Source organism: Deinococcus detaillensis (assembly GCF_007280555.1).
Lineage (GTDB): Bacteria > Deinococcota > Deinococci > Deinococcales > Deinococcaceae > Deinococcus > Deinococcus detaillensis.
Genome location: NZ_VKDB01000019.1, coordinates 1 through 57,671, shown reverse-complemented (window position 1 = coordinate 57,671; position 57,671 = coordinate 1). Strand labels below are relative to the sequence as shown.

The 57,671-nt window shown below is 60.7% G+C and carries 44 protein-coding genes (1 of these 44 running past the window's edge); 21 read left to right on the top strand and 23 right to left on the bottom strand.

What is annotated here, in order from left to right; genetic code table 11:
* The 5 genes from FNU79_RS14405 to FNU79_RS14385 all read left to right on the top strand — a co-directional run.
* On the top strand, positions 1-1,017 hold the 3' portion of the coding sequence (locus FNU79_RS14405; protein ID WP_143721505.1) for a M42 family metallopeptidase. 114 nt of this gene lie to the left of the window's left edge; the window shows 1,017 of its 1,131 coding nt (coding positions 115-1,131); its start codon lies off the left edge, out of view; the stop codon is at positions 1,015-1,017.
* A gap of 221 nt (positions 1,018-1,238) precedes the next feature.
* Positions 1,239-2,816 (top strand): ABC transporter substrate-binding protein, encoded by a 1,578-nt coding sequence (locus tag FNU79_RS14400; protein WP_143721504.1) that lies wholly within the window; start codon positions 1,239-1,241, stop codon positions 2,814-2,816.
* A gap of 52 nt (positions 2,817-2,868) precedes the next feature.
* Positions 2,869-4,434 (top strand): ABC transporter substrate-binding protein, encoded by a 1,566-nt coding sequence (locus FNU79_RS14395; RefSeq protein WP_225430089.1) that lies wholly within the window; start codon positions 2,869-2,871, stop codon positions 4,432-4,434.
* A gap of 179 nt (positions 4,435-4,613) precedes the next feature.
* Entirely contained in the window at positions 4,614-4,814 is a 201-nt protein-coding gene (locus FNU79_RS14390; RefSeq protein ID WP_143721502.1) for a hypothetical protein, read from the top strand.
* 74 nt (positions 4,815-4,888) lie between these two features.
* On the top strand, positions 4,889-6,850 hold the full coding sequence (locus FNU79_RS14385; protein WP_225430085.1) for a M14 family metallopeptidase: 1,962 nt from the start codon (positions 4,889-4,891) through the stop codon (positions 6,848-6,850).
* A gap of 21 nt (positions 6,851-6,871) precedes the next feature.
* Here FNU79_RS14385 and FNU79_RS14380 read toward each other — a convergent pair whose 3' ends face one another.
* From FNU79_RS14380 to FNU79_RS14365, 4 genes are all read right to left on the bottom strand, one after another.
* Positions 6,872-8,035, bottom strand: a complete 1,164-nt coding sequence (locus FNU79_RS14380; protein ID WP_143721501.1) for a GGDEF domain-containing protein — start codon at positions 8,033-8,035, stop codon at positions 6,872-6,874.
* Positions 8,036-8,152: 117 nt separating this feature from the next.
* Positions 8,153-9,196: a M42 family metallopeptidase gene (locus FNU79_RS14375; protein WP_225430084.1), complete on the bottom strand. Its 1,044-nt coding sequence runs from the start codon at positions 9,194-9,196 to the stop codon at positions 8,153-8,155.
* Positions 9,197-9,477: 281 nt separating this feature from the next.
* Positions 9,478-11,259, bottom strand: coding sequence for an ATP-binding protein (locus FNU79_RS14370; protein ID WP_143721500.1), 1,782 nt, complete (start codon positions 11,257-11,259; stop codon positions 9,478-9,480).
* A gap of 151 nt (positions 11,260-11,410) precedes the next feature.
* Positions 11,411-13,084 (bottom strand): sensor histidine kinase, encoded by a 1,674-nt coding sequence (locus tag FNU79_RS14365; RefSeq protein WP_143721499.1) that lies wholly within the window; start codon positions 13,082-13,084, stop codon positions 11,411-11,413.
* Between the two features lie 625 nt (positions 13,085-13,709).
* Between FNU79_RS14365 and FNU79_RS14360 the strand changes: the two genes are divergently transcribed.
* The 4 genes from FNU79_RS14360 to FNU79_RS14345 all read left to right on the top strand — a co-directional run bounded on the left by FNU79_RS14360 (position 13,710) and on the right by FNU79_RS14345 (position 17,828).
* Positions 13,710-14,426 carry a FadR/GntR family transcriptional regulator gene (locus FNU79_RS14360; protein WP_143721498.1) on the top strand — a complete coding sequence of 239 codons (717 nt, stop codon included), beginning with the start codon at positions 13,710-13,712 and terminating at the stop codon, positions 14,424-14,426.
* Positions 14,419-15,903, top strand: coding sequence for an ABC transporter substrate-binding protein (locus FNU79_RS14355; protein ID WP_143721497.1), 1,485 nt, complete (start codon positions 14,419-14,421; stop codon positions 15,901-15,903). The genes FNU79_RS14360 and FNU79_RS14355 overlap by 8 nt, the downstream gene beginning before the upstream one ends.
* Positions 15,904-15,991: 88 nt before the next feature.
* Complete coding sequence (locus FNU79_RS14350; RefSeq protein ID WP_185974731.1) at positions 15,992-16,936, top strand: ABC transporter permease; 945 nt, start codon at positions 15,992-15,994, stop codon at positions 16,934-16,936.
* A gap of 13 nt (positions 16,937-16,949) precedes the next feature.
* The gene (locus FNU79_RS14345) at positions 16,950-17,828 is read left to right on the top strand and encodes an ABC transporter permease (RefSeq protein ID WP_143721496.1); all 879 of its coding nucleotides are present in this window, start codon (positions 16,950-16,952) and stop codon (positions 17,826-17,828) included.
* A 296-nt stretch (positions 17,829-18,124) separates the two neighbouring features.
* On the opposite strand, the gene FNU79_RS14340 is transcribed toward FNU79_RS14345, so the two are convergent.
* Entirely contained in the window at positions 18,125-20,392 is a 2,268-nt protein-coding gene (locus FNU79_RS14340; RefSeq protein WP_143721495.1) for a sugar-binding protein, read from the bottom strand.
* A 523-nt stretch (positions 20,393-20,915) separates the two neighbouring features.
* On the opposite strand from FNU79_RS14340, the gene FNU79_RS14335 reads away from it, so the two are divergent.
* Entirely contained in the window at positions 20,916-21,932 is a 1,017-nt protein-coding gene (locus FNU79_RS14335; protein WP_143721494.1) for an alpha/beta fold hydrolase, read from the top strand.
* Between the two features lie 72 nt (positions 21,933-22,004).
* Here the strand turns inward: FNU79_RS14335 and FNU79_RS14330 are convergent, their stop codons facing one another.
* From FNU79_RS14330 to FNU79_RS14300, 7 genes are all read right to left on the bottom strand, one after another.
* A complete protein-coding gene (locus FNU79_RS14330; RefSeq protein ID WP_143721493.1) occupies positions 22,005-22,835 on the bottom strand; it encodes an SDR family NAD(P)-dependent oxidoreductase in 831 nt (276 codons plus the stop codon).
* Between the two features lie 324 nt (positions 22,836-23,159).
* Positions 23,160-24,893, bottom strand: coding sequence for an ABC transporter substrate-binding protein (locus FNU79_RS14325; protein ID WP_143721492.1), 1,734 nt, complete (start codon positions 24,891-24,893; stop codon positions 23,160-23,162).
* A 334-nt stretch (positions 24,894-25,227) separates the two neighbouring features.
* Positions 25,228-26,328 (bottom strand): M20 family metallopeptidase, encoded by a 1,101-nt coding sequence (locus tag FNU79_RS14320; RefSeq protein ID WP_225430083.1) that lies wholly within the window; start codon positions 26,326-26,328, stop codon positions 25,228-25,230.
* A 264-nt stretch (positions 26,329-26,592) separates the two neighbouring features.
* Entirely contained in the window at positions 26,593-28,143 is a 1,551-nt protein-coding gene (locus FNU79_RS14315) for an ABC transporter substrate-binding protein (RefSeq protein WP_143721490.1), read from the bottom strand.
* Positions 28,144-28,213: 70 nt separating this feature from the next.
* Entirely contained in the window at positions 28,214-28,927 is a 714-nt protein-coding gene (locus FNU79_RS14310) for a DUF1028 domain-containing protein (protein ID WP_143721489.1), read from the bottom strand.
* Positions 28,928-28,947: 20 nt separating this feature from the next.
* Positions 28,948-29,814: an ABC transporter permease gene (locus FNU79_RS14305; protein WP_143721488.1), complete on the bottom strand. Its 867-nt coding sequence runs from the start codon at positions 29,812-29,814 to the stop codon at positions 28,948-28,950.
* Positions 29,807-30,739: an ABC transporter permease gene (locus FNU79_RS14300; RefSeq protein WP_143721487.1), complete on the bottom strand. Its 933-nt coding sequence runs from the start codon at positions 30,737-30,739 to the stop codon at positions 29,807-29,809. Before FNU79_RS14300 ends, FNU79_RS14305 begins: the two co-directional genes overlap by 8 nt.
* Before the next feature lie 306 nt (positions 30,740-31,045).
* On the opposite strand from FNU79_RS14300, the gene FNU79_RS14295 reads away from it, so the two are divergent.
* From FNU79_RS14295 to kdpC, 10 genes are all read left to right on the top strand, one after another.
* On the top strand, positions 31,046-32,572 hold the full coding sequence (locus tag FNU79_RS14295; RefSeq protein ID WP_143721486.1) for an ABC transporter substrate-binding protein: 1,527 nt from the start codon (positions 31,046-31,048) through the stop codon (positions 32,570-32,572).
* A 3-nt stretch (positions 32,573-32,575) separates the two neighbouring features.
* The gene (locus tag FNU79_RS14290) at positions 32,576-33,520 is read left to right on the top strand and encodes an ABC transporter permease (protein WP_143721485.1); all 945 of its coding nucleotides are present in this window, start codon (positions 32,576-32,578) and stop codon (positions 33,518-33,520) included.
* Positions 33,517-34,380 carry an ABC transporter permease gene (locus FNU79_RS14285; RefSeq protein WP_143721484.1) on the top strand — a complete coding sequence of 288 codons (864 nt, stop codon included), beginning with the start codon at positions 33,517-33,519 and terminating at the stop codon, positions 34,378-34,380. Before FNU79_RS14290 ends, FNU79_RS14285 begins: the two co-directional genes overlap by 4 nt.
* Positions 34,381-35,109: 729 nt before the next feature.
* Positions 35,110-36,201 (top strand): magnesium transporter CorA family protein, encoded by a 1,092-nt coding sequence (locus FNU79_RS14280; RefSeq protein ID WP_143721483.1) that lies wholly within the window; start codon positions 35,110-35,112, stop codon positions 36,199-36,201.
* A 293-nt stretch (positions 36,202-36,494) separates the two neighbouring features.
* Positions 36,495-36,713, top strand: a complete 219-nt coding sequence (locus FNU79_RS14275) for a hypothetical protein (RefSeq protein ID WP_143721482.1) — start codon at positions 36,495-36,497, stop codon at positions 36,711-36,713.
* Positions 36,714-36,720: 7 nt separating this feature from the next.
* A complete protein-coding gene (locus tag FNU79_RS14270; protein WP_143721481.1) occupies positions 36,721-36,906 on the top strand; it encodes a hypothetical protein in 186 nt (61 codons plus the stop codon).
* 575 nt (positions 36,907-37,481) lie between these two features.
* Entirely contained in the window at positions 37,482-39,542 is a 2,061-nt protein-coding gene (gene kdpB, locus FNU79_RS14265; protein ID WP_143721480.1) for a potassium-transporting ATPase subunit KdpB, read from the top strand.
* Between the two features lie 52 nt (positions 39,543-39,594).
* Positions 39,595-39,708, top strand: a complete 114-nt coding sequence (locus FNU79_RS19810) for a potassium-transporting ATPase subunit F (protein ID WP_185974730.1) — start codon at positions 39,595-39,597, stop codon at positions 39,706-39,708.
* Complete coding sequence (gene kdpA / locus FNU79_RS14255) at positions 39,708-41,408, top strand: potassium-transporting ATPase subunit KdpA (protein ID WP_143721478.1); 1,701 nt, start codon at positions 39,708-39,710, stop codon at positions 41,406-41,408. The genes FNU79_RS19810 and kdpA overlap by 1 nt, the downstream gene beginning before the upstream one ends.
* Complete coding sequence (gene kdpC / locus FNU79_RS14250; protein ID WP_143721477.1) at positions 41,405-42,034, top strand: potassium-transporting ATPase subunit KdpC; 630 nt, start codon at positions 41,405-41,407, stop codon at positions 42,032-42,034. Before kdpA ends, kdpC begins: the two co-directional genes overlap by 4 nt.
* 258 nt (positions 42,035-42,292) lie before the next feature.
* Here kdpC and FNU79_RS14245 read toward each other — a convergent pair whose 3' ends face one another.
* The 9 genes from FNU79_RS14245 to FNU79_RS14205 all read right to left on the bottom strand — a co-directional run bounded on the left by FNU79_RS14245 (position 42,293) and on the right by FNU79_RS14205 (position 55,984).
* On the bottom strand, positions 42,293-44,236 hold the full coding sequence (locus tag FNU79_RS14245; RefSeq protein ID WP_143721476.1) for a GGDEF domain-containing protein: 1,944 nt from the start codon (positions 44,234-44,236) through the stop codon (positions 42,293-42,295).
* A complete protein-coding gene (locus tag FNU79_RS14240) occupies positions 44,233-45,075 on the bottom strand; it encodes an alpha/beta fold hydrolase (RefSeq protein WP_143721475.1) in 843 nt (280 codons plus the stop codon). The genes FNU79_RS14245 and FNU79_RS14240 overlap by 4 nt, the downstream gene beginning before the upstream one ends.
* A complete protein-coding gene (locus tag FNU79_RS14235; protein ID WP_143721474.1) occupies positions 45,062-47,860 on the bottom strand; it encodes a PAS domain S-box protein in 2,799 nt (932 codons plus the stop codon). Before FNU79_RS14235 ends, FNU79_RS14240 begins: the two co-directional genes overlap by 14 nt.
* 331 nt (positions 47,861-48,191) lie before the next feature.
* Positions 48,192-49,424 (bottom strand): M20 family metallo-hydrolase, encoded by a 1,233-nt coding sequence (locus tag FNU79_RS14230; RefSeq protein ID WP_143721473.1) that lies wholly within the window; start codon positions 49,422-49,424, stop codon positions 48,192-48,194.
* Between the two features lie 298 nt (positions 49,425-49,722).
* A complete protein-coding gene (locus tag FNU79_RS14225) occupies positions 49,723-51,219 on the bottom strand; it encodes a S10 family peptidase (RefSeq protein WP_225430082.1) in 1,497 nt (498 codons plus the stop codon).
* A gap of 106 nt (positions 51,220-51,325) precedes the next feature.
* Positions 51,326-52,513 carry a M24 family metallopeptidase gene (locus tag FNU79_RS14220; RefSeq protein WP_143721472.1) on the bottom strand — a complete coding sequence of 396 codons (1,188 nt, stop codon included), beginning with the start codon at positions 52,511-52,513 and terminating at the stop codon, positions 51,326-51,328.
* A gap of 19 nt (positions 52,514-52,532) precedes the next feature.
* Positions 52,533-53,402 carry an ABC transporter permease gene (locus tag FNU79_RS14215; RefSeq protein WP_143721471.1) on the bottom strand — a complete coding sequence of 290 codons (870 nt, stop codon included), beginning with the start codon at positions 53,400-53,402 and terminating at the stop codon, positions 52,533-52,535.
* The gene (locus FNU79_RS14210; RefSeq protein ID WP_143721470.1) at positions 53,399-54,412 is read right to left on the bottom strand and encodes an ABC transporter permease; all 1,014 of its coding nucleotides are present in this window, start codon (positions 54,410-54,412) and stop codon (positions 53,399-53,401) included. Before FNU79_RS14210 ends, FNU79_RS14215 begins: the two co-directional genes overlap by 4 nt.
* Positions 54,413-54,415: 3 nt before the next feature.
* Entirely contained in the window at positions 54,416-55,984 is a 1,569-nt protein-coding gene (locus FNU79_RS14205) for an ABC transporter substrate-binding protein (RefSeq protein ID WP_143721469.1), read from the bottom strand.
* Positions 55,985-56,102: 118 nt separating this feature from the next.
* Here FNU79_RS14205 and FNU79_RS14200 point away from each other — a divergent pair, with 118 nt between their 5' ends.
* Positions 56,103-56,876, top strand: a complete 774-nt coding sequence (locus FNU79_RS14200; RefSeq protein ID WP_143721468.1) for an IclR family transcriptional regulator — start codon at positions 56,103-56,105, stop codon at positions 56,874-56,876.
* Between the two features lie 51 nt (positions 56,877-56,927).
* Here FNU79_RS14200 and FNU79_RS19805 read toward each other — a convergent pair whose 3' ends face one another.
* Both FNU79_RS19805 and FNU79_RS14190 read right to left on the bottom strand, forming a co-directional pair.
* The gene (locus FNU79_RS19805) at positions 56,928-57,098 is read right to left on the bottom strand and encodes an integrase core domain-containing protein (protein WP_143721509.1); all 171 of its coding nucleotides are present in this window, start codon (positions 57,096-57,098) and stop codon (positions 56,928-56,930) included.
* A gap of 22 nt (positions 57,099-57,120) precedes the next feature.
* Positions 57,121-57,519: a transposase gene (locus tag FNU79_RS14190; RefSeq protein ID WP_185974729.1), complete on the bottom strand. Its 399-nt coding sequence runs from the start codon at positions 57,517-57,519 to the stop codon at positions 57,121-57,123.
* Positions 57,520-57,671 lie beyond the last annotated feature (152 nt).

Genomic DNA, 57,671 nt, shown 5'->3' with positions numbered 1-57,671 from the left:
GTGGCCGAGTTGGCGCGGCCTCTGTGTGACGAGCTGACTGTTGACCCAATGGGCAATGTCATTGCCATTCGCCGCGCCGCCGATGAGCAGGCGCGGTGGTGCATCATCTCCGCCCATATGGACGAAGTGGGCTTCCGCGTGAGTTATATCGGGCCTGACGGCTTCCTGCGATTGGAGAAGGTTTCGGGACTGGATGACCGCATCCTCCCAGCGCTGCGGGTTTGGATTCGGACAGCCACCGAGCGTTTGGTCGGCGTCGTGGGCTGCACCAGTGTCCACCTGTTGACGGAAGCCGACCGGCGCACGATCGTGCCGTACTCCGATCTTTACGTCGATATCGGAGCCAGCAGTGCGCAGGAGGTGGCCACTATGGGTGTGTCCATCGGTGATCCAGTGGGCTTCGTGGGATCGCTGACCGAACTCGGGAAACGCAGTGGGCGCTTTACGGCCCACGGGCTGGATGACCGTGCGGGCTGCGCCATCTTACTGGCGCTGCTGGAGTCCTTCCAAGACGCGCCGCCACCCGTAACGCTCGTGGCCCTGTTCTCGGTGCAGGAAGAAGTGGGGGTGCGCGGAGCGCAGGCCGCCGCTCAGCACCTCAGGGGCGATGTGGCGCTGGCGCTGGACATGACAGCCGCCGACGATACGCCTGAAATGTCCCGGCAACGTTTAAGACTGGGCAAAGGGCCAACCGTCAAGGTGATGGACTTCTCGACCCTTGTTCACCCTGCGGTTCGGCGCGGTCTTTTGGCATCGGCTGAGCGCTGCGGACTCACGGTTCAGCACGAACTGCTTAAAGGAATCGGGACGGACGCCGGGGCGCTGCAGTACGCCGGGGGAGGCACGCCCACAGGAGCCGTATCCGTGGGCAACCGCTACACCCACAGCCCTGTCGAGGTGCTCGACTCCCGTGATATGGAAGGGGCCTTAACCCTGCTGCACGCCTTTGTCGAGGATCTTCCTGACCTCGATCTGCGATTTGTCGCGCTTGACGATGCGCCCGCCCAAAAGAACTGAGCCCGATTTTGAAAAGGTGTTGGCTCTGACGCCGTGCTGACCGCTCAGAAGCAGATGACGAAAATCCGGCGATGTATCCGCAATTTCAGGCGCTGCTTGGGTACGAGCCGTGCAGAACACCGACCTGCTGATGATCAGGTGGCCATGGTGTCCAGCTGAGCCGACCCGCGCATCGCAGTCTAACCACCCTTCCGACTTCTCCCCCCCAGATAAGGAGTTCCATGACCAAGCCCGCTGTTCTATCCGCCCTCGGCCTGACCCTCACCCTGTCGCTGAGTTCCGCACTCGCGGCCAGCACCGTCACCGTGAGTTACCCGTCCGATTTTCAGAGCCTCGACCCGGCCATCGGCTACGACGTTCAGAACTGGCCGGTGGAGCACGCCCTGTTCGTCACGCTGCTGACCTACGACAAAGGCACCAACCTGAAACCCTGGGCCGCGACCGACCTGGGCCAGGTCAGCAAGGACGGCAAGACCTACACCTTCCACCTCAAGAAAGGCATTCAGTTTCAGGACGGCGAGCCGACCGACGCCGCCGCCTTCAAGTACGCCTTCGAGCGTGTGCTCGATCCCAAGACCAAGTCGCCGCAAGGCGGCACCGGCGGCTGGTTCGGCAATCTGGTGGGGGCCGCCGACTTTGTGGCTGGCAAAGCCAAGGACGTCAGCGGCATCAAGGTGATTGACCCCAGCACCATCGAGTTTCAGCTCATCAAACCCGACCGCACCTTCCTCAACGTACTCGCCACCCCGTTCTCGGCGGCGGTGCCACGCAAAGCTGTGGAAAAGTGGGGCAGCGATTTCTCGCACCACGTCGTCGCCAACGGCCCGTTCCTGCTCGACTCATGGGTACCGGGGCAAAAGGTGGTGCTCGTCAAGAATCCAACCTACTTCGATAAGGCGGGGGCCGCTCAGATTGACCGCATCGAGTTCTCGCTGGGCCTCAGTGAACAGGTTGCCCTGCTGCGTGCCCAGCGCGGCCAGGTGGATGTACTGGGCAACGGCATTCCCTCAGCGCAGTTCGCGTCCATCATCTCCAACCCGCAGTACAAGGCTTACGTCAAGAGCCTGGTACAGGTCGGCACCGAGTACGTGTTCATGAATACCCAAAAGGCTCCCTTCAACAACAAGATGGTGCGTCAGGCAGTCAGCCTCGCCATAGACAAGGCCCGCATGGTGCAGCTCGTCAACGGGCGCGGCAAGACCACCGGGCAGATTCTGCCGCCCGGTATGCCCGGCTACGACGTCTCCATTCCAGTCGGCACCCAAGACGTTGCCAAATCCAAGGCGCTGCTCAAGCAGGCTGGCTACGACGCTTCCCAGACCTTGACGCTGATCACCACCGCCGACGAGCCGGGTCCCAAGCTGGCCCAGGCGGTGCAGCAGCAGCTCTCCGCCGTGGGCATGAAAGTCGCCATCAAGGCGCTGCCGGGAGCCGAGTACATCAACACCATCACCACGCCGGGCGCGACCAGCATCGGCATCTCGGCCTGGTTTCAAGATTACCCCGACCCCTCGGATTTCCTCGACGTGCTGTTTGAGGCGGCCTACATCCAGCCCGGCGGCTTTAATCTGGCCAATTACAAGAACCCGGCCGTGGACGCTCAGCTCGAAGCCTTACGGGGCCAGCCACTCAAACAGGCGCTGCCCGGCTACCAGAAGGTGCAAAAACAGATTCTGGCCGATGTTCCTTGGGTGCCGCTCTACAACACCGTTCAGTACAACTTCATCAACCCGCGCCTGACGGGCACCGACCTGCATCCGGTCTGGAACTACGTCTATCAGGACTGGAAAATCAAATAACCGACCCCCTCACCCTTCGCCACCCTCTGTCTAGGAGTACCCCGTGAACCGTATGTTGCTGAGTGCTTTTTCACTGACCCTTGCCCTCGCTGTTAGCCCCGCCCTCGCCACCAAGAGTGTCACGGTCGCCTACTCGTCCGACATGCACACCCTCGACCCGGCTATCGGCGACGACACCCAGAACTGGCCGGTGGAGCACGCCCTGTTCGTCACACTGCTGACCTACCGTGACGGCACGATGCTGGTGCCCTGGGCCGCCACCCACCTGGGTCAGGTCAGTAAGGACGGCAAGACCTACACCTTTCATATCAAGAAAGGCATTCAGTTCGAGGACGGCGAACCGACCGACGCCGCCGCTTTCAAGTACGCCATCGAGCGGATTCTTGATCCCAAGAGCAAATCGCCCCAGAGCGGCAAAGCGGGCTGGTTCGGCAATCTGGTAGGGGCCGCCGATTTCGTGGACGGCAAGGCCAAGGACGTCAGCGGCATCAAGACGCCCGACCCCTACACCATCGAGTTTCAGCTGATCAAGCCTGACCGGACGTTCCTGAACTATATGGCGACGCCGTTCGGCTCGGCGGTGGACCGCAAGGCCGCCGAGAAGTGGGGCAGCGATTACTCCCACCACGTGGTCGCCAACGGCCCGTTCGTGCTCAAGTCGTGGGTGCCGGGACAGGAAATGGTGCTGGCCAGGAACCCCACCTACTTCGACAAGGCGAATGCCGCCAAGCTCGACGAGGTTCACATTCTGCTGAGCCTCAACGATCAGGTGTCGCTGCTGCGCGCCCAACGAGGCGGGGTGGACGTGCTCGGGAACGGGGTGCCGACCGCGCAGTTCGCCTCGATCGTGCAGAGTCCCCAGTACAAGAGCTACGTGCATGACGCGGTGCAGATCGGCGTGGACTATCTCTACATTAACACCCAGAAAGCGCCCTTCGACAACAAGCTGGTGCGCGAGGCGGTCAGCCACGCCATCGACAAGAAGCGCATCCTGCAACTCGTCAACGGGCGCGGTAAGATCGCCAACCAGATGATTCCGCTGGGTCTGGCGGGCAACGATTCGACTGTTGAAGACATAAGCTACGACCCGGCCAAGGCCAAAGCGCTGATGGCCCAGGCGGGCTTAAAAAACGGCATGAGCACGACTCTGCTCACGTCCACTGACGAGGCGTTCACCAAGATCGCCCAAGCGGTGCAGCAGCAACTCGCCGTGATCGGCATCAAGGCCAGCATCAAGACGCTGCCGCAGGCCGAGTGGATCAACACCATGACCACCCCCGGCACGACGGCCATCGGGCTCTCCGGCTGGTTCCAGGCATATCCGGACGCCTCGGACTTCCTGCCGATCCTGTTCAAGTCCAATCAGTACGCACCGGGCAGCTGGAACCTCTCCGGGTACAAAAACAAGACTGTGGACACACTGCTCGATCAAGCCCAAGGCGTCAATCTCAAAGCCAGCGTGACGCTGTACCAGAAGGCCCAGAAGATGATTCTGGCAGCTTATCCGGTGGTGCCGCTGTTCTACCCGGTGGTCTACGACTTCGTCAACCCGAACATCCAGAACTTCAGCCACCACCCGGTGTGGGGCTTTGTCTATCAGGACTGGAACCTGAAGTAAGCCGCAGTGGGAAGCCAAACGCCGTCCACACTCATGCAAATCACGACGATACTGACCTGAATACCCGCGCTGGTGGAGCAATTCTTGAATGTCCCAGTAACACAGTGGGAAGCGGTGATGCAGCCAGACAGCTTGTTAGGTGCTGCTTGTCAAAAATCGTTAGCGATAGAGTTTGAGAGATGCGTTTGTTTGAAGGCTTGATTGGCTGCATCAAAATAGGCAAACGTAAAGGGTCGGGCGGTAAGCTGCTGCGGTTGATGGTAGGGAACCGGGAGCTGAAGTTCGGTTCACAACTGGGCCAGATCAGCGGCGCAACTGACCCGCTCTCATTGTCCATGCTGCCGGAGTTGTTGGCCAAGCTCCGAGCGGCTGGGCTTTAATCTGCTTTGAGGATTGGCTCCGCGCGACCGCCTTGACCTACAAGGAAGTCCCTTACTCACTAAGGAAGACCCTGATGACCCCTACTCGCTTACCCACCAAGCACCAACCGCCCCGTCAGGACACCACCCGGCTCGGCCCAGCCCGCACCATCTGGGAAGCGCAGTTTCAGTGGGAAGGGAAGCGCCTCCTCGGGCGGCTTGACGATCTGCCGATCACTGGCGGCCCGCTGATTGTCCACGCCTATGTGTCCGAATCGCCGGAAGTCCGTGCTGGGCTAAAAAACACCATTCTTCAAAAGTTCCGAGAACGTGGGCAGAGCGCGGCGGTTCATGTCCGGAGCGCTTACAAAACCGGCTACTTCTGGGCGGCCGAGGAGATTCAGCCGCTCTGGAGGCGTCACCAAGCTGACCGACTCAGCGTGACTTATCCGGTCATTGCGCCAGCGACTCAGGGACGTTTCTTACAAGAACTCTACCCGCTGGCTGCCCTGCTGGAGCGCGAGGGCGTGCGGGCAGAGCTTAAAGCTGGCGGCTCGGCAACGCAGTATGAAGCGGTTCTTTACCGGGGGGAAACCGTACTCTGGCACGGAGCCTGCGCTGTGCCCCTCCACCACCGCACTTCACCCGACGGACGTGAGGTCTTTGGCCCGACCGGTTGGTTGACCGTAAAAAGCCAAGCAGAGACTTTACACGATGAGCGCCTGCCCACCGATGGGGAACTGTTCTGGGATTGGTACGGCGAGGTGGTACTGCCTCATGTCCTGAACTTGGCCGGTGAGCGGCCCGGTTTGCCGATCTTCAAGAATCTATCGGTCAACCTGCACCTCTCCGAGCCAGACTTTGCACTGGACGTACTGGATGAACGCGTCAGCATGACCGAAGCGCTGACCGAGGAGATTTACTTCGGGACGCTGGACGCCCTCAAGCAGCGGGCCGGCACTCCGGTCAGCGACCGCTCGCTGATACCGGGCCGGATCGCGCCCGTGGCAACCAGCACGCCCGGTCAAAATGGCTGGGTGCGCGTGACGCTGACGCCTTGGGGCGAGTCTTCATTTCCTCCAGAGTTCACCGCCGAGACTGCGCCCGCCCTGCCCAAACTTGCTGCAATAGACGTTGGCGCTCTCTCCACAGACCGGCCCTGGAAACCGGCACATATTTGGGCTTACGCGCGTCAGCAGGCCGAGCAGTTTGGCCTGGAGTGGGCCATCCCAGCCTACAGCGTAGATGGGCGGCCTGTGCCAACCGTTTTGCGGCGCAGCACAGCAGATCAGCCGGAATTTCTGGCACGCGGGGTGCTGCTTACCAGCGGCCAGCACGCCAACGAGACCACCGGCCCGGTTGCCGCCGCGCAGCTCATCGGCACGCTGGCGGCCAACCCGCTGCCCTTTGCCGTGCTGCCCTTGGAAAATCCAGACGGTGCCCACCTGCACCGGGCGCTGACCCAGCTTAACCCTGAGCATATGCACCACGCCGCCCGCTACACCTCGCTGGGCGACGATCTGGAATTCAGACTCAGAAACGGCGATCCCCGCTGGGAAGCCCGTGCACGGGCCTGGGCCGCTGGAGAGATCGGCGCGTCGCTCCACCTCAACCTGCACGGCTACCCCGCGCACGAGTGGGTGCGACCTTACAGCGGTTACGCTCCTTTTGGATTCGAGTCTTGGGCGCTGCCCGCCGGTTTCCTGACCATCATCCGGTATCACTCGGGGCATCAGAAGAGCGCCCACCGATTAGCCGACGCTATCGCTACGCGCCTGACGACCCTGGATGACGTGGTGGCACACACCACCCGCGCCTGCCGGACAGGAGCCGCGCACAGCGGCCCACCACATTACGAACTGATTCGGGGGTTGCCGTTTTTACTGGCCGAGTATCCTGAGGCGCTCTGCCCTCTCACTGTGATTACAGAAGCGCCCGACGAGACCATCTACGGCCAGCGCTTTGCCATGTTCGTCCGCGCTCACCAAGCAGTGTGTGAGGCGGCGATTGAGTACCACCGGTTGTGTTGCCTTACTCAGGCTCCCCCACCAGCCTGAGTAAGGCAACACGGCTGCACATCACGATAAGGAGAATTCGGTCAGCGCTGGTGAGGCTTGATCTTCCAGATCAGCGGCCACGACGACCACCCGGTTACGTCCTGACTCTTTGGCAGCATAAAGGGCGCGGTCGGCGCGGGCGGTCAGACGTTGCAAATCGTCTCCGGCAAAGCAAGGCGTGATCCCAAAACTGGCCGTCACCACACCGGCCTCCGTAAGCAGTGGTAACGCTATAGCGTTGCGTAACCGCTCTGCCAATACGCAGCCCTCGTCCTGCGAAACTCTAGGCAGAGTGATCAGAAACTCTTCACCACCCCAGCGCCCCACGCAACCCTGCGCCCCCACCTCGCGCCGCAGACGAGAAGCAATTTCAGTGAGTACCTGATCGCCGATGGTGTGACCGAAGGTGTCGTTGACACGCTTAAAGTGATCGATATCGAGCAAAATCAAACAGCCGTGATGGCCCTCACCGCTTTCAGTGAGTAAACGGTCAATCTCAAGGTAGAGCGCGTGACGGTTGGGAAGCTGCGTCAACGGATCGGTGTAGGCCAACCGTTCGAGTAAATAGCGCTGCCCTTGTTCGGCCGCAAAGCGCTCTTTGTACCACGCCAGCAGCGACAACAACACCAGAACAGCGCCGCAAGTCAACTGAACCCTGCCCAGGTCGCCGTAAGTTTCAAGCTGAGCGCCCCGAAGCAGCAGAATGCTCCACGGCAAGGCGACCGCCAATGTATACATTCCGCCGCAGATCAGGAGCGCTTGGCGGTTGTTGAACAGCAGAAAAGTCAAAATTGAAACGGCCACCAGCATCCAGTACGCCGCGCTGGTGAGGCCGATCAACTGGCTGTCTTGGGCGACGAGAGCCAGCAGCATTTGCACGAGGATGGACAGGGAATTGACGATCAAGACCACCCGTTCAGCGACGTTCAGAGCGCGGCCCTGAAGCAGCCAGACCATGACCCACAGACATTGCAACAGCAAAAGAGGATGCCCGATTGAAATGTAGAGATCCGGACGCGGTGCCTGGATGTTGATGATCCAGCTTCCTATCAAAACGCCGATGCCCAGCGCTGTCGCTCCCAAATAAACGCGCCGACGCAAACGGTCCGGAGCCAACCCGTCAGAAGTAGACGAAGTGGCTGCGCTCCGGGCAGCGAGGGTACGGGTGGAGTCAGTCGGCAGCATCAAACTGCTTATGATTATGATCGCAAGTCGCTGGAGGTTCTACCCGCCCCCTATCAGTTCGGCAGGCCGCATATCAGAGAGCTGTTGGACAGCGCATTGCGGCGAAACCGCGCTCATTTACTTCAGGTAAGCCAGCAGCAAGGCGACGCCCGCTTCCAGATCGCTGACATGCACCGCTTCGGTGACGCTGTGGATGTAACGGGTCGGTAGGCTCAGCGTCAGCGTAGGCACTCCTGAGCGGCTGCCCTGAATGGCCGCGCCGTCGGTGCCGCCCTGCGAGAGCACCTCCAACTGGTACGCGACGCCTTCTTGCTCAGCCAAGTCTACGAACTCGTCAACCAGCCAGCGGGTGCTGATCATGCTGCTGTCGTAGACCTTGATGCCGATGCCTTCTCCCATCCGGGTCACCGCCTCGTCCGCCTCAACGCCTGGCGTATCGACGGCCAGCGTCACGTCCAGCCCGATGCCTATGCTCGGCTGCACGCTGTAAGCGGCGGTGACTGCGCCGCGCAGCCCGACTTCTTCTTGGGTGCTGAACACCGCGTAGAGGTCGTGACGTGGCGGGCCGGTCAACTGGCGCAGCACTTCGAGCTGCATGAAAACGCTGGCGCGGTCGTCCATCGCCTTGCCCACCACCAATTGACCCATCCGCCGCGCCTGCTGGTCGAGCGTGACCATATCCCCGACCCGCACCTGCTGGCGCACCGCCTCCGCGTCCAGACCCAGATCCACAAAAAAGGCCCGCAGTTCCGGCACCTTGCTGCGGTCTTCGGGGTTGGAGATATGGATAGGGCGGCCTCCCGGGGTCAGAACGCCGGGCAACGCCTCGCCGCGCGTCTGCACCGTCACATTGCGGGCAAACAGGTTGCGCGGATCGAAGCCGCCCAGCGCCTGCACCCGTAAAAAGCCCCGCTCGTCGATGTAACGCACCAGAAAGCCGATCTCGTCCATGTGGGCACTGAGCATCACCCGCTCTTTGGCTTTGCCACTGGGCGCGTCCCGGCCCGCGCGGAAGGCAATCAGATTGCCCAAAGCGTCGACGCGCAAATCATCTACCAGGCCGCCGAGTTGCTGTTGGACATACTCCCGCACGGCGTCCTCGCGTCCGGGCACGCCATTGAGGTTGGAGAGTGTCAGCAGTTGATCCAGATCGAGTTTCACCCCGCCAGTGTAACCTGATCAGGGCTGCGGCAAGGTGTTGGGAGCAGGCAAAAGTGGGCTGAGTGCTCAGCAATCCAGCGGCCACCAGTTTTTTCTGGCGGTCTTCGGCCACGCTATTTGGCTTTGCCACCGCTTCAGCCTGAGCGGCAGAGCTGTGCTGCTTTCACTTGGCCTGCTGCAACATCTCATCACGTCTGGAACGCTTGTTTCTGATGGCTTCTTTCTTAAAAAGTCAGCGTGCCCGCGTAAGACGAGACTCCTGAGCGCAAGGGGAGACCGCCCTAGAGAGCAGCCTTCTCACGCTGGACGGCGGCTTTGGGCAAGGTGAAGCCGAAGGTGGCCCCTACGCCAGGACGGCCCTGTGCCATCACCGTACCGCCGTGCCGGGTCACGATCCGCCGGGCATTGGCCAGATCTACCCCCGCTCCCTCATACTCCTCCTGAGGGTGCAGGCGCTGGAACATCGTGAACAGTTTGCCCTGATACTGCGGCCCGAAGCCTATCCCGTTGTCGCGCACCAGCACCGTCCAACTCTGCGGCTGCTCCTCAGCCCAGATCTCGATGACGGCTTGCTCACGGGTACGGGTGTACTTCACCGCGTTGCTCAGCAGGGCCATCACCACCCGCCGCAGCAGATCAGCGTCGCCCGTCACCGTCGGCAGCTCGGCGACTTTCCAGCTGATCTCACGGTCAGGGGCAGCCGCGCTCAGCTCTTTGTGGACCATCTCCACCAACCGGCCCAGATCGACCTTCCCCACCCTGAGAGGTTGCCGGGAAGTGCGCGAGATCTCCAAAATGCCGTCAATCAGCTGGTTAAGATGGACGGCAGCAGCTTCGACGACGCCAAAGTAGCGCTCGGCCTTCTCGCTCAGCGGCCCCGGCAGTGAGCGGCGCAGCAGGCCGCCAAAGGCGATGATGTGCCGCACCGGAGTGCGCAGATCGTGCGAGACCGAGTAGGTAAAGGCTTCGAGTTCCTCGTTGGACGCCTGAAGCATGTCGCGCTGCATCTTCAGCTGCCGGGTCTGCTCGGTACGCTCGAGGGCCAGCTTGAGACTGCGGCCCACCGAATGAAACACCGCTTGCTGGTGGGCCGTCCAGTGTGGGGTGTCTCTGCGGCCCAGCACGAAGACCGCTTGGATGCTGCCGCCGACCGACAACGGATAGGTGCCGACACTCTGGTACGCCTCGGTCTGGGCAATCTGCTCTTTCTCAGGGTTCCAGCCTTCAACAAACACTGGGCCGCCAGTTCGCGCCGACTGAGCGAATACCGGCGTATCCAGCGGCAGCCCAGCCTTGAGCGAGGCCAGCAGGTCTGGGTCAGCTTCCAGATCGCGGCTGTAGACCTTGAGTTTCCAGGCCCCATCTTCTAGAGCGTAGTAGCCGTTGGTGCAGCCGGGGAAAAGAAGGCTCAGCACCTCTTCGGCGTGCCCGGCCAGGGCCAGCACGTCCGTCTCGCCGTCGGCCAGTTCAGTGAAGCGCACAAAGGCTTCGAGTTCGGCGGTGCGGTCTTGCACTTGGCGCTCTAAGTTGCCTGAAAGCCGCACCCGGTCGAGCGCCAGAGCGCACTGCCCGGCCAGCGTCAGGAGGAAGCGCTCCTCATCGGTGGTGAAGTCGTGCGGCTCGCGGAAGTCCAGCACGATCACGCCCAGCGGCTGGCCATCTTCGACCATCGGCAACACCGCGCTGGCCACCGCCGCCACGCCGCCGCTGTGCACTTCGAGCTGGGGATAGGCGCTGACCAGATCGCCGCTGCCGCTGAAGAAGAGCGGGGTGTTGGAACGCAGGACATCCGGGCCAGGGCGCGAGTCACTCAGAACGCTGTCCTGCCAGACGCTGGCGTCATCGTGACCCCGCCGGGCCGCGACGTACAGCCGGTTGCCCTGCACCAGCAAGACGGTCCCGGCGATGCCCTGGAGGGCTTCCAGCGCGTCGTTCAAGATGATGCCAAAGACCTCACCCTGCTGGCGGACGGCGGCCAGCGCCTGCGTCACACCCTGAAGGTGGGTGATCAGCTGCGCCGCTTGATCCGCAGCAGCATTAAAGGGGGTCTCTGTATCGTTCATAGCTGATGCAGTGTAAGCGCTTTGCAGCGCCGCTCACTGGGGCTATGTTCAATCCCAGGTTTCAGGCGCGGCGCGGCACCGTCCAAAGTTGCTCAGCAGCGCGGCCAATCCTTACGCCGCTTGGCCCACCTGAGTAGAGGCGGCGACCACGTCAATGGGCCGGCTCAGCCCAATCGCTGGCCGCTTTTGGCAGGATGAAGCCGAAGGTCGCACCCTTCCCGACCTGACCATCGGCGGTCATCACTCCCCCGTGCCGGGCCATGATCCGCCGGGCATTGGCGAGACTCACCCCTGCACCCTCGAAGTCTTCTTGACGGTGCAGGCGCTGGAAAACGGTAAACAGCTTGTCTTTGTAGCGCGGATCAAAACCCACGCCGTTGTCGCGCACGAACACGGCCCAGGTCTGCTCACGGTCCTCGGCCCACACTTCGATCACCGCTGCCTCACGTGGCCGGGTGTACTTCACGGCGTTGCTTAGCAGGGCGCTCATCACCCGGCGCAGCAAGGCGGCGTCGCCCGTGACCACCGGTAACTTGGCGACCTGCCAAGTGATCTGGCGTGAGGGTTCGGCGGCCCCGATCTCCTGACGCGCCGCGCTGAGCAGGCGGCTCAGATCAACCTGCCCGGCCTCGAGCGGCTGACGTGAGGTGCGCGAGAGGTCGAGCATGCCGTCGATCAACTGATTGAGGGTAACGGCGGCCGTTTCCACCACGTTGAAATACCGCTGGGTCTTGGCGTCCAGCTGCTCGGGCAGGGAACGGCGCAGCAGCGCCCCGAAGCTGACGATGTGGCGCACCGGGGTACGCAGGTCGTGCGAGACCGAATAGGCAAAGGCTTCGAGTTCTTCATTGGCCGCCTGAAGCATGTCACGCTGGGCGGTCAGTTGCCGGGCCTGCCCAGCGCGTTCCAGCGCCAGGCCCAGGCCGTTGCCGACAGACTCGATGATGGCCCGTTCCCGCGCTGACCAGCTGGAGCGGTCAATCCCGGTGGCGAACAGGGCATACGGCTGGCCCTGCCGGAAGTACGGGGTGACGCTCAGAGCACTGGCGTAGCCCACCGACTGCTGACGGGCTTGGTCGTGCTCGGCAAAAGCGGCCCGGCGTTGTTCCAGCGCTTGCTGAATCAGGGGATACTGGACGGATAACCCGGGCCGCCGGAGCGCCTGAACTTCCGGCGGGGTGTTGCTCGAGAACATCAGCGGATGGGCGGTATCTCCCTGGATCAAGTAAAACCCGCTCATGGCACCGCCGATCACCTCTCTTATCACGTCTGACGCGGCGGTGGCGAGCAGCTCAGAATCCGTGCTGCTCGCCACCTTCGTCGTGAAGCGCACGAAGGCAAACAGGGCCTGTTCGTTTTGGCTGGCCTGAAGACTGAGCATCTCGGCCTGAGCCCGCAGACGCGCTTCACTTTCCTGGAGCCGGAATTCGGCTGTCTTGCGGTCGGTAATGTCGCGCGAGATCGCCAGCAACTTGGTGATGGTGCCGCCTTGATCCCGAATCGGTGAGATCCGGACTTCCCACCACTTGGGCGTCCCCGCAAACGTCTGGGCCGGCCCCTCGAAGACTGAGGCTTCTCCCGCTCTGGCCGCTTCGAGGGCGCGTTCGACCTGAAGGCGGGCTTCTCCTTCCCAGAAGCTCGGCCAGCGTTGGTGCTGGCAAAGACTGAAGTCGCCGATCTCCATGGTGGCCATCCCGCCAGTATTCATCGATAGCAGATGGGCGTCGAGATCAAGCACTTTAATGCAGTCGGTGCTGACGTCGACGATGTTTTGAAGCTGACTCATCTCCAACTGATTCTCTTGGTCAGGGCGTGGGGCCGTCATAAGCCAGCAAAGGCCGCAGCGTCCGGCAAGCCGGTGAGAGCGGGCGACTTCGAACGTCGCCCAGTGTAAGGAGCATTGACCATGCTTCAGGATAGGTCAGGCAAGCGGCCTCATGGTGTAGAAACGCTCGTTTGCGTCAACCTGCCGATCTTCTGCGAAAGGCTAAATTCGCGTCGGCCTGTGACTCGCCAATAAGCAACTGGGTCGGGGAAACCATTGGGGCAAAACCCCGCCGGGCAGGTGCGGGGTGGAGGTTCGTTTCATTACTCGCCTGAAAGGCCGGGGAGCGCTGGCCAGGATGGCGCTCACAAATCAGTACCTGAATGCTTGAACCACGCTGATTGTCAGCCGCCCTGAGCGGGCGTTTGGCCATACACAAAAAGACGAATGAAACGGGCGGGCAGCATACAGCACGGCTGAGCGCGGCGCGTCAGGTGCAGACTAGACAACTTCGCTGTAAACGGCACCGCTTTGTATACAGTTCTCGATAAGTTCAGTGGTCAGACCATCCGGCCACTCAATTTTGCTTTTGCTGCACGTGCTTGTTTGGTGTTTCATTTGTGTCGCTGCGCCGCTCTCCCCTGCCCGCTCCGCCTTTGATAAGCAAGTCTCCGTGGAGGTGTCCGTGACGGTCTACCCGGTCAAACGACAAAAAATCCCTCAAAGCGTAGCTGATGAACTGCTCGCGCTGATTGTGCGCTGTGAGATGCTGCCCGGCCAGAAATTGCCGCCGGAGCGGGTGCTGGCTGGGCAACTCGGCGTTTCGCGGGCCAGTTTGCGCGACGCTCTGGCGCGTTTGGAAGTGCTGGGCCATATTGGCGTGCGGCAAGGCGAGGGCACTTTCGTGCAGCAGCCCGACGCGGCCACATTGTGCTTGCCGTTTCAGGGCCTGCTGACCCGCCTGCCGCCGCAGGCCCGCGATCTGCTGGCGTTCCGGCAGATGATCGAGCCGGAGGTGGCCGCCCTCGCCGCGCTCCATGCCAGCGCCGCGCAGATTGCAGCCATCAACGACTGCTTGGAGCGTCAGGAGACGGCCAAGCAGTCCCAGCAGCCACTGGGCGCGGAGGACTTGGTCTTTCACGCCCTGATTGCCCAGGCGTCGGGCAACAGCGTGGTGGTGGCGGCGCTGAACACCTTGCAGCACCTGCTGCTTCATCTGCGCGAGCGCCTGCTGGTGGGAACCCAGCCCGGCCTGACCGTGCAGCAGCACCGCGACATCTTTGAAGCCATCGCCGCCCGCTCGCCCGAACGGGCCCGCCTCACCATGTCCACTCACCTGGACAGCGTCATTCGCACCGCCCCCGACGCCTATTCATCTACTGGAGGTTCTACTCATGCCTAAACTCAAGCCACTGGTTTTGCTCGGCCTCAGCCTTTCCTGCGCGGCCCTAATCAACTCGGCCTCGGCGGTCACCCTTACCGTGGGCTTAGACGCCGATCCGCCGCGCCTCGACCCGGCGCTGTCCAGCGCACTGGTTGACCGGCAAGTGATGAACCAGATTTTTGACAAGCTGGTGGATTTAGACGTGAATCTCAAGGTGATTCCGGCGCTGGCAACGTCGTGGAAAGTCACCAACGGCGGCCTGCTTTACACCTTCAAGCTGAAAAGCGGCGTGAAATTCACCGACGGTACTGTACTGGACGCTGCCGCCGTCAAATACGGCATAGACCGCAACCGGACGCTGGAAGGCAGCGTACGCAAGAATGAGCTTTCCAGCGTCAAAGAAGTCAAGGTCATTGACCCGCAGACGGTTCAAATCGTCCTCTCGCAGCCGTATGGGCCGCTGCTGGCGGTGCTCACCGACCGCGCCGGCATGATCGTCTCGCCTACAGCGGCCAAGAAGGAGGGAGCCGATTTCCAAAACAACCCTGTGGGCAGCGGCCCCTTTGTCTTCGTCAGCCGGGTGCGCCAGGACAACATCACCCTCAGCGCCAACAAAAATTACTGGGACGGCGCACCCAAGATCGACAAGCTGATCTACCGCCCCTTCCCCGACGGCGACGTGCGGTACGCCAATTTGCTTTCAGGCGCGGTGCAGACTGTGACGCCAATTGACCCCAAAGACATCACCAAGCTGGAACAAAACGCCAAATTCAGCGTGATGAACTACCCCGGCATCGGCTATCAGGGCGTCTGGTTCAACGTGACCCGCGCTCCGTTCAACAACAAGAATTTCCGGCAGGCGGTGGCGGCCACCATCGACCGCGAGGCGATTGCCAAGAGCATCTTCTACGGCACGGTCACGCCCGCCGCCGGGCCATTCCCACCCGGCACGTCCGCCGCGTCCTCGGCCATTACGGTTCAGAAGCCCAACATCGCGCTGGCCAAAAGCAAATTGGGCGGCAAGCCTCTGACCTTTACGCTCCTGACGGTGCCCGGCAGTGTGACCACCCAACTGGCGCAGGTCTATCAGGCTATGTTCGCGCAGGCCGGCATCACCGCCAAGATTGAGCAGGTCGAATTCGGCACGCTGCTCGACCGCGCCGACAAGAAGGATTACGACGCCCTGATGCTGGGCTGGAGCGGGCGACCCGACCCTGACGGCAACATTTACGACTTCTTCGTAACGGGCGGCAGCAACAACCAAGCCGGATACAGCAACAAGACCGTCGACGGTTTGCTGGCCAAAGCCCGCGCCCAAAATGCCATGTCGGCCCGCATCGCCACCTACAACGTCGCGCTGAGCACCATCATCAACGACACGCCCTACACTTGGGTCTACTTTCAAGGCAATCAGGTGGCGAGCGTCAAGGGTCTAAGCGGCCTCAAGCCCATTCCAGACGGGATTCTACGCTTTAAAGACGTGGAACTGAAGTAAGGAGACTCAGTCTCAAAAAGGGCGGGCCGAGCACATTTCCCGCCCTTTTTTTCAGTCCTGAAGCAGCATTCCCAACCAAGGAGGTCAAGTGATTGCTTTTGCGCTGCGCCGCCTGCTGTCGGCCATTCCCACTTTGCTGATCGTCACCCTGATCGTCTTTGCGATGGTCAAGCTGCTGCCCGGCGATCCGGCCCGGCTGATTCTCGGACAGGAGGCCACGCCGCAGGCGCTCAATGAACTGCGCCGCTCGCTGGGGCTAGACCGCTCCTTGCCGCAGCAGTATTTCAGCTGGCTCACCGGCGCTTTGCGGCTCGACCTCGGCACCAGCCTGACCGACAACAGCAGCGTCAGCCACCTGATCGCCCAGAAACTGCCGGTCACGCTGGAACTCTCGCTGTTTGCCATGCTGATCTCGCTGCTGATTTCGCTGCCCGCCGGAATTCTCAGCGCGGTGCGGCGCAACACCTGGATTGACCGGCTGCTGACGCTGCTGGCGCTGTCGGGCATCAGTTTGCCCAATTTCTTTTTGGGCATTTTGCTGATTTACTTGTTCAGCATCCGGCTGGCCTGGATTCCGGCGAGCGGTTACACCAGCTTGCTGGAAAATCCGCAGCGCAATCTGCTGCTGCTGCTCTTGCCCGCCGTCACGCTGGGCCTCGGCTCGGCAGCGGTTCTGACGCGCTATCTGCGCTCCAGCTTAAGCGAAACGCTGACGCAAGACTACGTGCGAACCGCCCATGCCAAAGGCCTCACGGAGCGGCAGGTCACTTCCAAGCACGCCCTCAAAAACGCGCTGATTCCTTACCTGACGGCTTTTGGCCTGCAACTGGGCGGGCTGCTGGGCGGAGCGGTCATCACCGAGCAGATTTTTAGCATTCCCGGCTTCGGACGACTGCTGATTGACGCCGTGTTTACCCGCGATTTGCCGGTGATTCAGGGCGTGGTGCTGGTTTCAGCGGTGGCCGTGTTTCTGGTGAGTTTTCTGGTGGATTTGGGTTACGCGGCGGTAGATCCGCGCATTCGGTACCATTGATGGAGACAAGACGATGACCACAACGCTTTCCAAGACGCCGCCTCCGATCAAGCGCCGTCTGCCCGCTCCACTGCGGCGTTTCCTTAAAAACAAGCTGGCCGTGATCGGATTGTTCGTGCTGCTGGTTTTCGCGGTGGCGGCGCTGCTGGCTCCACAGGTGGCTCCCTTCGACCCCGCTCAGATTTTTTTCTCTGATCTGCGGGCCGCTCCCAACAGCGTGCATCCGTTCGGAGCCGACGAGTTGGGGCGCGACATCTTCTCGCGGGTGGTCTACGGAGCGCGGGTGTCGCTGAGCGCCGGGCTGATCTCGGTGTCTTTGGCACTGGTTTTCGGCGCGAGCATCGGCCTGATCGCCGGCTACATCGGCGGCTGGCTGGACGACGTGCTGATGCGCTTCGTGGACGCGCTGCTCTCTCTTCCGTTCTTGGTGCTGGCGATTGCGCTGGCGGCCATTCTCGGCCCCAGTTTGCAAAACACCATGATCGCCATTGCCATCGTGACCGCGCCCGCCTTTGCCCGCATCACGCGCGGCGAGGTGCTGTCACAGCGCGAGCGCGATTATGTACAGGCCGCGCAGGCGCTGGGAGCCGGCGACGGCCGCCTGATCACCCGCCACCTGCTGCCCAACATCAGCGGAGCGCTGATCGTGCAGACCTCGCTGGCGATTGCCAACGCCATTTTGGCCGAAGCCAGCTTGTCCTTTTTGGGCCTCGGCATTCAGCCGCCTGCGCCGAGTTGGGGCTCTATGCTCAACGCTGCACGCGGCTACCTCACCGACGCGCCGTGGATGGCTTTGTTTCCCGGTATCGCTATTTTTCTGGCGGTGCTGGCCTTCAACCTGATTGGTGACGGCCTGCGTGAAGCGCTCGATCCACGCAGCCAAAAATCCTGACGCCCTATTTCATCGGGGCTGTCCTTTGCCGAGCGGGTCTGGGCGTTAACGGACAAACCGCCTAAGAATTACTTTCCTATCAGCACGCCCCTCTCGGCTTACTCCAAAGCACTTGAGCAACCAACAAATCAAAGCGGCCACCCGTGAAAACGAGTGGCCGCTTTGATTGGAATGCTTGACTAAATTGCCTGGCCCACAGCGTGGGGTTTGCAAGCCTGTCGGCCTTTGAAACTCAGTTTCGGCGCGGACAGGCCACAAACATTCCGGCGACGCTCAGTCTGAAGGGAAGGCTGAGCTTATTGGCCTAGCGTCACACGCGGCCACAGGTAGGGCAGCGCCTGCTTGCCGCCCCACGAGAACGCCGCCCACGCCAGTCCGCTCTGGCTGATGTTTGCACCCACGCGGGCGTCGGCCTGATCGCCGTCGTACATCACCAGGTTGAGGCCGATGGTGTCGCCAGGCTTGGGCACTTTGGGCATGGCGGCCCAAGGCAGACGGAATTCGATGGTGTAGCCGCCGTCCACTTTTTTGGAGGCCACCTGCATACCGGGAGCCGTCTCTTCCATCACGCCCTGGTTGGCGTCGGCGTCGCGGAAGCCGCGTGCACCGAATCCGGCGGTGGTGCAGGGAAAAGCGGCGGCCTGCATGGTGGTGCCAGTGTCCCGGCTGTTACCGCTAGGGTCCACCGTCACGCCGATGGCGTCCGAGCGAAGCTGGGCTTTGATGTCGTCGGGGGCGATGTTGCAAGACACCACGTCGTCTTTGACGTTCATCCCTACGTACAGGTAGGTGTCGTCGTAGCCGAGCTTGAATTTGGCGCTGGCGTCCGCCGCATTGTCGGGCTTGGCCTTCCACCACAGATCATCCGGGCCGATCTGTCCGTCTGCTCCAGCCTGCATATCGCTCAAATCACCGTCAATAATGGGCGCTTTGCTCAGGCGCGGAATGGTCAGGGTGGGCAGCACGTAAGCGTTGGCGGTGTCGGCAAACGAGCCAGTATCTAGGCTGACAGGAAGCAGGGCACTCTGGCGTCCGGCAGGCAAAGCGGCGGACGTGGCTTCCATTTGGAGGGCCAGCGTCTTGCTCTGTCCGGCGGCCAGCTGATAGCTGGTGTCTCCCGAGAGCGTGATTCCGGCAGGCAGTTTGAGGTCTATTTTGCCGCTCACGGCGGCGTTGCTGCGATTGGTGACGGTGACGCCCACCGGGGATTTTTGGCCCAGCGCCAACGCCAAGCGGGTCGGCAGCGAGCCGATCACCCAGTCGGTGCCGACCCGCCGCGCAAAGTCCTGATAGGCGGCCACATCAAAGGTGGGCGCGAAGGTGGCAACAACGGCGGGCAGCGGGCGCACGAAGTTGCCCGCACGGCCCGTGATGGCCTGACCGTCCTGCGCGGCGCGGTAGCTGCCGGTCAAGGTGCTGCGCTCGGCGGCGGCTCCTGAGGGCGCGGTGACCTGAAAGGTGGCACTGGCCGCTTCGCCGGGTTGGAGGTCTTTGGCCGCCGGGGCTGCCGAAACGGCCCAGCCCATTGGGGCGCTCAGGGCCAGCGTCACGCCGGTCATGGGCTTGTTGGTGGTATTGATCAGCTTGACGGTCACCGGAGCGGCCTGCCCTGCACCGATGTCGTAGGCGGCGGGCTGCACTTCCAGCCGAACGCCGGCGGGCGAGGAGCCGCTGGGAGTGAGCGCTCCGGTCAGCAGGGAGGTTTCCTGAGCAGGCGTGGCGACGCGTGAAGCCACCAGCATGAACGTTTCGGGGTTAGCCGTCTTGGCGGGCAGCGTGGAAAAGGTGTCCCAGCCCTGCGTGCGGTAGTTGTACTGGGCAATGTTCTTGAGATCGGCGTAGCGGATACGGGCGGTGCGCGAAACGTCGTCGGTCGGAATAGAAACGGTCGTGTCGGCGGCGCTGTTGGGGTAGTAGTAGAGCTTGAGGGGCGTGAAGGGTTGCAGGCCCTCCTTGAGCTGCTCGGGGCAAGTCGCCGGATCGCCCGCCGTGGCATAGGCCAACGTGGCGGCGCGGGCGGCCATCTGGTGCTGGCCGTGGGTGCCGGGGCCGGGCCACATGGTCACGATGACTTCAGGACGGCGCAGCCGCACCAGCCGCACCACGTCGCACACGAAAGCCGGGCCGCCCCATTTGGCAAGCGTTTCTTCAGCCGACAGCGTGAAGTAAAAGTCGCGCAGGCCCAGAAAGTGTGGGCTATTGACGCCCAGCATCGCCAGCGAGCGGCGCTCCTCTTCTTCACGGATCAGGCCCAGGGCGCGGCCCGTTTCGCGGCCTGTGGCGTTGCCGCCGCCCTCACCGCCGGTCAGGGTCACCACCGTGCCCTTGTAGCCGCCGTCCAGCAGGTAGCGGGCCAGAATGCCGCCCACGCCGCCGTCGTCGTCGGGGTGAGCGCCGATGAACATCAGGTCTACGTCCATCAGATCCGTTCCGCTGACCGTGCCACCGTAGGAACCGGGGCCGCTGTACATGGGACTGGGCGCAGCGGGAGTGGCGGCAGTCTGTGCACCGGCGGCGCAGGTGAAGAGCGAAAGCATCAAAGCGGGCCAACAACGTTTTTTCATAACGGATCTCCTTGGAGGCGAGGGGCGTGATCGCGCCTTGAACTTGTTCAGATCGGCCAGAGTTGAGGTGCCTGACTGAGGATTGACCCGCGTGATCGGCAGCGCGTTCGGGGCGCTGTAATAACGGCAAAGAGTTATCGGCACGGGTCTAGACCATGAGCCCGTGACCCTGAAGTTCAGGGTTTTGACTTTCACCACTGCTCAACTCTAGCTAGGAAACACTCAGGGTTAGGCCGCTGAGCACACTGCCAAAGGCGGGCGTCAGAAAAAAGCAGTGGGCCTTCGAGCGGGCGGCTGAGTAAACGGCCTAGTTCAGCGTTGATTCCCAGTCAAAAGGCAGCATGTGGTTGAGTCCAGATCAGTTTAGCCGGATGACCTGCAAGAGAGCAAATGGGCCTCCACTCAACCAATTCTAAATAAAAGCGGACGTAAAGCCGAAGCGGGCATTTCAGCGCTGCCAAAGGAATAAGCTAAATCACATGAACTTTACTCTCCAGCACAGACCCGAATCCGGCGGTTGCGCATGAGCTCCTGGCCCGTTCAAGAAGGCGTCTTCTCATTGGGTGATCTGGAGGTTGAGCGCGGCGGCGTGATCCGTGACGCCCAGCTCACCTGGCAGACCCACGGCACCCTCAACGCAGCCAAAGACAACTTGATCGTCTATCCGTGCAGCTACACCGCCACCCACAGCAGCCAGAACTGGCTGATCGGCCCGGACGGGATTCTCGACCCGGAGCAGTATTTCATCGTCATCCCCGACATGTTCTCCAACGGGTTGTCTTCGGGCGCGGCCAATACACCGGATTACCCTGAACTGGTCACGGTGCGCGACAACGTGCTGGCCCAGATGCGGCTGCTGCGGGAAGTGTTCGGCACCGAACAGGTGGCCGCCGTCTACGGCTTTTCGATGGGCGCGATGCAGGCCTACCACTGGGCCGCGATTTTTCCTGAACTGGTGCAGCGGGCCATTGTCGTCTGCGGCAGCGCCCGCACGGCCATTCACAACAAGGTCTTTTTGTCTGGCCTGCTGCGAACCCTGGAAGCCGCGCCGGAATATCAGGGACGCGGCCAGTTCTCGGCCCCACCGAGAGCGGCATTGAAGGCCTTCGGACATATTTACGCCGCCTGGGGACTGAGTCAGGATTTCTACCGCGCAGAGCTGTTTTCTTCGGTGCTGGGCGCACCCGACTTGGAAACTTACCTGAAAACCGACTGGGAAGCGGGCTTCGGGGCGTGTGAGGCGGCCAACCTCTATGCTCAGGCCATGACCTGGACGTACGGAGACATCAGCGCCGACCCGCGCTACGGCGGTGATCTGGCAGCGGCGCTGTCGGCCATTGACGCCAAAGTGCTGCTGCTCCCCAGCGAAACAGATTTGTATTTCCGGGTGGCCGACAATGCCGCCGAGTTGCCGTACCTTAAGGCGGGCGAACTGCGTCCCATTCCCAGCATCTGGGGCCACCGGGCGGGTAGTCCGTCGGGTCTGCCCGCTGAGCTGGCCTTCGTGAAATCGGCGGTTCGCGACTGGCTCTCTCGCTAGAAGATTTAGGCAGGACCCCACCTACCGGGCCTGCCCGCTCAGTCAAAGCAGAGCTTGTTTTTGACGAATGCTCTAGGAACCGTGATTGAAGGTGGCAGTGCAGCCGCCGTCCACGGTGACCACCGAGCCGGTCATGAACGAAGCCGCTCCGGACGCTAAGAACACCACCACCCGCGCCACCTCGACGGCCTGAGCCTGACGGCCCAGCGGTTGCCGGGCGGCGTTGGCTTCGCGCCGAGTCTGGGCTGCCGCTTGCTCTGCGGGGCTGAGCCGGGCACGCCCGCCGCCCATGTCGGTGTCGATGTAACCCGGGCAGACGGCGTTGACGCGCACCTGCTGGGGGCCGTAATCAACCGCCAGTTGCCGGGTCAAGTTGATCAGTCCACCTTTCGAAGCGCAGTAGGCGGCAGCGAGCGGTGCGCCGATCAGGCCGTAGGTCGAGGCGATGTTGACGATGGCTCCACGTGCAGCGATCAGGTGCGGTAGGGCGGCCCGGGCACACAAAAAAGGCCCGCGCAGATTGACCGCGATCACCCGGTCCCAAGCGTCTACCCCAAGCTGATGGGCCAACTGAGCGCCGCCCGAGATTCCGGCGTTGTTGACCAGCACGTCGAGCTGCCCAAAGTGATTTACGGTTTCTGCCACCAGATGCTCCACGGCCTGCGCGTCAGCCACGTCGCAGGGCACGAAGAAAGCTTCGCCGCCCGCGTCCACGATGGCCTGAGCCGTCTGCTCGCCTTCCGGCTGAAGGTCGGACACGACCACCCTCGCGCCTGCCTGCGCCGCCGCGAGGGCAATCGCCCGTCCGATACCGCTGGCCGCGCCAGTCACGAGAACCACTCGCCCGGTCAGTTGGTCGGGAGCCGAGGTGCCGGGTGCGTCCGTAGAAAGTTGAGGCGACATACTGCACTGTAATTCATTTTTCGCCCCAACCCGCATTGCCGCTCCACTCACCCAAACGCTGGGCTCGAACGCCTTCAAAAAACGACAACGGGCCAGTAGATTTTCGTGTGTCAAAAATCACCGGCCCGTTTTACTGAGGGCAATTTGGTTTTGCGTGGATGCAGACAAGGACAGGGAAAAAGAGAAATCCATACCACAGACTTGGCGACCCCGGCAGGCACTGTTCTCAGCGGGCCGGGGGAATTTGAACGCTGTGCAGTGGTCAGGAGCAGCTTGCGTCAAGCCTTTGACCGTGACGGCCCACTACTCCTGACACAGACGAGCTTATTTCTTGCTCAGCTCGCGCAGGTACGTCCCGGTGAATGAAAAGCTCCGCATCGGGTTGTAATTGGCCGCCGAAACGCCCTGAAGGTCGCTGCGGATAGGCCGGATATTCAAATCGGCGGGGAGCACCACGAACACGCTTTGCTGGTAGGCCCGGTCAGCCACCTGCTTGTAGAGCTTATTGCGCTGCGCCGCGTCGGTGGTGGCGCGGGCTTGGTCGAGCCACTGATCGACTTGGGCGTCTTTCCAGTTGTTGGAGGAGTAGAAATAGCCTTTGCTGGAATAAAAAGTGTACATGAAGTTGTCGGGGTCGGCGTAATCCGCGCCCCAGCCCATCGGCAGCATGACTTCCTCGCCGTTTTGAAACTTGACCGACTGCTCCGACCAGGGCTCCACACCAATGTTGATGCGGAACTTCGGATTGATGGCCTCCACGTTTTGTTTGAGCAGTTCCAGCGCCGTTTGTCCCAGGGTGTGGCCGGTGCGGTATTTGGCATTGATCACAAAACCGTTTTTCCAGACTTCACCGCCCCACGCTTTTTGGAAGGAGGCTTTAGCGGCGGCTGGGTCAAACGGGTAGGTTTTGGTCTGCGCCGAATAACCGGGGAACGTGTCGGGCAGCAGCATGGTTCTGGGCGAGCCTTTGCCGCTTTGCACGTCTTTGATAAAGCGGCTGTCATCAAACGAGAGCGCAAAGGCCCGCCTGACATCGATGTCCGAGAAAAAATTCGCCGGAATGCCTTTGCCGTCGAGCTTGCCGCTGCCCAGCGCCGCCGAGGGCTTGATGTTGTTGTTCATGAACAGGGCCTGTGCGGAGGTGGTGGGCAAATTGTCGAGCACCACCACGCCGGGCTTGCCCTTGAGCTGGGCTTCGACGTTGGCGCGGGTGCCCGCTTCGATCAAATCGGCGTCGCCGTTCAGGAAAGCCTGCTGACGCACCGCCAGCTCACCGACTTTTTGCATCACGACGTTCTTGATGGCGGGCTTGGCTCCCCAGTATCCGGGGAAGGCCTGCAAAAACACGCCGCTGGCATCCGACTTGACCAAGCTGTAAGCGCCCGTGCCGCTGGGTTTCACGCTGAGCGGACTGCCGCTGAGGTCTTTGCCGACCCAGGCTTGCCAGGTCTTCTCGCTGCCGTCCCATTCGCCCTGCTTGATGGCCCACTGCTTATCGATCACGCCCATGCCGGAAAACGTCATTTTCGCCATGAAAGCGGGATCGACTTTGGCTAAGGTGAAGACGAGTTGATTTTGGGCATTGCACTTGACGGCGGCGGCAATTTTGGCCCACGTGATGCTCTTGTTGTCCTGAGCATTTTTGGTGCTGCCCAGCAGCGCGTCGCTGATAAACCAGTTGGCCGATTCCGGCGCGTTGGTCACCAAGTCGCGGCGGTAGGTGTACTCGGCGTCGGCGCAGCTCATGGCGTTGCCGCTCTGAAACTTGACGCCTGAGCGCAGACTGACCGCCAGCGTCTTGCCCCCGTTGGTAAAGGTCGGCAAGCTGGAAGCCAGCAGCGGCGTCATCGCGGTCAAGCTGCCGCCCTTGTAAGTCCAGAGCGTTTCGTAGATGTTCTCGACGATCTGAGAGCTGAAGGTGTCGTAGGTGGCGCTCGGATCGAGGGTGCTGATCCCGGCGGCCTGCTGGATCACCAGCGTGTCTTTGGGCGTGGCGGCCAGCGCAAAGGAAGGAAGAAGGGCCAAGGAAAGGGAAAGAGCCGCAGTCCGGTACACCATGAAAGACCTCCTAAAAGCAGGTCTATTATCCATGATTCGGCAGATTGCTGCGGCGTAGTGGTGTCGGCACCCCTTTACAGCGCCCTTCCCGACTGGCCTGAGCACGTTCTAGACGGCATTGGCGTGTGTTTCAGCACCATTGGTATCGCCCCGTATGACAGATCAAGAATGGCTCTCCAGCACTGATCCAAACACTCCCACTCCACAATTTCACCGTGACAGATGCGCCAGTGGTCATCTGTTGATTCAGGATGAGAGCCAATATCCGGCACCTCAGTGCCCCTAGCACCAGCCCTGTATTCTGGGTTCACTTCACCTGATCGGCGGTAAAATTTTATGAACTGGCGCGTTCGTTCAGCAGCAGTGCTGAGAGCGCCTCGCTGTACGCGTCCAAGTCTTCTACCAAGATGGCTTCCTGTGTGGTGTGGGCCAACCACTGATCTCCCGGCCCCCAGCCGACCGTCGGCCAGCCCTCGCGGGCGGTGTAGCGGCCATCTGTGGCAAACTTCCACACGCCCGGCTCCGCGTGAAAGCGCTTAGCGTAGCGCCCCACCTTCTGGGCCAACGGATGCTCCGGCGAGGTGGCGAAACCGGGCGTATTCGCGGGCGTCCAAACTTCTTCCAGGTGGCCTTCGGCTGGCAGCCCGGCGAGCAGCTCAGCCAGGGTGGCGCGGTTCTCGGCGTCGCTCTCGTTATAGCGCCAGCTCAGCATGACGTCGACGGTATTGGGCGTCAAATTGTCACTGCCCGAGTCGGTAAAGATCTGGGTCGCGCTCAGCGACGAGGGGCCAGTCACCGGATAATCGGCGAACTGCTTGGCTTGAACCCTTTTCAGAAACTCAGCCAGCGCAAAAATCGGATTTTCGTCGTTGAGCGCGAGACTGGCGTGGTGGGCGCGTCCGGTAAAACGCACCTTGAGCCGCGCCACACCCCGGTGGCCCAACATCAGTTGGTTGTTTGACGGCTCCCCGACAATAACCGCGCCCATCTGTGCCGGCGGATGCGTGACAAAGTGCGCTGCTCCCAGCCCTCCGGTCTCCTCCTGCACCGGGGCGGTGATCCACACATCGTTCAGGGGCCGCTCACCGCGCCCGAGAAGCTGCGCCAGCGCGTAGGTCTGGGCGGCGAGCGGCCCCTTGATATCGACCGCGCCCCGGCCGTGCACGCTGCCGTTTTCCAGCACCGCTTCGTAGGGTGGGTGCTGCCACTGCGCCGGGTCGCCCGCATGGACGTGATCCAGGTGGGTCAGCAGCAGCCAAGCCGGGCCGGGTTCCTGACCCTTGACCATCCCGACCGCGTTGCCGATGTCGTCGCGGTACGCTTGATCGAAGCCGAGGTGTTGCCACTCTGCTATCACACGGTCACACAGGGCCTGCTCCTGGCCGGATAGCGCTTCGATGCGAATGAGATCGCGTAAAAAATTGGCGGCAGTCATTTCCATTTCCATATTCTCCTCAGCTCTTTGTGCGGTTGGCGACTTGAGGGTGACTCATGAAGCTTGGGTTTGGGGTACACCTGAACTGACACAGCGTCAGTGTGCATATCTCGCCCCCAAATCTACTGTGCTCACGTTCGCCCTCGTTGTAGAAGGACGCTTGGCTATCCAGACAACCCCGGTTCTGGTAAAGAGTGCCGCAAGAGGAGAAAAGTCCTGCCCTCCAGCGGCCTCCCATAAAGTCAGGGCAAGCCGTTCAGGCGACTATTTGCTGACGGTTCCCAGCTTCAACAAGAACGGAGCAATAGGATCAAGCGCGAAGCCTTTGAGGTTTTTGTTGTAGGCGACCACCTGTTTAGCATGGTCGACAAACAGCCAGGGCGCGTCGTCCACGATGACGGCTTCGGCCTGCTGGTAAAGGCCGCCGCGCTTCTTGGGATCTGCCTCGGCCCGCGCTCTGGTCATCAAGCTGTCGGCAGCGGCGCTTTTGTAAAAGCCGGTATTGAAGCCCGGCGGAAACGAGCTGCTGGAGAGCAGCGGATCGAGCACGAAAGCGGGATCGACAGCCACGTTCATCCAAGACATCTGCCACATTTCCAGCCCAGACTTGTCGGCTCCCGCTCCGATCTTGGAGAGGTAAGTGCCCCAGTCGAGCTGCTGAATATTGATCTTGATCCCGATCTGGCTGAGGTAAGCCTGAATGGCGGTTCCCATTGCCACCGGGCTCTGCATCCCCGAACCCGAGGTGGGGACGAGCATGGTGGCAGTAAAGCCGTTGGGGAAACCGGCCTGGGTCAGCAGCGCTTTGGCTTTGGCAGTGTCGTAGGTGTAGGGCTTGAGGTCGGTGTTGTAGCCCGCCTGCATCGAGGCCAGCGGCTGGGTCGCCATCACGCCGGTGTCATACAAGATGCCCTTGATCATACCAGGACGGTCGATCGCGTAGCTCATGGCCTGACGCACCAGCTTGTTGTTGAACGGGGCTTTGTTGAGGTTCATCCCAATCCACCAGATGTGCGGCCCCGCGCCGGTGGCGACGTTGAAGCCCGCCGTTTTCAGGGAAGCCAGATTTTCAGGGGCTGGATTGATCACCAAGTCCACTGTGCCGGATTGAAGCGACGTGGCCCGCTGGCCGGTCTGCACGATGGGCAGCCACACCAAGCGGTCTGCGCCGGGGGTTGCTCCCTTAAAGTAGGTGTTTTTCTTCAGGATCAGTTGTCCGCCCCGGCTCCAGCTTTCGTAGCCGTACGGCCCACTGCCCGAGCCTTGCAGGGCAAAGGTCTTGCCCAATTTCAGCGCCACCTTCGGGTTGACGATGAAGCTGGTGGGCACCGTCAGCGCCGCCAGAAAGGCCGCGTCCGGCTTGTTCATGACGAACTGCACCGTCGTGGCATTGACTTTTTTGACAGTCTTGAGCGAGCCGTAGTAAAACTCGGCAAAGGGAAACGGCCCGAATTTATTGCCGGGGTTGGCTTTGTCGAGCTGCCGCATGAAAGTAAACGCCACAGCGTCGGCGTCTAAGGGATCGCCGCTGGAGAACTTGAGGCCAGGCCGCAGGGTAAAGGTGTAGGTGAGGCGGTCGGCGGAGAGTGTCCACTTGGAAGCCAGACTCGGCTGGATACCGCCAGTTTTGCCGATCATGACCAGCGGCTCGTACATCTGGGTCAGCACCTGCATGCTGTTGATGTCGGTCACCTGCGCGGGATCGAGCGAGGTGGCGTCGGCTTCGTAGCCGATCACGATCTGCTTGACGGCTTGGGCGTGGGCAACGGGGCTGATGGCAGCGGACAACAAGAACAGGGTCAGCATTCGTTTCATAATCGGGCCTCCAAAGGTTACTGAGAGTAGGGAAAGGGAGAGGGCAGGGAACTACTGGTCTTGCAGGGAACTACTGGTCTTGCAGCAAACCGCTTGCACGGGCGGCCTGCATATCGAAGGTGCCCAGCGGCTGGGCTTTGGTGGGCATCATGTCGAGGAGCGGAACGAGACTGACTTTGGCAACCTCATAGACGCGCCGGAGTTCGGCCACCGGAGCGCTGTGTTCGTCGACCCGCAGGTCGAGCCAAGGGTAATCCTCGCCAGCGTGAACCTTGACGGCGGCAGAAACCTTGCCGCGCTTGTCGCCGCCTGCCGCTTGCCCCGCTTCTAGGGCCAAAATCAGGCGCTCAACAAGCGGATTTCCGCTGCTGGCGAGGAAACTGTGCTGCATGGCCTCCAGCGTCTCCGAGCCGACCAGCATGTTGCCGGCGATGGCGTAGTGCGGCCCGGTCAACTCGCCGTACCACCCATCACAGGCGCTGCCTGAGAAGGCCGCTGACCCACCGTGCCGGTCGACCACGCCGAGCTGGCGCAGCTCTATGCCCCCGTCCAGCGCTTTGAGGGCGGCGAGCGTTTCCTCGGCACTCTTTCCCTGCGCCAGCAACTCCAGGCCCCACAGTCCCAGATAAGGATTCACAAAGGACTGTGTGGCGACTGCGCCCACACCCGAGCGTACGAACGGACAGAGCATCCCGACGCCCGGAATGGCGGTCGATACAGCGACGCCGAGGTGCCCGGTGTCGGGACAGTGAGCGGTGATCGAAAACGTGGCGAGCTTGACCATCTGCAGCCTCCTTGAGCCGTTTACTTTTCGCGCAGGGCGGCGGCCCGTAGACCCACACCGAAGAAGTTCATGCCCACTGAGGCCAGCACGATCATCAGCCCCGGCAACATGGCAATCTGCGGCATGGACGACATGTAGTTCTGAGATTCTGCCAGCATGCTGCCCCAGTCGGCGGTGGGCGGCTGGGTGCCCAGTCCCAGAAAGCTGAGCGCCGAAGTCTGTCCCAGCATCCAGCCTGCCGTCAGGAAGAACGTGGAGATCAGCACGCTCAGCACGTTGGGTAGCATGTGCATCCAGATGATCCGGCTGTTGCCCGCGCCCAGCGCCTTGGCAGCGGTGATGAACTCGCGCTCGCGCACCCGGATCGCCTCGCTGCGCACCAACCGCAGGGTGAACGGCAGATTGGCAATGGCGACGGCCAGCAGGGCATTGAAGGTCGATGGGCCGAGCGCCGCCACCAGCAAGATGGCGAGCAGGATGAAGGGAAAGCCCATCAGGATATCGGTTACGCGCAGGGCAATCATGTCGATCCAGCGTCCGAAAAAAGCGGCGGTGAGGCCGACCGTGGCGCTGATTGCCGTTGAGATCAGCGCCGCCGTGAAGCTGCTGAGGAGGCTGATGCGTCCGCCGTAGAGCAGGCGGCTGAGCAGGTCGCGGCCCAGATTGTCTGTTCCCAGAGGGTGATCCGGTGAGCCGAGCGGCCTGAGTGCCAAAGCCGGATTGATCATGTTGGGGTCGACCCGGCTGAGCAGGGGAGCCAGCAGGGCGAGCAGGACCAGGATCAGCATCAGCGCTCCGCCGATCATCAGGTAGCCGTTGAGCTTCAGAAGCCGCCGGGGTGAGCGGGGTTGGGCGGTGAGCGCCGCATTGGAAGCCGCGTCAGACATTTTGACCCCGCTGGCGTGGATCGACCAGGCCGTATGACGCTTCCACCAGAAAGTTAACGACCACGAAAATGGCGGCCAGGATCAAACTGGCTCCCAGCACCACCGGGTAGTCTCGGCTGATGGCCGACTGCACCAGCAGCTGTCCGATGCCCGGCCAGTTAAAGACATTCTCCACCAGCACCGAACCGCCGATGACATAGTTCATTTCGAGCCCCAGCGTCGTGATGACCGGAATCCAGGTGTTACGCAGCGCATGCCTGACCACCGCCCGGTTGGCCGATAAGCCTTTAGCCACCCCGGTCCGGACATAATCTTGCTTGATCTCTTCGAGCAGCGTCGAGCGCGTGATCTGAGCGATGACGGCGGCAGGAGCCAGCGCCAGCGTCAGTACTGGCAAGATCAAGTGCCGGGTTATGTCACTCAGGTTCGGCTCGGCTCCCGGTGACGACATCCCGCTGGTGGGAAGCCAGCCCAACGACAAACCGAACACCAAAATCAGCACCAGACCCAGCCAGAACACCGGCATCGCCAGGCCCACGAACATCACCGTGTTGGCGGTATGGTCCACCCACCCTCGCCGGTACATTCCGCTCAGTAGGCCCGCCAAAATACCCAGCACCGTCGCCAAGATAAAAGCCGGAAGCGCCAGCACCACCGAGTTGTGCAGCCGCTCGGCCAGGATGGTCGTGACTGGAGCTTTGAGCATGATCGAAGTTCCCAAATCGCCCTGAAAGACGCGGGCCAGCCAGTGGCCGTACTGCACCGGCAGGGGTTGGTCCAGTCCCAGTTCCAGCGTGAGACGGCTCAGCGCCTCAGGCGTGGCGAACGAGCCCAGCAGCAACTGCGCCGGGTTGCCCGGAGCCAAGTGCAGGGCCAGAAATACTGTGAGCGACACCCCCCAGAGCACAAACAGGAACATCATCACAGAGCGGAGTAAAGCAAGCAAAGCGGTCTCCTCTGGGCGTCTGGCCCACGAGATGGTGAATGAAACTATTCTGTATGTGGAACAATGAATAGAATGCACCAGCCAGCTTGATCTGTCAATCGGTGCTCCGGGCCGAGTAGAGCAGCGTCTGTAACGCTTGACCCTATGCGGCAGATGAATTGACAAAATCCATGCCGTGACGCCATGCTATTCATGTTCAACAAATTCTGAATGGTTTTATTCTGCCTCCCCGCTTCTGCCCGCTTGAAGTCGTCCGCCCCTTATTTCTTGTTCAGGAGGATGTTTATGCTGCGGTCTTCTCAATGCACCGGACGCTCTTTGGTACTCACCCTCGCTCTGGCGGTCGTGGCCAGTGCCGCCGCGCAGACGCCGGTCAAGGGCGGCAGTTTAACCGTGGGCCAGCAGGCGGACATCGTCGGCCTCGACCCGGCCACCGTGTCTGCGGCTTCGTCGACTTCCGTGATCGAGCAGCTCTACAGTTCGCTGCTCTCGGTAAATCCCACAGGAAGCGTGCAACCTGAACTGGCTCTCAAGTGGACGGTTTCTCCAGACGGTTTGAAATACACCTTTACCCTGCGTCCGGGAGTCAAGTTCGCCGATGGCCGCCCACTCACCGCCGCCGACGTGGTCTACACCATCAAGCGCATTACCGATCCCAAGACCGCTTCGCCGCGCCAGAACGACCTCGGCAAGATCGCCTCCCTCAGCGCTCCCAATCCGGTCACGGTGATCGTGCAGCTCAAAGAACCCTTCGCTCCCTTCCTCACCAAGGTGGCTTCGCCCCTGATGGGTATCATTCCTGCCGAATACGACAAGACCCACGACCTGAACAAACAACCGATGGGCTCCGGGCCTTTCAAGTTCGGCACCTGGGTGCCCGGCGACAGCGTTACGCTCAGCCGCAATCCCAATTACTGGGAAAACGGCAAACCCTACGTCGATACACTGGTCTTCAAGGCCCTCAAAGACGATGTGACACGCATGATTGACGTTCAGAGTGCCGTGGTGGATCTGGCGCTGAGCGTGCCGCAAAATCAGGTGGACCGCCTCAAAGCTCTGCCCGGCATGAGCGTGGTGGGAGGCCCCGGCACCTGGTACGACTATCTTGGCCTGAACTTGGCCCAGAAGCCCTTCAACGACGTGAGGGTGCGTCAGGCTCTCGCTTACGCCGTCGACCGCGACTCGATTGTCAAGACCGTTTTGTTCGGCAAGGGCACGCCCATCTTCTGCGGCCCGGTGCCGCCGTCGAGTTGGGCCTACGCGACCTGCAAGACGCAGGTTCTCAATCTGGCCAAGGCCAAGCAGTTGATGAACGCTGCGGGCTATGCCAAGGGCTTTGACATGACCATCAAGGTCGGGGCGGACTACAAATCACAGGTGAACATCGCTCAGGCGATTCAGGCTCAGCTCAAGCCGCTGAACATCAACGTCAAGGTGATGCCGATGGAATGGGGGGCGTTCCTGAACGATTACAACGCCAAGCGCTTCGACGCGGTGGTGCTGGGGTGGATCGGCTCGGTCGATCCGGACGACTTCTTGTACTTCCAGTTTCACACCGGCGAGAAATTCAACACCCAGAGCTTTTCCAACAAGCAGGTCGACACGCTCCTCGAAACGGGTCGGCGCACGGTGGATCAGGCCAAGCGCGGGGCCGTCTATAAGCAGGTGCAGCAAGTGATCTCCTCGCAGGTCGGGTACGTCTTCCTGCACATCAACGACCAGTACGAGGCTTTCCGGCCCGCCGTCAAGGGGTACGTCCACTACGCCACCGGCTCCCTGAAATCGCTCAAAGATATTTGGATCGACAAGTAAGCCGTGCTCAGTTACCTTGCCCGGCGTTTGCTCACCATCGTCCCGGTGCTGCTGGGCATCACGGTCATCGCCTACTTCCTCACCCGCACCATACCGGGAGACGCCGTCGCCATTTTGCTCGGTACCCAGAATGACCCGGTGGTGGCCGCGCAACTCCGGCACAACTTGCACCTCGACCAGCCGGTGATCTTGGGCTACTTCGATTGGCTCAGTCAGGTCTTACGTGGCCACCTTGGGCAGTCGATCCGCTCGGGAGCCGACATCGGCCCAGACCTCGTCCAGCGCTTTGCGCGGAGTGCGCAGTTGTCGCTGGCCGCCATCATGCTGGCGGTGCTGGTGGGGATTCCGGCGGGGATTGCCGCTGCCGTGCGGCGAAACCGTTGGCCGGATCAACTGATCAGTGTGGCCGCGCTGCTGGGCATCTCGACGCCGGATTTCTGGCTGGGCACCATTCTGGTTTTGGTTTTTTCTTTGCAACTCCAATGGCTGCCCCCGGCTGGTTACGTGCCGCCCAGCAGCGGTCTGTTGCCGTTTCTCAAAGTCCTGCTCCTGCCCGCTCTGACGCTGGGCCTCCAGATCGCGTCGATCATTACCCGGTTCACCCGCGCGGCCATGCTGGACGTCTTGACCCAGGACTACGTCCGCACCGCCCGCGCCAAGGGCCAGACCCAGCACCGAATTTTCTACGGTCACGCTCTGAAAAATGCCGCCATCCCTATTCTCACGGTGATCGGCCTGAATTTCGGGTTTCTGCTGGGCGGCACCGTCATCGTAGAAACCATCTTCAGCTGGCCGGGCGTGGGCAATCTGGTACTCACGGCCATCAATCAGCGGGATTACCCGGTGGTTCAGGCCTGCGTAATGCTCTTTGCCATCACTTTCACTCTCATCAATCTGGCCATCGATCTGCTGTACGGTCTGGTCGATCCCCGGGTACGGTACTCATGACCCCAAAGATAAGCATCGCACCCACCCGTCCGCGCCTTCCCTGGAAGCGTCTATTCAGAAACCGCGCCCTGCTCATTGGAGGCGTCCTGATTACGGTGATGGTGATTCTGGCCCTTTTCGCACCCTGGCTCGCTCCATACGGCCCGGCTGAGCAGCACACTGACCATGCCCTCGCCGCCCCATCGCCGCAATTTCTGCTCGGCACCGACATGTTCGGGCGCGATCAGCTCAGCCGGATCATCTACGGCACCCGGCTCTCCTTTCTGGTGTCGGCGGTATCGGTCAGCATTGCCCTGCTGCTCGGCACGGCCTTAGCACTCCTGGCCGTGACTTACCGTGGCTGGGTGGACGGCGTGATCATGCGCCTGATGGACATCTTGTTCGCCTTTCCCTTTTTGCTGCTGGTGCTGGGCATTATGGCGGCTTTCGGAGCGACCCTGACGAACGCCATGATTGCGATCGGTATCGTGTATACCCCGTCTTTTGCGCGTGTGGCCCGCGCCTCCGCGCTCAGCGTAATGGAGCAGGACTACATCGAGGCCGCCCACGGGCTGGGCATCGGTCAGCTGCGACTGATTGTCCGGCACGTGCTGCCCAATATCTTGGGGCCGCTGATCATTCAGACCAGCCTCTCGCTGGCCTTTGCGATTCTGGCCGAGGCGGCCCTGTCGTTTCTGGGTCTGGGGGCGCAGCCGCCCACCGCCTCCTGGGGTCTGATGCTCAACGAAGGCCGCGACTTTTTTTATCAGGCCCCCTGGCTGGCGGTGTTTCCGGGCGTCGCCGTGACGCTCGCCGTTCTGGGCTTCAACCTCCTCGGCGACGGCCTGCGCGACGCCTTCGATCCGCGCTCCCAGCAGTGAGTGGTCATGAACAGAAACCGGATGATGACTCCATTACCCAATCAGATTGACTTGAGCGCGGCCGATCTGGGCGGCGCTCTTGACCGCGACGAATTGGCATGCCGTGAGGTCACGGGCCTGCTATTCAGTCCTTAGAATAGGACGCTGGCGCTCAGGCAGCGGAGTGGCGGTAGCGGCCACAAACAGCCGGGCCGCCACCAGTACCAAAACCAGCGACGGTGGAATCAGCCCAGCGCATCAGACTGATAACAACGTTCTGATGCGCTGAGCCTTGTGACCTGCACCAGCAGCATCAGTGAAATTAGAGCGTTTGGGAGGATGGATGCCTGAGCAAAAAGCACGCTCAGGCATCCATCCTCCCAAACGCTCTCTCTATTTCGCTCCCATTGGTCAGTCAAAAAAAGCTTCTTTTTGGCAAATACTCTAATACTCTTTCATACCCTCTACCCTTGTGTTTTGAGTACGCAGGGGTAGAGACTTGTCCGGTGTACGACCACACTTTCCGCCTTGGAATTTCGGCCCAGCACTACGCAGCAGACTTGCCGCAAGCAATTGGCCATGGGCAGAGCCGTTACAGGTTCACCGCAAAAAGCGGAAAGAACAATCCACACGCTCAAATTTGATCTTCTTGGGGACGGCAGGCGTGAGCGACTCAAAAGCCAGTCCCCAATTTTCGCGTAAGTCCTAAGATTTTTAGCGCCCTGAACAGGCTTTTTCAGGAGATCACTGATGGCTGATCCTACAACTCAACCCCTCACCCAGCAGCCCACATCAACAGCGGTGCACACCTACATTCTAGGGAGCGCCGGCGCGGCAGCCATCCTCTGGCAAGCCGCGCTGGTCAGCCCACCTCCCGAACACGGCTTTCTCTGGTTCGATGTCACCGACCCAGCTCCGCAGGATCTGGAACGCCTCCAGCACCAGTATCACCTGCACCCGCTGGCAATAGAAGACGCCCTTCACGCCCATCAGCGGGCCAAGGTCGAAAGCTATCAAGGCTTCGAGTTCGTGGTCGCCCACGGCGTCTTTAAGTCCCCGAACGGAACCTTGAAGACGCATGAACTCAACCTGTTTATTGGCGAGCGCTTCTTGATCAGTGTGCGGCACGGTTCCGGCCTGCCGCTTCAAGACATTCTGAACCGCTGGGAGCGCGTTCCTGAAACGTGGCGGCCCGATTCCAGCAGCCTGCTGTATGTATTACTGGACGCGCTGGTCGATGAGTACGCCCCGTTTGCCGAAGAGCTGGAAGCCGAACTCAGCAAGATCCGTCAGCGGCTGATTGATCCTGCCCACTCGAACGAGCAGGAACTCAAAAAGATCTTCGAGATCAGTGAACTGGTGCACACGGCCCACGCCGTCATCTTCCCCCTCAAGGATGTGCTGGGCACTTTGCTGCGGGTTGGTCCCCCGGTGGTCAGTCCGAAGGAGGTGCCCTATTTCCGGGACATCCGGGATCACGCCCAGCACACGGTGGAGCGCCTAGAACTCGCCGGTAACATGGCTGACCGGGCCTTTGACATCTACCACGCCCTCGAAAACCGGCGGCAGGGAGCGAGTTCCAGACAGCTCACCATGGTCGCCACCATTTTTTTGCCGTTGACGCTGGTGACTGGTTTCTTCGGGCAAAACTTCGGCTTTTTGGTCAATCACGTGATCGCCAGCACCCCAGCCTTCTGGATTCTCTGCGTGGGCTTTGAAACGCTGGTCGCGGCGGTGACCATCGTATTCGTTCAGCGGATCGGGTCGGGCAGCAAGGCGGCGAACGTCAACCGCCGCCTGACTAAGCGTGCATCAATCGAGTCTCACCGCAGCGAGGATTGAGCAAGCAGCAGAGGTATATACAGGTGGTGCACCCACCCCTTGCCTGCCAGGGAGAAGTCTGGGAACCTTCTGCCCATCTGATGCGGGCGCTGGCAGTAGTGAAACTGGCCCCGCCGTCGCCGCCGGTTTTCCGCTGAGTGTGCCCGGCTATGTCCTCCCGCTTGCCTGACAGGGGCCGAAACGCAGCTTTGAAATGAAGCCAACTTCTCACTAATTCTCCCCTGGCCAACTGGCCAGATTTTCCCACCAAAGGGCCAGTACAGTTGGCGTTCATGGCGGCTCAGACTGTTCATATGGCCCTGTTCCCCTCGTTGATGATCCTCGGCTTGATGACGCTTGCGGCGCTGTTTTGCTCAGTCCGTGACGGTGGTGTTTGGCTCTTTACCCTGTTCATCTTGGTCGCCCTGCTGGTTACTACGGCGGTGCGGAAGGTTCTGGCTTTCCGGGCCACCACCCGGCGGGTGCAGTCACCCCGCGTCACCGTCTTACGCGTCCAGAAACGCGGTTGGTAAGACGCATATGTACAAATGGAGTGCGGCTCAGCAGTGGGGCTGCTTGGCGTTCAGCGCGGGTGCGGGCCTCCTGTTCAAAGCCGTCGGCAGCTTCATCTGGCCGACTGAGAGCAGCGCTTGGTTTCTTCTGGCCGCGTCACTGGGCGGCATAGCTGCCGGAGTGTACCTGCTCCACCGCGATAGATCGATCTAAGGAACACAGCGACGCCTGATGTCACTCTCAGATTCGGGCGCAAGCAGCAGACCGGGCACCCGCCGCTGAAAGGTTGGTTGCGGCGGCGCGGCCAAGAACGAGACAGCCCCCTTCACCTGAGGAAGAGCAGTCACTGTCCAAAAAAGCTGATGGCCGCTCCCCCACTCGGCGGAGTCAGCCCGAAAGTCTGTGGGGGGGGCGAGCAGACCGCGCTGTTGACCTGACTCGCCACGCACAGCACTCAAATGACCGCGTATCTACTGAGCCGCTTGTTTGGGCTGGCCCGCTGCTGGTACTACGTTTTCCAGACCATTGGGGTTACAAGCGGGTTCAGACCCGAAGTCTCCCAGTAGTCTTGGGCCGCCAGTTCCTGCCCTCCTCACCGACTCCCAGCACTCCGAGCAGCCGTGCCGCAAGGCAAAAGTTGGTCGCTGGCCGCTTTGACATTCGGAGCAGTTCTATCTGGTAAAGATTGGCCAGATGGCCAGCGCCGTCCGCCACCCGGCCACTACCGGTTGCAGCGCGGCCTCAGGATAATCGGTCGATATGCAAGATCTTTATGCTGGAGACTCCCCATGACCGCTGCCCCTCCCCAGTCCAAGCGAAAGGGAGGCATCTTTTCGCCTCCACTGGTTCGCGCGGCCATCCGCGCCAGCTTCGCCAAGCTCTCACCGCGTGCCCAGGCCCGCAATCCGGTGATGTTCTTGGTGTATCTGGGCACCATCTTGACTTTTTATGTGGCCGTTGCCAACCTCATCACTGGTCAGCCGATCGGCTACCCGCTGGCCACCTCACTGCTGCTGCTTCTCACGGTGCTGTTCGCCAACTTCGCTGAGGGTCTGGCCGAGGCACGCGGCAAAGCGCAGGCGGCCTCTCTGCGTGCCGCCCGTCAGGACACTCCCGCCCGCCGCTTGGTGGGCAGCGTGGAAACCACCGTTCCCAGCACCGAACTCCAGCGCGACGACCTGATCGTGGTGGAAGCGGGCGAACTGATCCCTGCCGACGGGGAGATCGTCGAGGGACTGGCCAGCGTGGACGAGAGCGCCATTACCGGCGAGAGTGCGCCCGTGATCCGCGAGGCAGGCACCGATTACAGCGGCGTGACCGGCGGAACAAAAGTGCTCTCCGACCGCATCGTGGTGCGGGTGACCAGCGGAGCCGGAGAAAGTTTCCTCGACCGCATGATCGCGCTGGTAGAAGGAGCCAGCCGTCAAAAGACCCCCAACGAGATCGCCCTGAGTATTTTGCTCAGCGGCCTGACTTTGGTGTTCTTGCTCGCGGTGGTCACGCTGTATCCGTTCACGGTGTACTCAGGCGTGCCTGCCTCGCCCGTCACCTTAATCGCGCTGCTGGTCTGCTTAATCCCTACGACCATCGGGGGACTCTTGCCCGCCATCGGCATCGCGGGGATGGACAGAGCGCTGCAAGCCAACGTGATCGCCAAGAGCGGCAAGGCGGTCGAGGTGGCGGGCGACATCGACGTGCTGCTGCTCGACAAAACCGGCACCATCACCATCGGCAACCGGCAGGCGACGCGCTTTAGCCCGCTGCCCGGCGTGAGCGAAATTGAGCTGGCCCGCGCCGCCGCGCTGTCTTCACTGGCCGACCCCACGCCCGAGGGCAAGAGCATCGTGACGCTGGCCCGCACCCTTACCGAGTTGCCCGCTCAGCCAGAGAACGCCGAATTCATCGAGTTCAGCGCCCAGACCCGCATGAGCGGCGTGGACTTTTCCGACGCCGGGGGCACTGTCCGCATCCGCAAGGGCGCGGCAGACCGGATGGCCCGATTTACTTCTGAATTTGGCGCGGCCGCGCCCGCCGACCTGACCGCGCTGGTCGAGGAGATCTCCCGTGCAGGCGGCACTCCGCTGACGGTGGCCGAGGTGCGCGGCGACGTGGCCCGCGTGCTGGGCGTCGTGGCGCTCTCCGACGTCGTGAAGCCCGGTATTCGTGACCGCTTCGCCCAGCTGCGCCAGATGGGCCTGAGAACCGTGATGATCACGGGTGACAACCCGCTGACCGCCGAAGCGATTGCCAAGGAAGCTGGTGTGGACAGCTTTCTGGCCGAAGCCACGCCAGAAGACAAGCTCCAGATGATCAAGGACGAGCAGCGGAGCGGCAAACTGGTCGCCATGATGGGCGACGGCACCAACGACGCTCCGGCGCTGGCTCAGGCCGATGTGGGCCTGGCCATGAACTCCGGCACGCAGGCCGCCAAGGAAGCCGGCAACATGGTCGACCTCGATTCCGACCCCACCAAGCTTCTGGAAGTCGTCGAGATCGGTAAGGGTCTCCTCATCACGCGCGGGGCGCTCACCACTTTCAGCATCGCCAACGACGTGGCCAAGTACTTCGCCATTTTGCCCGCCCTGTTCGTGGTCGCTTATCCGCCGCTGGCCGCGCTGAACGTCATGCAGCTGCACAGTCCCACCAGCGCGGTGCTGAGCGCCGTGATTTTCAATGCCCTGATCATTCCCCTGCTGATCCCGCTGGCCCTGCGCGGTGTTCCCTACCGCCCCACCAGCGCCGCCTCCCTGCTGAGCCGCAACCTGCTGATCTACGGTCTGGGCGGCCTGCTGCTCCCCTTTGCCGCGATCAAACTCATCGACTTGCTCATCACGCCCCTGCTGGGCTGAGGTATTCCATGGACATTTTATTTGTGCTGCTAAGCCTGCTGATTTTTGGCCTGTGCGCTTTGTACTTAAAAGCGATGGAGCGGCTGTGATCTTTGTGCTGGGCCTGCTCGCTCTGGCCGTCTTCGTTTACCTGATGTACTCGCTTGTGCGCCCGGAGGATTTCTGATGGCTTGGCTGCAATTTGTACTGATCCTCGGCATCATGACCGCGCTGGTCGTGCCGGTGGGCAAATGGCTTCACAATGTCGTCAGCGGTGAGCGCCACAGCGCCGCCGAACGGCTGACCTACGGCCTGCTGGGCGTGAATCCCGACGAGCGTATGGACTGGAAGCGCTACGGCTTGGTGCTGATCGTGGCGAATCTGGCGCTGCTCTTGTTCGCCTACTTGCTGCTGCGCCTGCAAGGTCTGCTTCCATGGAACCCGGCGGGCCTGAGCGCCCAGGCCCCCGATCTGGCCTGGAACACGGTCGTCTCATTCATGACCAACACCAACTGGCAGGCCTACAGCGGCGAGCAGAGCCTGTCGTACTTCTCGCAGATGGCCGTCATCACCACCTTCATGTTCATCTCGGCGGCCACCGGCTTCGCGGCCGCTCTCGCCTTCATGCGCGGGCTGGCCGGGCGCAGCGGCGATCACCTCGGCAACTTCTGGGTCGACTTGACCCGCATCACCTACCGGATTTTGCTGCCGATCAGCTTCGTGCTGGCACTGGTTTTCGTGTGGCAGGGCATGCCCCAGACGCTGAACAGCTACGCGGCGGCCACCACTTTGGAAGGAACCGTCCAGCGCATCGCCCTCGGGCCTGTCGCCTCGCTGGAGAGCATCAAGCACCTCGGCACCAACGGCGGCGGCTTTTTCTCGATGAACGCCGCGCATCCCTTCGAGAATCCCACGCCGCTTACCAACACGCTGCACATCCTGTCGATGCTGCTGCTGCCCTCGGCCCTGACCTACGCTTTTGGGCGGATGATCGGCAACCTGCGGCAGGGCTGGGTCATCTTCGGCGGAATGCTGGTGATGTTCGTGGGCTTTCTCATCACCGTCTACAGCTTCGAGCAGGCCGGGAATCCTATTCTGAGCCGCCTCGGCGCGGAGCAGACCATCACCGCCACGCAGGCGGGCGGCAATATGGAGGGCAAAGAAGTGCGCTTCGGAATCGCGCAGACCGCTTTGTTTGCCACCACGACCACCGCCGCCACCACCGGCAGTGTGGATTCCATGCACGACTCCTATACGGGCATGGGCGGCCTGGTGCCCATGACGCAGATGATGCTCAACAATGTCTTCGGCGGCAAGGGCGTGGGCTTTATCAACTTCGTGCAGTACCTGATTCTGGGCGTCTTCATGGCAGGCCTGATGGTGGGCCGCACGCCTGAGTTTCTGGGCAAGAAAATCGAAGCGCGTGAGGTCAAGCTGGTGATGCTGGCCGTTCTGGCGCATCCGCTGAGTATTTTGGGCTTCACGGCGCTCGCCGTTTCACTGCCCAGTGCGCTGTCGAGTCTTAACAACCCCGGCCCACACGGTTTTTCCGAGATTCTGTACGCCTATACCTCCGGCACCGCCAACAACGGCTCGGCCTTTGCGGGTCTGAATGCCAACACGCCCTTTTACAACATCACCATCGGCTTCGCCATGCTGATCGGACGCTACCTCACGCTGCTTCCGATGCTGGCCGTAGCGGGCCTGTTGGCCACCAAACGCCGGGTGCCCGCCTCCAGCGGCACGCTTCCCACCGACACGGTGCTGTTCGGCAGCCTGACCATCTTCGTCATCCTGATTGTCGGTGCGCTGACCTTCCTGCCTGCCCTGACCCTCGGCCCAGTGGCCGATCACTTCCAGATGCTCAAAGGCGTGGTGCTGAAATGACGTTGCCTGAACCTCCTGTCCGCCCTGCCCCGTTCCTCCGCCTGCTGCTGAGCGCCCTGATTGCCGCCGTGCTGTTTACGCTGGTCACGGGGCTGGCCTACCCGCTGCTGACCACGGCTGCGGCGGGCCTACTGTTTCCCAGTCAGGCGCAGGGAAGTCTGCTCAGCCGAAATGGGAAGGTCATCGGGTCGGCGGTGCTGGGCCAGAATTTCACGGCCCCCCAGTACCTGCACGGGCGGCCCAGTATGACCAACAAGACTGACGGCAGCGGCCCGCAGCCTTACAACGCCGAGAACAGCGGTGCCAGCAACTGGGGGCCGACCAACGCCAAGCTGTCAGAGGCTGTGCGTGCGCGGGTTGCTGCGGTGCGCAGCGAGAACGGCCTGAGCGCGACTGCGTCTGTCCCGGTGGATCTGGTGACGGCTTCCAGCAGCGGCCTAGACCCCGATGTCACGTTGGCGTCCGCTCTACTTCAGGTCAACCGTATTGCGCAGGCACGCCGCCTGACTCCGGCGCAAGTAGAAACCGTGATCCGTTTGCACCTCACCCCCAGGCAATTCGGCGTGCTGGGCGAACCGCGCGTGAATGTACTGGCCGTCAATCTAGCCCTCGACGCCCGGCAGTAACCTGAGCGGCGTTCACTGGGGCTGCACTGTGTCCGGCTAAACGGTGTGGAGCGTTGGAAGCGGGTACAGCCCGCCTCCCTGATAGTTTCACTTTGAAACACAAGCTGGCCCGACATACTCAGTCGGGCCAGCTTGTTTCGTTTTACTCCACTATTGCCTTGAATAGAGCGGCACCTGTGTAGAGCCCGTCAACTGATCGGATTAAACTTTATTAGGAAGTGACCGTATCAGACGTGCAGGGTCGTTTCTAAACACCCTCTACTCCTTTAGTACGGTATCGACTGTGTCGTTACTTATTCGTGGGCGCAGGAGATGGTGATCACGTTTCTCTTCGTACATGCGTTCGTCGGCCAACCGAACCAAGTCACTCGGCAGCTCGGCTTCCTTCGGGTAAAAGGCCACGCCTGAGCTGGCGTCAGCGTCTTCAAAGCCCGCCTGTTTGACCAGTTCCACGGTCTTGCGCATCCGGTCTAGAATGCTGCGCGTCCGTTCAGGATCCGCATGCGCCAAAATCACGCCGTATTCGTCTCCGCCCAATCGGTATACCCGGTCATTGATCCGGAAGACGGCTTTCAGCGCCAGCGCGAACTCCCGCAGGTACAGGTCACCCCGCTCGTGGCCTTCGCGGTCGTTGAGCTGCTTCAGGCCGTCCAAGTCAATCATCAGCACGCCCAGCGAGTGTTGGTGGCGCTTGGCCCCGGCCATCTCCACTTCCAAGTCCGTATCAAAGGCCCGGCGGTTGTTCAGGCCAGTCAGCACGTCCACCAGCGCCGCCTCTCGCATGAACTTCAAGTGGCTTTGGCGTTCAATCGACACGGCCATGATTCTGGCCGCCGCTTCGAGCAACTCTTTGTCGAGCGGCGTCCACGGCCTCGGTTGGTGCAGCCTCACCAGCATAAACAGCATCGATGTCTGAGACGAGGTTTTCAGCGGCACGAACGCCACCGACCGCATGCCGAGGGCCGCGAAGCTGGGAACGTGGAGAACCTGCTGACTGTAATCGTCTACAAATAAGGTCTGAGCGCGTTCCAGCGCCACCCACACCATCCCGGTTCCTTTGGGCACGCCCCGGGTCAGAACAAACTCGATCTCGGCATTGACCGCCGCCGTTTTCCACTCGGTCTGCGCCCCCACCCACGGCTTTCCCATCTGCGAGGTGAGCTGAACCAGGCCCCCCCACTCGACGTCCGCGACCTGGCAGATGGTGTGAATAGTTTGCCGGGCCGCTTCTTCGGGAGACAGGTCGATTTCCAGCAGCTTAGACACGTCGGCAATGGCGCGTGAGTACGCCGCGATCCTGGTCATTTCCTGAGTCTGCGCGAGGAGTTGCTGTTCGGTAAAGCGCCGCTGAAGATCAGACAGGTGCAGCACCCGGGCGTACCACAGCAAAAATCCGCTCAGCACCGTGATCAGGATCACGACCAGCAGCGAAGTGCCGATCTCCCGGCTGTACAATCCGAGCCGCTCTCCTTCGAGCCGCAGCCACCCCAGCACCAAGGGAATCAGCACCGAGACGGGCAAGACCCGCCGGGCCAGGACACCGCCCAAGCTGTCTCCGGTAAAAGTCTGCATGATCCCTAGCCTCGGGCGCACCGTCAGCAGGCCGACCAGCAGCACCAGAAACGTGAACGCGGTATGCAGGGCCATCGGAATATACGTGCCGATACCGTAAAACTCGCTGGTTCCGTAGCTGTACCCGACCACCGGAATCAGGGTGATGATCAGCGCCAGAGCCACGAACACCTGAGCGAACACCTGCCGGGCGGGCACTTTTGAACCCAGCGCCAGTAAAGCGCCGCCGACCAGCATGAAGTTCAGGGCGGTGTTGGGAGCCATGTGGTTGGGCTTTCCGGTGATCGGTTCGATGTAGCCCTCAATTCTGGAGGCGAAGAGCAGCTGATCTATGTTGAAAGACAGCAGCCCGAAGACTTGGGCCAGTTTCAGCAGGCCAGCGCTGAAGACCACAGCGGCCAGCACCCGCGCCCATGTCCGGTGAGTTCTGGACTCAGGTTCTGCGGAAAGCTGCAACGACAGCCCCGCCAGCAAGAAGCATCCGGCAGTGACAGGATTCATGGCGACGAAGCTGGGGTGCACCCGCTTGAGAAGTTGGAAGTCGAACTGCCAGCCGAGCAAGACCAGAGTGCCCATCAGCATGGCCGCCCAGCTTGCCGCCCGGGTCAGCTGGGCAGAAATCAGTTTCATGAAAGTTGACCTTCGGCACCAGCCTCCACCGCTGCCAGAAACATCAGCAGGGCGCGGTTGAACACTCCGGGTTGGGTGAAATTGGGTAGGTGCCCGACGCCCGGCATCAAGGCCAGCTGCGCATTGGGCAGGTTCTGTTGCAGGTACTCGCCGACTCTCACCGGCACCACGCTGTCGGCGCGGGTCTGGGTGATCAGCACCGGGTGACGAACTTGAGGCAGCAGGGCGCGGTGATCCGATTGGAAGATGGCCCGGGCGACCACGCTCGCCACTTCGGGTTTGACATCCCGGATGCCTTCAGCCACTTCTTGCAGCGCCAGCGACACCGGCGCTCCAAGCATCATGCCGCTCAGGGCTCCTACCCAGTCTTGTTGACGGCGCACCAGATCGTAAAAAGCGTCGATGCCAGCTTGCTGAAACCCGCCGACATACGGCCCGTCGTCGAGGTAACACGGCGAGGCTCCGATAAACGCCAGCGCTTCGAAGCGCTCGGGGCACTGAAGTGAGGCCAGCACCCCGATCATGGCGCTCATCGAAGCGCCCAGCAAGGTGATGTGGTGCAGGTCGAGTTCTTCGATCAAGCGCAGCATGTCCTCGGCGTAGCCTCCGAGATCGGCGTGGCGCTCGGCGCTCCAGAGGGAAGGATCCGACTGACCGAATCCGGCCAAGTCGTAGGTCACGATCCGGTGGGTGCCCTGAAAATGCAGGTCGCGGATCTGATGACGGAAGACGCTCTGGTTGGAGCAAAAGCCGTGGGCACACAGCAGGGTTCGGGAGCCTTCGCCGAACATGTGGGCATTGGAACGCCGAGCAAACTCAGCCGTTTCAGGAATAGTCATACGGCACCTCACCCGGAGAACTGGATTTGAGCGATCCGTCGGTTTCAAACAACTCCAAAAAGGTCTGTACGACTGCTGCGTCGAGCAGCACGCCAGCCTCAAGCCGGAGTTGCTCGGCGGCTTCCTGATGTGACCAGGCCCGCTTGTAGGGCCGGACGCTCGTCAAAGCGTCGTAGACGTCCACCACGGCGAAGACCCGCGCCGAGAGCGGAATCTGATGGCCTTGCAGACCGTCCGGGTAGCCGCTGCCGTTCCAGCGCTCCTGGTGATACAAGACCACTTCCAGCGTCGCTGGGGGCAGCGAAGGGATGTGGTGCAGCATCTCGTACCCGATGCTGGGGTGCCGCCGAATGACGGTCCATTCCTCAGGGGTGAGCTTGCCGGGTTTCAGGAGGATGTTGTCGGGAATGGCGACCTTCCCGGTGTCGTGCAAAAAAGCCCCCCAGCGCAGAGCGTCTTGATCGGCAGGCAAAAAGTTCAGGGCCCGGCCGAGGTGCTCGGTGAACAACACCACCCGGTCGGTGTGGCCTTTGGTTTCGTAGTCGCGGTATTCCAGCGCCAAGCCCAAAGCCCGCAGGGTTTCTTCGCGTGAGATGTTGAGCTGCTCGATGTGGTGGCCGCGCTCGAGGGCGTGGCTCAGACGGGCCGCGACATTTTGCAGCAGCTGACGGGTGTCCTGGCTGGTGGTTATCCGGCTGCTCGTCCCGAACACCAGCAGGGACATCAAGGTGCCTTGCCGGAGAATCGGCAGCACGCACAGGGATCGCCAGTGCGGGCGCGGCAGCTCCTCGGGTGGATCGAGGAAGGCTTGCTCATCCACCGCGAAGTAAGCTTCTCCTCTGCGGACGGCCTGCTCAGCCAGCGGCGTAAAGGCGTGGAGGCGCAGTTGATCCATGAATTCGCTGATCGGCGCTGAGTTCAGCCCAGCCTGCGCTTCAAATGTCAGCCCAGAGGCGCTACAGGCAAAGGCGTAGCCGTAGTCATACTCGGTGAGTTCGAGGCTCTTGTGGAGCGCTTCGGCAGTCAGGGCCGCCGGGTCACACAGCTGTTCGAGCGAAGCAGTGAAGTCCAGCAGGTGGTGGTAACGGTCCAGCTGAACCTTGAGGTGCTGCTCGGCTTGTTTGCGCTGGTCGATGTCCCTGGACGTGTCGACGAACGCGGTAATGGCCTGAGTCTCAGGATCACGTACCGCCTTGAAGACCGTTTCTACCCATACGTAGGTTCCGTCACGCCGCCGCAAGCGGTATTCGAATTTCTCGTGTTCAAAAGCGGCGGTAAACCGGCGTTGAAAGGCTTGCTCAAGTGCCGGGAGATCCTCTTCATGGACGTGGTGCAGCGGGTCAGGCCCCAGCAGGTCTTCGCTGTTATAGCCGAGCAAGTCCTGCGCCGTCGGCGAAGCGTAAATCACGCTGCCATCGAGGGCGTACTGACGCACGAGGTCTCTGGAGTGGTCGGCCAAGCGCTTGAAATTGCGCTCGCTGAGACTCAGCTGGTCGAGGATGTCTTGCTGCACGGTGCGGGCTTCCTCACGGGCGGTGACATCACGCGAATTGGCCAGCACGCCGCTGACGTGTGGTTGGTGCCGGAGGTCGGTGGCGATGCTTTCGAGCCAGATCCAGTGCCCACCCTGGTGCAGGCAGCGAAAGATCACGGTCACCGGATCGCCGCCGGGCGAGAGCTGCGCCAAGGCCGCCTGCACGCGGGCGTGGTGATCCGGGTCAATCAGCGCATAAATGCTTTTTCCGAGCAGATCGGTCGCCCCGTAGCCCAGGATGCGCTCGATCGATCCACTTTCATAGCGGATCAAACCCTGATCATCAAAGACCGTGACGATGTCGGAGCTGTTGAGGTTGACCGCCTGTGACCAGTCTTGTTCACGCTTGAGTTCCTGAGAAAGGCAGCGGCAGTCCAAGGCGAGCGCACACAAACTGGCGACCATCTGAAAAAAGGTCTGCTCCTGAGCACTGAAGTCGTGGTCTTCTTTAAACCCAAGCGCGAACACCCCGATCAGCCGCTCTCCGATGCTGAGCGGCAGGGCGGCAGCGCTCTGAAAGCTCAGGCCATAGCGCTGATAGACGTCCGGGTAAAGGGTCTGGAACTTCTGGTGATCCAAAAAAAGAGCTTCACCGCTGCGGGCCACATCGGTTACCGGCGTCCTGAGCATCAGGGGGAGGTCGTCCATCAGCTGTATGCCCTGATTTGCAAAGCCCGCTTGACCACTCAGTTCAAGCTGCCGTCCATCGGCGCTGATTAAACGCAAACTGCCTGATGAAGCGCCGAGCAACTGAAGGCCGGTGGTGAGCAGGGCGCTAATAACCTCAGAGAGGTGGCCAGTGCTGTTCATGACCTGAGTCATTTCCCATAGCGCCCTGCGGTGCTGATCTTGGCGGTGCTGGTCTTGGTGGTGCGGCTCAGGGCGAAATTGCACCATGGTTGCCTGCACGTCCGGGTTATTCAGGAAGGACACCCAAGAAGCGCTGACCCACAGCCATTCACCGTTGGTCTGCCGAACGCGCACCCGTAGAGTCTCGGCAGGATTTGCAGCTGGAGTGCGCTGGTATGAACTCTTCAGGGCGTGTTGATCGTCAGAATGAATCCAAGAAGCCAGCTCCCGCCCCAGCAAAATCTCTGCCGAATCACCGAGCAACGCCTGAACAGCTGGATTGAAAAAAAGAACCCGGCACTGGGGATCAAGCAGCAACGTCAGTTCGGTGTTGATCGAGATGGCCTGACGGAGCAGGGTACGTCCTGATAGAGAAGGGGGGAAGGAAAGCAAGTGCGTCATCTTGAGCTCCTTGTGAGCGTGTACGCACTATCCATCCGGAAAGGGCTCTGTAGAACTTCCCACAAAGCTTAACCTCCACTTTCTTACACGTCTATTACACCTTTTATCGTATTGATTCATTATAAAAGCGGTCTTGGCAGGGGGTTGTGAAGAAGTTCAAGCTGATCCACATTGGAGACTGACATGCCGGTGCTCAGTTCGCAATACACCGCAAACTTCAAAGCACAAGCCGTTTGACCACTCATCAGCGCGGAGAGTTGCGCTGAGGTCGCCCAACGCACACCGGGCATGGCGTCACCGCACGGAGTGGCTAGGAAGAGGCACCACCAAACTATTGAGTCAGACCAAAAGCGTTGTGCAGATACGTGGCCATGATATCGGCGGCGAGCACCAGATCCTGAACATCGGCCCATTCTTCTGGCGAATGGCTGACGCCGTTCAGACAGGGGATGAAAAGCATTCCCGTCGGAACGAGGCCGGCCATCATCATGGCGTCATGGCCTGCGCCGCTCACCATGCGCTGCGTTTGGATTCCCTGTTGCTTGGCCGCTTCCCCAAGACCATCAACCACGGACTGATCAAGGGGAACCGGCGCACTGAACAGTTCTTCCCGGTACGTGAACTGCTGATTGCGCTGGGCCGCCAGAGCCTGAGCACGCAACTTAACCCGGTCAGCAAGTGAGCGCAGGTTCGATTCATCTGGGTCACGGAGGTCGAGGCTCAGGCGTGCGCGGCCCGGAACGACATTTGCCGCCCCCGGCCCGAATTCCAGAACCCCGACTGTCCCGACGGCCTTTTCTCTAGTCTGCCGAACCAATTCTTCAAGATCGACGACGAATTGAGCGGCGGTTACGCCTGCGTCACTGCGGGCCGTCATAGGGGTGGTCCCCGCATGGTCGGCGCGGCCAAAAAAAATCAGCTCCGCCTGAATCAACCCCACGATGTCGGTCACCACACCCAGCCGTGCGCCGCCGTCTTGCAGCACTCTCCCCTGCTCGATGTGAATTTCCAAATACTGGCGCCAGTGTGGTGTGCCAGTGTTCAAAAGTTGCGGCACGTTGACTGCCTCCCGTGTCCGTCGTGCTCCCTCGGCAAATGACCTTCCATTGCCGTCCAACAGCTGTTCGAGGTCTGCGGCAGTCAGCTTTCCAGCAGTAAACCGGCTTCCAACCAATCCCCCCGCAAAGCTCGCTCCTTCCTCTTCTGCAAAAATCACTACCGTGATGGGAATTTCTGGGTAACTGTAAAGAAGATCAAAGCCGCAGAGCACGCCGGCCACGCCGTCATAAGCCCCGCCCATCGGCACACTGTCGATATGCGAGCCGACGGCGACCGTCCAGCCGAGTTTTTGCGCTGCTGCCGAGGTGATGTGGAAATTACCGGCTTCGTCGCTGTGTACTTGGCAGCCCAGTGAAGTGGCGAGCGCTGTGAGGGATTTGAGGGCGTCCACGTAACGCTCACTGAACGTCAGGCGGGTTACTCCTACGGCAGAATCGCTGAACGCGGCAAGTTCTTTGACCTGACGTTCAAGGCGTTCACACCGGGCTGCGGTAAAATCGTGCATACCTTATTGTAACGGATTTTGGCAGCTTGATTTTGAGGTTTTCCCTTAACAGTTCGGCAAAGCTCATGACAAATATCTCCGAAGAAAGGCACTCTCTATACATAATCATAGAAGGTGCCTCTAGAGACTCCATTTAATCTTACTTAGCCGGTCTGTTCTGAAGTAACACTTAGCATTCGGACTATTGCCCCAAGTGAAGCCAGGCTCCCGTTGATCAAGCGTAACCAAAACGCCCAGACCGACTTCTAACGCTCAAAGTCGGTTGGACGCTGGTTTTTTTCCGCATGTGCAAAATTGATCAGGCTTTCGAGGCCCATTGAATGAATTCACTGAGATCTCGGTGCTGCTGCGCCAAACTCGGGAGGTGAACATACATCATGTGGCCCGCTTCATAGTAGGCTTCACGGATGTTGCCCCGCAGTTGCTGGTTCAGTTGCAGGTGATCGAAAGTATGCCGCATTGCCCAGTAAGGTGTGGCGAAATCATAGTAACCGGCGGCCACCATCACCTTGAGATGCGGATTTTGGTGCATGGCGCTTCTCAAAGTATCTGAGACGCGGACGTGACGATTCTCGAAATCTTTGAAGCTCCACGGCTGAGTCCGTCCGGAGAGCACTTCGTAGGCCAGATCGGACTCGAAGTGCAGTTCTTGGCGGACATAATGATTCATTGTGGCTGTGTACGGGCCGAGGATGGCGCTGTAGCTGGGGTCGTAGTCGGTGCTGCTGCCGCCCGCATCTCGGTCGATCCCGGTAAAGCGGCTATCCAAGCGGCCCACGGTCAATTCCTGATCGCGCAGGAGTTCCTTGCAAAAGCGTGAGAGCGGAACGCGCAGGTCGTTTTGCAAAACGAAATTCTCACTCAGACCTGTCATCTGAGCGTACTGCTGAGCGATCTGGCGGCGAGCCGAGGGGGTCAGCCGCGCTCCGAGGTGCAGGGCACTGGCGTATTCATTGTCCGCAAACGCTTCCGCTTCCCGCAGAACAGTTTCCAGTGAGCGTTGTTTGCCGAGTTTGCCGTGATACCAAGCGGTCGCCACCTGCGTCGGCAGATGGGTCACGTAGGCGAGGTCGTGCCCCGGCGTCGTGTCAACTGTCGCGTAATCGAGGATGGCGCTGATCAGCATCAGGCCGTTCAGAAACAAGCCGTGCCTTTCTTGCAAGTAGCCGCTGAGGCCCGCCGAACGCAGGGTGCCGTAACTTTCGCCGATAAGAAATTTAGGACTCAGCCAGCGCCCGGCACGGGCCGTCCACAACCGGATAAAATCACCGACCGACTCGATGTCCTTTTTGAAACCGTGATAATCGCTGGGATTTTCTCCTTCTATGACGCGGGAGTACCCGGTACTGACCGGATCGATGAAGACGAGGTCCGTGTGGGTGAGCAGTGTGAATTCGTTGTCGGTGAGCTGATAAGGCGGCCCAGTGAGCTGCCCGGCGTCGCCCATGACCACCCGGCGCGGCCCGAGCAGGCCCAGGTGCAGCCACAGTGAAGGACTTCCAGGCCCACCGTTGTAGGCAAACGTCACCGGACGCTCCTCCGGATGCTGATCGTCTAAGGCGTACGCCACGAAAAAAATCCGCGCACGTTCCAAGTTGCCGTCAAATTCGCCGTCTTTGTTGTGTTTTTCCTCGGCCAGCACCATCGTTCCGGCGGTGGCGGTGTAGTTCAGGGTCTGGCCATTTACCGTGATGCTGTGCCGGGTGACACTGATCTCGTCGCGGGGCTTTGCTTCCGGCTTCTCGGCGCGTTTGATCTCGACTTCCAAAGCTGGTTTATCAGAATTCTCGCTCACTTGAGTCCTTTTGTAGAGGTGCCTACGCGCTGCACCCGGTGAGATTTCGAACGGTTTGCAGTCAGAATACTTGGCCGTGAGCGGTCTGCTCCGGCAAAGACGAGCATCAGACCGGTAATGTCAGGCTCTCCAAGTCACGCGGATAGTAGGTGAGAAACTCCACGCCCTGCTGCGTGACCATCACGGTATCGGAATGCCGGAAGCCACCCACTTCCGGATCATAGATTCCCGGCTCGACCGTGAACACCATGCCTGCTTCCAAAATGGAGTGGTCGCCAGTGTCCAGATACGGCCCCTCGTGGTAGCGCATGCTGATGCTGTGGCCGGTGTGGTGTCGCCAGTACGGCTCGAGGTGGTGTTTGCTGAAGTACTGCCGAACCGCTTGGTCGACGCTGGAAGCGGTCACGCCCGCCCGCATGCTCTCAAAGGCGATGTCTTGCACGGCGATCATGTGATCAAAGTAGGTTTTTTGCTTGGCAGTGGGCGTCCCGATGATCATGGTGCGCTCGAGTTCGCTGAGATAGCCCCAGACCGCAGAAGCAGCGCCGGTCACCAGCACGTCGCCTTCCTTAAAGACCAGATTGGCCCCAACCGCGTGCGGCACGCTGGAATTCCGACCGATCTGGCCCCGGTATCCGGCGACGGCCCCTTCTTGCCAGCGGCTGTTGGATTTGTGGTACGGCGCGAGGGTTTCCACCATGATCCGCGTCGCTTCCTGAGAGGCCCGCATGCTGACCTCGGTTTCGATTTCGCCCACGCGGGTGTACTTCTGCAAAAGGCGGTGGGCCAAGTTGCCCCAGCGGCAGCTTTCGCGGATCAGTTCAATTTCGAAGGGCGATTTGACCGCGATCAAACGGTCGAGTTCCGGATGCATCCGCCGCAGTGGATTGCTGATCAGCTCCGACAGAACCGGCCCCTGATAGCCGAGCACATGGGGGTAACCGTCGTAGTCGATACCCAATGTCCCCTGGCCGAGTCCAAGCTCTTCGAGCAGCTTCACGAAGAGCTTGAGCGGATGCACCTCACCCGGATACTCGGGGTAGCTCACGACCCGGTCGGCGTGTGAGGCCTGTTTGGCGTGTTCTTCTTCAAGGCGCGGCACAAACAAAATGCGCTCGCCTTCCCGCGTAATGACCAGCATGATGGGGCGTTCAGTCGGGATGAAGTGAAAAGCGCACAGATAATAGATGTACTGATCGTCGGAAAGGACTGCCCCCATCATCTCCGGGGGAAACGTCTCGGTGAAACGGGAGACACGCGTACGGGTTTCGTCCAGCGGTATACCTTTGATCATACTTCCTCCAGTGCACTACTCAGTAAGCGGCTCGGGGATCGAAAATGTCGCGCAGGCCGTCGCCGAGCAAATTAAAACCGGTGACGAGCAAAACGATGGCCAGGCCCGGAAAGACCGATGTCCACCAGGCTCCGGAGATGATCTGCGTGCGTCCTTCGTTGATCATCGCTCCCCACTCCGGCGTCGGCGGCTGGGCACCCAGACCGATGAATCCCAAGCTGGCCGCCAGCAAAACGGCAAAGCCCATCCCCAAAGTGGCGCGGATCATGATGGGAGAAACGATATTGGGCAAAATGGCTTTGCGGATGATCTGGGGCGTACTCATGCCGACTGCCCGGGCCGCCTCGACATACATCAGCTCCCGCGCCGTCAGCGTCGAGCTGTGCGCGAGCCGTGCGTACCCGGCGATTCCGATGATGCTCACTGCCAAAATAGCGTTGCTCAAGCTGGGGCCGAGGACAGCGGCCAGGGTGATCGCCAGCAAGATGTCCGGGAACACCAATAAAAGGTCCATGCAGCGCATGATGACGCCCTCAGTGCGGCCCCCGAAATAGCCTGCGATCATCCCCAGCGGCGTGCCGACTCCTGCGGCGAGGGCAACAGCGCTGACCGCGATCAATAAATCGTACCTTGTGCCGTAGATGATCCGGGCGAGAACGTCACGGCCATATTGGTCGGTTCCCATCCAGTGCTGAGCGCTGGGCGGCTGCAACTTGCTGGCCACCTCGACCTGAACAGGGTCATATGGGGCCAGCCACGGAGCCAGCACAACGGCGAGCACCATGACGCCGATGATGAACAGGCCCAAGAGGGTCAAGCGGTTGCGGCTCACTTTACGCCACAGTTGCCGCCTGGATGTTTGCGTCGGTGTTGCAGTTGTCGTTGTCATCCGTACTGAATCCTTGGGTCTATGGCGGCGTACAGCAGGTCAACGCCTAAATTCACCAAAGCAAAGATCAGCGCGGCGATCATCGAGACGCCCAAAACCGCCGCGTAATCGAGACTCTGGATCGAGTCGATGAAATACAGCCCGATTCCCGGCCAAGAAAAGACCGTTTCGACGAGTGCATTGCCTGATAGCAGGTAGCCGAGCTGAATGCCGACCACTGTGATCGTGGGAATAATGGCGTTCCTGAGCGCGTGCTTGAACATCACCTGACGTGAGGTCAGGCCCTTAGCACGGGCTGTGCGGACATAGTCTTGGTTGATCTGCTCGACCATACTGGAGCGCAGCATTCGTATGATCACCGCAATCACGCCGAGCGCGACCGTCAGAGCTGGCGCGATCAATTGAAAAGCGGTTGCACCGAAAGTGGAGAAATTGCCAGTCAGTAAACTGTCGAGCAAGTACAAACCGGTGATGTCTGTCGGAGGATTAGCGTCGATAGGAAGGCGGCCTACCGCTGGGGGAAGCAGCCGCCACACGAAGTTGAACAGATAGATGATGACGATGCCCGCCCAGAACGTCGGTACGCCCAACGTAATGAGCGACAGCGTCCGCACCGTATGATCGATCCAGCCGTTGCGGCGCGTCGCTGCGACTACAGCCAGGGGTACGCCGATCAGCACCGCGAGCAGCATCCCGATAAGCGTGAGTTCAACGGTGGCCGGCAGCCGAGCCGCGATATCGCTGAGTACACTTTGGCCCGTGTGGGTCGCCACGCCGAGATTGCCGCGCATGACCCCGCCCAAGTAATACAAGTACTGCACCGGCAGCGGCAAATCTAAGCCCCACTGGCGGCGAACATTTTGTAGGGCTTCCTCGCTGACAGCCTGCCCGCCGAAATACAAGCTCGCCGGATCGCCCGGCACCAGATGCACCAAGATAAATGTCACCAAGCTGATCGCCAGGACAATCAGTGGAACCAGCAGCAGTCGGCGCAGCAGATAGGTCAGCACCAACTACTCCTTGCTGACATCTTTGAAGTACCAGTTGCCGCTGGGATACAGCGTCCAGCCTTTCACCCATTTCTGCATCACGTAGTACAAGCTGACGTCGTAGAGGGGCGCGAGCGGCAGGTCGGTGTTGATGGTCTTTTGCAAGCGCCGGGCAAGCGCGTTGCGGTCTGCTGGGGCGGTGGTGGCCGAGAGCTGAGCGATCATCTTGTCGACCGCCGGGTTTTTGTAAAAGCTGTAGTTGCCTCCCGCCCCGGCGCTGCCCGAATCGAAGTTCTGAGTCATGTACTGATCGAGAATCGGCGCGGCCAAGTTACTCACGACAAACATCGGGAATTTCCCGGTCTGGTACCCGTCAACGAAGGTAGGCCAAGCCACCGAGCGCACGTCGACCTTGATGCCCACTTTGGCGAGCTGCGCTTGAAGGGTGACAGCCGTCTTTTCGCGTTCGGCATTGCCACTGTTGTAGTAGATGGTGCTCGCAAAGCCGCTGGGATAGCCAGCTTCTTTGAGCAGCGACTTGGCTTTATCCAGGTTGGTTTTGTAAGGCCACTCGTTGCCGGTGTACCCCGGCAGAGCGCCAGGCAGTACGCTCCGTGAGGGTTTGGCAATCCCCAAGGTCGCCGCGTCGGACAGTTCTTGCTGATTGACGGCGTACATGAGCGCTTGCCTGACCTTGGGATCGTTGAATGGCTTTTGGGTGTTGTTCATGTACAAGGTCTGTGCGCCGATGGCAGACTGCTTGTTGACCGTTAAGCTGGGTTCCTTCATGGACTGTTCCAGCAGCTCGGAAGGCAGGTTGTAGACAACGTCTAACTGGCCTTGCCGCAGCAGCAGATACTGGTTTGAGAGGTCTTTGATCACCCGAAAAACGATCTTGGCGAGTTTGGGTTTTCCGCCCCAGTAATTGGGATTGGCGTTCAGTTCGAACTTCACGCCAGCAGTGGTGTCGCCCATCGTAAACGGCCCAGTGCCCATGCCGTGCGTCCTCAGATAATCGTTGAGCTGACCGGGCTTGACGCCGCCGTTCTTATTGACGTACGTCTTGCTCATAATGGCCCCCGTGTTGGTCTGAGCCAGCAAGGCCAAAAAGCTCGGACAGCTGTTCTTGAGATCAACTTGAACACGGAGCGGATCGAGAACTTTGATGCCCGCAGGATCTACGCAGTCCTTGAGTTGCTTGGCCGGGCCGAGGTCAAGCGCCAGTACACGCTGAAGCGAGAACTGCACGTCGTCGGCAGTCAGAGCAGTGCCGTCTTGAAATTTCACATTTTTGCGTAACTCGAATGTGTAGGTCTTGCCGCCGTTGCTGGCGGTGTACTTCTGGGCCAACCAAGGTTGAAGGGTGGTCGTGCCCTCCAGCTTGCCGCCAACCGACTTGGTCTTGTAACGCACCAAGGTTTCGTAGATGTTGTCGTCGAGCCACATGCCCGCCCATTCGGTAATGGCGTGGGCATCGATGCTGGCGGGTTCAAAGTACACGCCAAAGTACAAGGTATCTGGGTTGCTGACCGCCTGCGCAGGAGAAAGCAGGAGCGCGGCGCTCAGGGCGATCCAAAGACGTTTGTTCAACATGGGTTCCTCCAGAAGGTGTAGGATTTCGCTAGGCGAAATGTGTTTTCGGAAAGTGAACGTAGAAGCGCCAGTCTAAATTTTCTTGTGATTGTGGTTGGTCTATTTTAGGAGTTGATCTATGCCACCTGTCAAGACACCCCTCTATACAGATCCGTACCTTGTCGCTTCGGTCGACGCCGCTTTCTCTGTCCTGGCGCACATCGCCCGGGAGCCCGATCAGAGCCTGCAAGAAATTTCGGGGCGTTGTCAGCTGAGTGTGAGTCAGACCAACCGGCTCCTTCATACTCTCCGGCTGCACGGGTACATCCTGAAGACACCACTCAAGCGCTACCGATTGGGTTACAGCGCACTGAACTTGGGCCACCACGCCAATCAACAGTTTCCCTTGATCGAGTACGCCGCCGCAGACCTCGATCAGGTATGGCGTGAAACTCAAGAAAGTGTTCACCTCGTTCAGCGTTCCGGACTAGAAGTGATCATTTTGGATTTGCGTGAATCGCTTCAAAATGTGCGGGTGGTTTCCGAGATCGGCAAACGTGGCCCCCTTCATCTCGGCGGCAGTGGCAAGGTATACCTCGCTTACGACGACCCAAAGTTGCTGGAGCAGATACTGGCCCTCAACGAATCGGCTCCGGATCCATCCGGACACTCCACGCTGGCGCGTGAGATCAGGCAAATCAGAGAACAAGGGTATTACGTCGCCAGGGGCGATTTCGAAGCGGAGGCCTTCTCCATTGCGGCTCCTATCTTGGGGACACAGCACCGGATCGTCGGAAGCTTGGCGATCTCAGGGCCTTTGGCACGCCTCACGCCGGAGCACGAAGTCAAACTCATCGCCAGCTGCTTGGCCGCCGTGAACAGAATCGGACAGCAGATTCAGGGAAAGCTTTAGGGTGATAGGTACACCGCTTTAATAGGAGAGGGTAGTGCTCCAAGAAATCTTTCAAGCGGCGTTGCGAGCCTTTGCCGTCTCAAACAGCTTAGCCCAGGGACAGGCATAGCCCAAGGTGGAGTGCAGCCGAACGCGGTTGTACCAGCCCAAAAATCTGTCGGCTCCATCCCGTAATTCCTGAATCTTACGGAACTCCTCTCGAAAGACAAATTCATATTTCAGCGGGTCTTACCTACTTTTGGTGCTACGGGCCCGCCAAAAATCGACGTTCGAGTAAATCGAGTTTTGCCCGGCCATACATCTGTCGTTTCAACGCCTTCAGACGATTGACCTGACTCTCCACCTGACCATTGCTCCAGGACGACGTGAAGGCGGCGACCAGCGCTGCCCCTTCGGCTCGAAGGCTCCGCGCAAATCGAGCCAAGATCTGGACCGCGCCATCCGTGGCGCGGTCTAACCAGGCGGACAATCCATCAGCACTCCGGTCTCGGAGCAGAGCGGCGAAGGTCTGCGCCAGGTCGACTGTTTCACGAAGGTCTGCTGATGCTTTGTGCAACCGAACAATCAGTGCCTCGTCTCTAGCGGTTCGGTCCTCAGCACGCTTAAGGATAGAAAAGACAGCTTCTCCTGGTGTCAGACGCACACGATGTACATCGCGCACATTGAGGGTGACCCAATAGCTTTGCGTAGATGAAGATAAGCCTCGACAATAGGAGGCCCATCATGACGAATCGCCGAATCTATACCGCTGACTTCAAGCGAGACGCCGCGCAGCTTGCCCGAACAAATGGCAAT

What these genes read in the sequence shown, in the direction of transcription:
- FNU79_RS14400 (WP_143721504.1), top strand. Translation starts at nt 1,239, where the DNA reads ATGACCAAGCCCGCTGTTCTATCCGCCCTCGGCCTGACCCTCACCCTG.
- FNU79_RS14395 (WP_225430089.1), top strand. Translation starts at nt 2,869, where the DNA reads ATGTTGCTGAGTGCTTTTTCACTGACCCTTGCCCTCGCTGTTAGCCCC.
- FNU79_RS14390 (WP_143721502.1), top strand. Translation starts at nt 4,614, where the DNA reads ATGCGTTTGTTTGAAGGCTTGATTGGCTGCATCAAAATAGGCAAACGT.
- FNU79_RS14385 (WP_225430085.1), top strand. Translation starts at nt 4,889, where the DNA reads ATGACCCCTACTCGCTTACCCACCAAGCACCAACCGCCCCGTCAGGAC.
- FNU79_RS14380 (WP_143721501.1), bottom strand. Translation starts at nt 8,035, where the DNA reads ATGCTGCCGACTGACTCCACCCGTACCCTCGCTGCCCGGAGCGCAGCC.
- FNU79_RS14370 (WP_143721500.1), bottom strand. Translation starts at nt 11,259, where the DNA reads ATGAACGATACAGAGACCCCCTTTAATGCTGCTGCGGATCAAGCGGCG.
- FNU79_RS14365 (WP_143721499.1), bottom strand. Translation starts at nt 13,084, where the DNA reads ATGACGGCCCCACGCCCTGACCAAGAGAATCAGTTGGAGATGAGTCAG.
- FNU79_RS14355 (WP_143721497.1), top strand. Translation starts at nt 14,419, where the DNA reads ATGCCTAAACTCAAGCCACTGGTTTTGCTCGGCCTCAGCCTTTCCTGC.
- FNU79_RS14345 (WP_143721496.1), top strand. Translation starts at nt 16,950, where the DNA reads ATGACCACAACGCTTTCCAAGACGCCGCCTCCGATCAAGCGCCGTCTG.
- FNU79_RS14340 (WP_143721495.1), bottom strand. Translation starts at nt 20,392, where the DNA reads ATGAAAAAACGTTGTTGGCCCGCTTTGATGCTTTCGCTCTTCACCTGC.
- FNU79_RS14335 (WP_143721494.1), top strand. Translation starts at nt 20,916, where the DNA reads ATGAGCTCCTGGCCCGTTCAAGAAGGCGTCTTCTCATTGGGTGATCTG.
- FNU79_RS14330 (WP_143721493.1), bottom strand. Translation starts at nt 22,835, where the DNA reads ATGTCGCCTCAACTTTCTACGGACGCACCCGGCACCTCGGCTCCCGAC.
- FNU79_RS14325 (WP_143721492.1), bottom strand. Translation starts at nt 24,893, where the DNA reads ATGGTGTACCGGACTGCGGCTCTTTCCCTTTCCTTGGCCCTTCTTCCT.
- FNU79_RS14320 (WP_225430083.1), bottom strand. Translation starts at nt 26,328, where the DNA reads ATGACTGCCGCCAATTTTTTACGCGATCTCATTCGCATCGAAGCGCTA.
- FNU79_RS14315 (WP_143721490.1), bottom strand. Translation starts at nt 28,143, where the DNA reads ATGAAACGAATGCTGACCCTGTTCTTGTTGTCCGCTGCCATCAGCCCC.
- FNU79_RS14310 (WP_143721489.1), bottom strand. Translation starts at nt 28,927, where the DNA reads ATGGTCAAGCTCGCCACGTTTTCGATCACCGCTCACTGTCCCGACACC.
- FNU79_RS14305 (WP_143721488.1), bottom strand. Translation starts at nt 29,814, where the DNA reads ATGTCTGACGCGGCTTCCAATGCGGCGCTCACCGCCCAACCCCGCTCA.
- FNU79_RS14295 (WP_143721486.1), top strand. Translation starts at nt 31,046, where the DNA reads ATGCTGCGGTCTTCTCAATGCACCGGACGCTCTTTGGTACTCACCCTC.
- FNU79_RS14285 (WP_143721484.1), top strand. Translation starts at nt 33,517, where the DNA reads ATGACCCCAAAGATAAGCATCGCACCCACCCGTCCGCGCCTTCCCTGG.
- FNU79_RS14280 (WP_143721483.1), top strand. Translation starts at nt 35,110, where the DNA reads ATGGCTGATCCTACAACTCAACCCCTCACCCAGCAGCCCACATCAACA.
- FNU79_RS14275 (WP_143721482.1), top strand. Translation starts at nt 36,495, where the DNA reads ATGGCCCTGTTCCCCTCGTTGATGATCCTCGGCTTGATGACGCTTGCG.
- FNU79_RS14270 (WP_143721481.1), top strand. Translation starts at nt 36,721, where the DNA reads ATGTACAAATGGAGTGCGGCTCAGCAGTGGGGCTGCTTGGCGTTCAGC.
- kdpB (WP_143721480.1), top strand. Translation starts at nt 37,482, where the DNA reads ATGACCGCTGCCCCTCCCCAGTCCAAGCGAAAGGGAGGCATCTTTTCG.
- kdpA (WP_143721478.1), top strand. Translation starts at nt 39,708, where the DNA reads ATGGCTTGGCTGCAATTTGTACTGATCCTCGGCATCATGACCGCGCTG.
- kdpC (WP_143721477.1), top strand. Translation starts at nt 41,405, where the DNA reads ATGACGTTGCCTGAACCTCCTGTCCGCCCTGCCCCGTTCCTCCGCCTG.
- FNU79_RS14245 (WP_143721476.1), bottom strand. Translation starts at nt 44,236, where the DNA reads ATGAAACTGATTTCTGCCCAGCTGACCCGGGCGGCAAGCTGGGCGGCC.
- FNU79_RS14240 (WP_143721475.1), bottom strand. Translation starts at nt 45,075, where the DNA reads ATGACTATTCCTGAAACGGCTGAGTTTGCTCGGCGTTCCAATGCCCAC.
- FNU79_RS14235 (WP_143721474.1), bottom strand. Translation starts at nt 47,860, where the DNA reads ATGACGCACTTGCTTTCCTTCCCCCCTTCTCTATCAGGACGTACCCTG.
- FNU79_RS14230 (WP_143721473.1), bottom strand. Translation starts at nt 49,424, where the DNA reads ATGCACGATTTTACCGCAGCCCGGTGTGAACGCCTTGAACGTCAGGTC.
- FNU79_RS14220 (WP_143721472.1), bottom strand. Translation starts at nt 52,513, where the DNA reads ATGATCAAAGGTATACCGCTGGACGAAACCCGTACGCGTGTCTCCCGT.
- FNU79_RS14215 (WP_143721471.1), bottom strand. Translation starts at nt 53,402, where the DNA reads ATGACAACGACAACTGCAACACCGACGCAAACATCCAGGCGGCAACTG.
- FNU79_RS14205 (WP_143721469.1), bottom strand. Translation starts at nt 55,984, where the DNA reads ATGTTGAACAAACGTCTTTGGATCGCCCTGAGCGCCGCGCTCCTGCTT.
- FNU79_RS14200 (WP_143721468.1), top strand. Translation starts at nt 56,103, where the DNA reads ATGCCACCTGTCAAGACACCCCTCTATACAGATCCGTACCTTGTCGCT.